At 61.3% G+C, this 57,671-nt stretch carries 51 protein-coding genes (2 of these 51 cut by a window edge); 27 read left to right on the top strand and 24 right to left on the bottom strand.

Going from position 1 to position 57,671, the window contains the following annotated elements; genetic code table 11:
• A protein-coding gene (locus tag GVL52_RS15675) for an ABC transporter ATP-binding protein (RefSeq protein ID WP_244619189.1) crosses the window boundary here: on the bottom strand, positions 1-267 show its start. 531 nt of this gene lie to the left of the window's left edge; the window shows 267 of its 798 coding nt (coding positions 1-267); the start codon lies at positions 265-267; its stop codon lies beyond the left edge, outside the window.
• Between the two features lie 124 nt (positions 268-391).
• Between GVL52_RS15675 and GVL52_RS15670 the strand changes: the two genes are divergently transcribed.
• The 11 genes from GVL52_RS15670 (at position 392) to GVL52_RS15620 (ending at position 11,972) form a co-directional block, all read left to right on the top strand.
• Positions 392-1,144 (top strand): GntR family transcriptional regulator, encoded by a 753-nt coding sequence (locus GVL52_RS15670; protein WP_160008941.1) that lies wholly within the window; start codon positions 392-394, stop codon positions 1,142-1,144.
• A complete protein-coding gene (locus tag GVL52_RS15665) occupies positions 1,137-1,487 on the top strand; it encodes a TIGR04076 family protein (protein ID WP_160008693.1) in 351 nt (116 codons plus the stop codon). Before GVL52_RS15670 ends, GVL52_RS15665 begins: the two co-directional genes overlap by 8 nt.
• Before the next feature lie 10 nt (positions 1,488-1,497).
• Positions 1,498-2,544: an aldo/keto reductase gene (locus tag GVL52_RS15660; RefSeq protein WP_160008691.1), complete on the top strand. Its 1,047-nt coding sequence runs from the start codon at positions 1,498-1,500 to the stop codon at positions 2,542-2,544.
• Positions 2,545-2,546: 2 nt separating this feature from the next.
• Positions 2,547-3,806 (top strand): ABC transporter substrate-binding protein, encoded by a 1,260-nt coding sequence (locus GVL52_RS15655; RefSeq protein WP_160008689.1) that lies wholly within the window; start codon positions 2,547-2,549, stop codon positions 3,804-3,806.
• A gap of 349 nt (positions 3,807-4,155) precedes the next feature.
• Entirely contained in the window at positions 4,156-5,289 is a 1,134-nt protein-coding gene (locus GVL52_RS15650) for a transporter substrate-binding protein (RefSeq protein WP_160008687.1), read from the top strand.
• Positions 5,286-5,867: an ANTAR domain-containing response regulator gene (locus tag GVL52_RS15645; RefSeq protein ID WP_160008685.1), complete on the top strand. Its 582-nt coding sequence runs from the start codon at positions 5,286-5,288 to the stop codon at positions 5,865-5,867. Before GVL52_RS15650 ends, GVL52_RS15645 begins: the two co-directional genes overlap by 4 nt.
• Positions 5,867-6,715, top strand: a complete 849-nt coding sequence (locus GVL52_RS15640; protein WP_160008683.1) for an ABC transporter permease — start codon at positions 5,867-5,869, stop codon at positions 6,713-6,715. Before GVL52_RS15645 ends, GVL52_RS15640 begins: the two co-directional genes overlap by 1 nt.
• Positions 6,712-7,632, top strand: coding sequence for an ABC transporter permease (locus tag GVL52_RS15635; protein ID WP_160008939.1), 921 nt, complete (start codon positions 6,712-6,714; stop codon positions 7,630-7,632). Before GVL52_RS15640 ends, GVL52_RS15635 begins: the two co-directional genes overlap by 4 nt.
• 26 nt (positions 7,633-7,658) lie before the next feature.
• Complete coding sequence (locus GVL52_RS15630) at positions 7,659-9,278, top strand: ABC transporter substrate-binding protein (protein WP_160008681.1); 1,620 nt, start codon at positions 7,659-7,661, stop codon at positions 9,276-9,278.
• Positions 9,279-9,342: 64 nt separating this feature from the next.
• Complete coding sequence (locus GVL52_RS15625) at positions 9,343-10,287, top strand: acetamidase/formamidase family protein (RefSeq protein ID WP_160008679.1); 945 nt, start codon at positions 9,343-9,345, stop codon at positions 10,285-10,287.
• Positions 10,284-11,972 carry an ABC transporter ATP-binding protein gene (locus GVL52_RS15620; RefSeq protein WP_160008677.1) on the top strand — a complete coding sequence of 563 codons (1,689 nt, stop codon included), beginning with the start codon at positions 10,284-10,286 and terminating at the stop codon, positions 11,970-11,972. Before GVL52_RS15625 ends, GVL52_RS15620 begins: the two co-directional genes overlap by 4 nt.
• Before the next feature lie 83 nt (positions 11,973-12,055).
• Here the strand turns inward: GVL52_RS15620 and GVL52_RS15615 are convergent, their stop codons facing one another.
• From GVL52_RS15615 to GVL52_RS15595, 5 genes are all read right to left on the bottom strand, one after another.
• Positions 12,056-12,814 (bottom strand): SDR family oxidoreductase, encoded by a 759-nt coding sequence (locus tag GVL52_RS15615; protein ID WP_160008675.1) that lies wholly within the window; start codon positions 12,812-12,814, stop codon positions 12,056-12,058.
• Positions 12,814-13,740: a dihydrodipicolinate synthase family protein gene (locus GVL52_RS15610; protein ID WP_160008673.1), complete on the bottom strand. Its 927-nt coding sequence runs from the start codon at positions 13,738-13,740 to the stop codon at positions 12,814-12,816. Before GVL52_RS15610 ends, GVL52_RS15615 begins: the two co-directional genes overlap by 1 nt.
• A 184-nt stretch (positions 13,741-13,924) precedes the next feature.
• Complete coding sequence (locus GVL52_RS15605) at positions 13,925-14,527, bottom strand: hypothetical protein (RefSeq protein WP_160008672.1); 603 nt, start codon at positions 14,525-14,527, stop codon at positions 13,925-13,927.
• Positions 14,521-15,195, bottom strand: coding sequence for an SDR family oxidoreductase (locus tag GVL52_RS15600; protein ID WP_160008670.1), 675 nt, complete (start codon positions 15,193-15,195; stop codon positions 14,521-14,523). Before GVL52_RS15600 ends, GVL52_RS15605 begins: the two co-directional genes overlap by 7 nt.
• Complete coding sequence (locus GVL52_RS15595) at positions 15,192-15,860, bottom strand: GntR family transcriptional regulator (RefSeq protein WP_160008668.1); 669 nt, start codon at positions 15,858-15,860, stop codon at positions 15,192-15,194. Before GVL52_RS15595 ends, GVL52_RS15600 begins: the two co-directional genes overlap by 4 nt.
• A gap of 191 nt (positions 15,861-16,051) precedes the next feature.
• On the opposite strand from GVL52_RS15595, the gene GVL52_RS15590 reads away from it, so the two are divergent.
• Complete coding sequence (locus GVL52_RS15590) at positions 16,052-17,122, top strand: nitrilase-related carbon-nitrogen hydrolase (protein ID WP_160008666.1); 1,071 nt, start codon at positions 16,052-16,054, stop codon at positions 17,120-17,122.
• Between the two features lie 102 nt (positions 17,123-17,224).
• On the opposite strand, the gene GVL52_RS15585 is transcribed toward GVL52_RS15590, so the two are convergent.
• The 6 genes from GVL52_RS15585 to GVL52_RS15560 form a co-directional block, all read right to left on the bottom strand.
• Entirely contained in the window at positions 17,225-19,048 is a 1,824-nt protein-coding gene (locus GVL52_RS15585) for an ABC transporter ATP-binding protein (protein ID WP_244619188.1), read from the bottom strand.
• A gap of 5 nt (positions 19,049-19,053) precedes the next feature.
• Positions 19,054-20,838 carry a gamma-glutamyltransferase family protein gene (locus GVL52_RS15580; RefSeq protein ID WP_160008664.1) on the bottom strand — a complete coding sequence of 595 codons (1,785 nt, stop codon included), beginning with the start codon at positions 20,836-20,838 and terminating at the stop codon, positions 19,054-19,056.
• 21 nt (positions 20,839-20,859) lie between these two features.
• Complete coding sequence (locus GVL52_RS15575; protein ID WP_160008662.1) at positions 20,860-21,735, bottom strand: ABC transporter permease; 876 nt, start codon at positions 21,733-21,735, stop codon at positions 20,860-20,862.
• Positions 21,732-22,679 carry an ABC transporter permease gene (locus GVL52_RS15570; protein WP_160008660.1) on the bottom strand — a complete coding sequence of 316 codons (948 nt, stop codon included), beginning with the start codon at positions 22,677-22,679 and terminating at the stop codon, positions 21,732-21,734. The genes GVL52_RS15575 and GVL52_RS15570 overlap by 4 nt, the downstream gene beginning before the upstream one ends.
• 86 nt (positions 22,680-22,765) lie before the next feature.
• Positions 22,766-24,277 carry an ABC transporter substrate-binding protein gene (locus GVL52_RS15565; RefSeq protein WP_160008658.1) on the bottom strand — a complete coding sequence of 504 codons (1,512 nt, stop codon included), beginning with the start codon at positions 24,275-24,277 and terminating at the stop codon, positions 22,766-22,768.
• A gap of 86 nt (positions 24,278-24,363) precedes the next feature.
• The gene (locus GVL52_RS15560; RefSeq protein WP_160008656.1) at positions 24,364-25,158 is read right to left on the bottom strand and encodes a FadR/GntR family transcriptional regulator; all 795 of its coding nucleotides are present in this window, start codon (positions 25,156-25,158) and stop codon (positions 24,364-24,366) included.
• Between the two features lie 274 nt (positions 25,159-25,432).
• Here GVL52_RS15560 and GVL52_RS15555 point away from each other — a divergent pair, with 274 nt between their 5' ends.
• The 10 genes from GVL52_RS15555 to GVL52_RS15510 all read left to right on the top strand — a co-directional run bounded on the left by GVL52_RS15555 (position 25,433) and on the right by GVL52_RS15510 (position 37,020).
• On the top strand, positions 25,433-26,008 hold the full coding sequence (locus GVL52_RS15555) for a winged helix DNA-binding protein (RefSeq protein ID WP_160008654.1): 576 nt from the start codon (positions 25,433-25,435) through the stop codon (positions 26,006-26,008).
• A 10-nt stretch (positions 26,009-26,018) separates the two neighbouring features.
• Positions 26,019-27,851, top strand: coding sequence for an ABC transporter ATP-binding protein (locus tag GVL52_RS15550; protein ID WP_160008652.1), 1,833 nt, complete (start codon positions 26,019-26,021; stop codon positions 27,849-27,851).
• Positions 27,852-27,895: 44 nt separating this feature from the next.
• On the top strand, positions 27,896-29,431 hold the full coding sequence (locus GVL52_RS15545; RefSeq protein ID WP_160008650.1) for an ABC transporter substrate-binding protein: 1,536 nt from the start codon (positions 27,896-27,898) through the stop codon (positions 29,429-29,431).
• A gap of 61 nt (positions 29,432-29,492) precedes the next feature.
• Positions 29,493-30,416 (top strand): ABC transporter permease, encoded by a 924-nt coding sequence (locus tag GVL52_RS15540; RefSeq protein ID WP_160008648.1) that lies wholly within the window; start codon positions 29,493-29,495, stop codon positions 30,414-30,416.
• 4 nt (positions 30,417-30,420) lie between these two features.
• Entirely contained in the window at positions 30,421-31,266 is an 846-nt protein-coding gene (locus tag GVL52_RS15535) for an ABC transporter permease (protein WP_160008646.1), read from the top strand.
• A complete protein-coding gene (locus GVL52_RS15530) occupies positions 31,263-33,002 on the top strand; it encodes a peptidase M14 (RefSeq protein WP_160008644.1) in 1,740 nt (579 codons plus the stop codon). The genes GVL52_RS15535 and GVL52_RS15530 overlap by 4 nt, the downstream gene beginning before the upstream one ends.
• Before the next feature lie 451 nt (positions 33,003-33,453).
• Positions 33,454-34,455, top strand: coding sequence for an ABC transporter substrate-binding protein (locus GVL52_RS15525; protein ID WP_160008642.1), 1,002 nt, complete (start codon positions 33,454-33,456; stop codon positions 34,453-34,455).
• A gap of 268 nt (positions 34,456-34,723) precedes the next feature.
• Positions 34,724-35,533, top strand: coding sequence for an ABC transporter ATP-binding protein (locus GVL52_RS15520; protein ID WP_200847832.1), 810 nt, complete (start codon positions 34,724-34,726; stop codon positions 35,531-35,533).
• Positions 35,534-35,536: 3 nt separating this feature from the next.
• Positions 35,537-36,361, top strand: a complete 825-nt coding sequence (locus GVL52_RS15515; protein WP_160008640.1) for an ABC transporter permease — start codon at positions 35,537-35,539, stop codon at positions 36,359-36,361.
• Between the two features lie 209 nt (positions 36,362-36,570).
• Positions 36,571-37,020, top strand: coding sequence for a RidA family protein (locus GVL52_RS15510; protein ID WP_244619187.1), 450 nt, complete (start codon positions 36,571-36,573; stop codon positions 37,018-37,020).
• Between the two features lie 39 nt (positions 37,021-37,059).
• Here GVL52_RS15510 and GVL52_RS15505 read toward each other — a convergent pair whose 3' ends face one another.
• Genes GVL52_RS15505 through GVL52_RS15495 form a run of 3 tightly spaced genes read right to left on the bottom strand, consistent with a single transcriptional unit; the run spans position 37,060 to position 40,524 of the window.
• A complete protein-coding gene (locus GVL52_RS15505; RefSeq protein WP_200847831.1) occupies positions 37,060-38,112 on the bottom strand; it encodes a PDR/VanB family oxidoreductase in 1,053 nt (350 codons plus the stop codon).
• Positions 38,109-39,440 (bottom strand): Rieske 2Fe-2S domain-containing protein, encoded by a 1,332-nt coding sequence (locus GVL52_RS15500; protein WP_160008636.1) that lies wholly within the window; start codon positions 39,438-39,440, stop codon positions 38,109-38,111. The genes GVL52_RS15505 and GVL52_RS15500 overlap by 4 nt, the downstream gene beginning before the upstream one ends.
• 10 nt (positions 39,441-39,450) lie before the next feature.
• Positions 39,451-40,524, bottom strand: coding sequence for a nitrilase-related carbon-nitrogen hydrolase (locus GVL52_RS15495; RefSeq protein WP_160008634.1), 1,074 nt, complete (start codon positions 40,522-40,524; stop codon positions 39,451-39,453).
• Positions 40,525-40,739: 215 nt separating this feature from the next.
• Between GVL52_RS15495 and GVL52_RS15490 the strand changes: the two genes are divergently transcribed.
• On the top strand, positions 40,740-41,435 hold the full coding sequence (locus tag GVL52_RS15490) for a GntR family transcriptional regulator (protein ID WP_244619186.1): 696 nt from the start codon (positions 40,740-40,742) through the stop codon (positions 41,433-41,435).
• Positions 41,436-41,441: 6 nt separating this feature from the next.
• Here GVL52_RS15490 and GVL52_RS15485 read toward each other — a convergent pair whose 3' ends face one another.
• A complete protein-coding gene (locus tag GVL52_RS15485; RefSeq protein ID WP_160008632.1) occupies positions 41,442-42,818 on the bottom strand; it encodes a dihydroorotase family protein in 1,377 nt (458 codons plus the stop codon).
• Between the two features lie 153 nt (positions 42,819-42,971).
• Between GVL52_RS15485 and GVL52_RS15480 the strand changes: the two genes are divergently transcribed.
• A complete protein-coding gene (locus GVL52_RS15480) occupies positions 42,972-43,586 on the top strand; it encodes an NIPSNAP family protein (RefSeq protein WP_160008630.1) in 615 nt (204 codons plus the stop codon).
• Positions 43,587-43,711: 125 nt separating this feature from the next.
• On the opposite strand, the gene GVL52_RS15475 is transcribed toward GVL52_RS15480, so the two are convergent.
• From GVL52_RS15475 to GVL52_RS15440, 8 genes are all read right to left on the bottom strand, one after another.
• Positions 43,712-43,882 carry a hypothetical protein gene (locus GVL52_RS15475; RefSeq protein WP_160008628.1) on the bottom strand — a complete coding sequence of 57 codons (171 nt, stop codon included), beginning with the start codon at positions 43,880-43,882 and terminating at the stop codon, positions 43,712-43,714.
• A gap of 415 nt (positions 43,883-44,297) precedes the next feature.
• Positions 44,298-46,010, bottom strand: a complete 1,713-nt coding sequence (locus GVL52_RS15470; RefSeq protein ID WP_160008626.1) for a glycerol-3-phosphate dehydrogenase/oxidase — start codon at positions 46,008-46,010, stop codon at positions 44,298-44,300.
• Between the two features lie 71 nt (positions 46,011-46,081).
• A complete protein-coding gene (locus GVL52_RS15465; RefSeq protein WP_160008624.1) occupies positions 46,082-47,599 on the bottom strand; it encodes an FGGY-family carbohydrate kinase in 1,518 nt (505 codons plus the stop codon).
• A 6-nt stretch (positions 47,600-47,605) separates the two neighbouring features.
• Entirely contained in the window at positions 47,606-48,433 is an 828-nt protein-coding gene (locus tag GVL52_RS15460; protein ID WP_200847841.1) for a DeoR/GlpR family DNA-binding transcription regulator, read from the bottom strand.
• A gap of 137 nt (positions 48,434-48,570) precedes the next feature.
• Positions 48,571-49,518 carry a D-ribose ABC transporter substrate-binding protein gene (locus GVL52_RS15455; RefSeq protein WP_160008620.1) on the bottom strand — a complete coding sequence of 316 codons (948 nt, stop codon included), beginning with the start codon at positions 49,516-49,518 and terminating at the stop codon, positions 48,571-48,573.
• A gap of 89 nt (positions 49,519-49,607) precedes the next feature.
• Positions 49,608-50,660: an ABC transporter permease gene (locus tag GVL52_RS15450; RefSeq protein ID WP_160008618.1), complete on the bottom strand. Its 1,053-nt coding sequence runs from the start codon at positions 50,658-50,660 to the stop codon at positions 49,608-49,610.
• A gap of 23 nt (positions 50,661-50,683) precedes the next feature.
• Entirely contained in the window at positions 50,684-52,234 is a 1,551-nt protein-coding gene (locus tag GVL52_RS15445) for a sugar ABC transporter ATP-binding protein (protein WP_160008616.1), read from the bottom strand.
• Positions 52,231-52,887: a DUF2291 domain-containing protein gene (locus GVL52_RS15440; RefSeq protein WP_160008614.1), complete on the bottom strand. Its 657-nt coding sequence runs from the start codon at positions 52,885-52,887 to the stop codon at positions 52,231-52,233. Before GVL52_RS15440 ends, GVL52_RS15445 begins: the two co-directional genes overlap by 4 nt.
• Positions 52,888-53,810: 923 nt before the next feature.
• On the opposite strand from GVL52_RS15440, the gene GVL52_RS15435 reads away from it, so the two are divergent.
• From GVL52_RS15435 to GVL52_RS15425, 3 genes are all read left to right on the top strand, one after another.
• On the top strand, positions 53,811-55,364 hold the full coding sequence (locus tag GVL52_RS15435; protein WP_160008612.1) for an FGGY-family carbohydrate kinase: 1,554 nt from the start codon (positions 53,811-53,813) through the stop codon (positions 55,362-55,364).
• Positions 55,365-55,449: 85 nt separating this feature from the next.
• Positions 55,450-56,964, top strand: coding sequence for a glycerol-3-phosphate dehydrogenase (locus tag GVL52_RS15430; protein ID WP_160008610.1), 1,515 nt, complete (start codon positions 55,450-55,452; stop codon positions 56,962-56,964).
• Between the two features lie 10 nt (positions 56,965-56,974).
• A protein-coding gene (locus GVL52_RS15425; RefSeq protein ID WP_160008608.1) for a sugar phosphate isomerase/epimerase crosses the window boundary here: on the top strand, positions 56,975-57,671 show its 5' portion. It continues 236 nt past the right edge of the window; the window shows 697 of its 933 coding nt (coding positions 1-697); the start codon lies at positions 56,975-56,977; its stop codon lies off the right edge, out of view.

Here is a 57,671-nt window from a genome sequence, read left to right as displayed (position 1 = left end):
GCCGATGCGCTGCTCCGGGCTTTCCTGCGAAACGTCGAGGCCGCCGATCCAGATCTCGCCCGATGTCGGCTTCAGGCTGCCGGCGATGAGGTTGAACAGCGTCGTCTTGCCGGCTCCGTTCGGCCCGATCAGCCCGACCATCTCGCCCTCTGCCAGCCGCAGCGACATGCCGGCAACGGCGGTATTGCCGTCGAACCGTTTCACCAGATCGCGCGCGTCGATCACCGCTCGGGCTGGTGGCGCGGCGCTCGATGTTGCGTCTGGCATGGGAGAAGGCATGGATGAAAGAAGGCTCTTGATTTGATTGGTGATGTTTGATCAAACTTCACTGCATGAGGAAATGCAACCGAAAAAAGCGGCGGTGGGCGGAGCAGGTGGGATGGCAGTCCAGATGAGGAAATCGTCAGAGACCGGCACCGGCGGCCATGATCGCGACGATGCCCTGTCGCCGGTCGGCCGCGAGACCCTGCAGGACCGGGTCTACGCCCAGCTGCGCAATTCGCTGATCAACGGCATGTTCGATGCCGGCGACGTGCTGCGCATCGTCGATCTTGCCGATCGGCTGCAGACCAGCACCATGCCGGTGCGTGAGGCGCTTGGCCGCCTTGTCTCGGAGCAGGCGCTTGAATCGCTGCCGAACCGGTCGGTGCGGGTGCCGCTGATCACCCGCGAACGTCTCGACGATCTGGCCCGCGCCCGCATCCTGATCGAGGGGCAGATGGTGGCTCTCGCTCTGCCAAATCTCACCTCCGACGACTTTGCGGCGCTGAGGCAGATCAATGTCGATTGCGACATGGCCTTCGAGCGACATGGCAAGGACATCGGTCATGTCACGTCCGCACTGAACCAGCGCTTTCACTTCCACATCTACCACGCGGCACGCTCGCAGGTGCTGATCCCGATCGTTGAAAGCCTGTGGCTGCAATCGGGTGCGATCATCCGCAAGGCGGCTCATATCCATGACGAGCAAGGGGGATTGGCCGCGACCAACCATCACTGGGCGCTGATAGATGCGCTGGAACGGCGCGATGCCGAGGGCGCCATGCTGTCGCTGTCCAACGATATCAGCCGCTCCTTCGATCTCATTCGCGGGCGGCTGGACGTTGAGCCGGACAGCAAAGCGGAGGGCGCGATGCATGACTGATGCCGCTGACGATGGCTTCGACCTCTTCGATCTCCGCGTCGATGTGATCATCCCGGATGGCGGTGCCGTCTATTGTGGCGCCAAACCCGGCGATCATTTCGAACTGCGCGGCGAGATGCTGCATCTGCCGCCAGGGCAGGGCATCTCGATATACTCGCTCTCCTCCGTCCTGCCGCTTCTGGCCGCCAAGCAGCGACCGACCGACCGCAACGACTGGATGACGACGGATGCGGATATCGCCTGCCCGGACCCGAATTGCTCCACACGGCTGAGGATCACCCGCACGGGTACCCGCCGTTTCAGCCATGCCGCGACCACTGCGGTTCCCTTGATTGACGAATAGGCCAGACACCATGCAACGCATCACCATCGCCCCTGACTACGAGATCTCCCGCGTCATCCGCGGCGGCTGGCAGCTCGCGGGCGGGCATGGCGCAATCGATGCCGACAGCGCCATCGAGGACATGATTGCCTTTGCCGATGCCGGGATCACCACATTCGACTGCGCGGACATCTATACCGGTGTCGAGGAACTGATCGGCCGCTTCCGGCTTGCCTACAAGAACCTTCGCGGTGCCGAGGCTCTATCGCGCATCCGCGTGCACACCAAGTTCGTGCCTGATCTGACGGTGCTGCCGATCATCAGCAAGGCCTATGTCGAGAGCGTCATCGACACCTCGCGCCAACGGCTCAATCTCGATTGCCTCGATCTCGTCCAGTTCCACTGGTGGGCCTACGATATTCCGGGCTGGCTGGAAACGGCGGGATGGCTGAAGGAACTGCATCAGGCAGGCAAGATCGGCAAGATCAGCGGTACCAATTTCGACACGGATCATATCGAGGCGATCATTGGTGCGGGCGTGCCCTTCACCTCGCTGCAGCTGCAATATTCGCTGCTCGACCGGCGCCCGGAAAAGCGCATGGCTGGGCTGGCGGCCGAGAAGAATTTCGCACTGTTCTGCTACGGCACGGTGGCCGGCGGCTTCCTCGGCGATCGCTGGCTCGGGCAACCCGAGCCCGAGCATCCGCTCGAGAACCGCTCGCTCACCAAGTACAAGCTGATCATCGACGATTTCGGCGGTTGGGACCTGTTCCAGGCACTGCTTTCGACGCTCCGGGGGATCGCCGACCGGCATCAGGTGGATATCGCCACCGTCGCAAGCGCTGCGATGCTGACCAAGCCTGGCGTTGCCGCGGTGATCGTCGGTGCCCGCAACCGCGACCATCTGCCGTCCAATCTGGCGATTGCGGATATCAGGCTCAGGGAAACCGATCAGGCGGAGATTGCGGCAATCCTGTCGCAGGCCCATCCGCTGGAAGGTGACGTCTATACGCTGGAGCGGGACCGGGAAGGCCGCCACGGCAGCATCATGAAATACAATCTCAACAAAGGGGAATAACAATGAGAACGACATTTCTGCTTTCCGCCATGGTTGCTGCCCTCGCAGCATCGACGGCACCAAGCTTTGCCGCCGATTGCGACATCACCGTCGGCCTCGTCATGGAGCTGACAGGCCCTGCCGGGGAATACGGCCAGGCCGGCGCCAAATCCGTCGAGATGGCGTTCCGCGATTTCAATGATGCCGGCGGCGTCGGTGGCTGCAAGATCGTTGCAGACACCCGCGACAGCCAGAGCCAGGGCAACATCGCCGTCGATCAGGCGACACAGCTCGTCAACATCAAGAAGGTGCCTGTCATCATCGGCGGCATCATCTCGTCGGTGTCGATCCCGATCCTGACCTCGGTCACGGCACCTGCCGGCGTCGTCCAGGTATCGCCAGCCTCATCCTCGCCGACGCTCACCGAGCTCGGCCGCGATGGCAAGACCAATGGCGTGTTCTTCCGCACCATCACCTCCGATGCTCTGCAGGGCACTGCTGCCGCCAAATATGCGATCGATCAGGGCCTGAAGAAGATCGCCATCATCAACGTCAACAGCGATTTCGGCGTCAACATGGTCCGCGAATTCGCCACCGCCTATCAGAAGCTCGGCGGCACCATCACCTCGACAACGCCTTACAACGAGAAGCAGTCGAGCTATTCGTCCGAGGCCAGCGCTGCCATGGCGGGCGAGCCCGATGCCCTCTACCTCGTCAGCACACCGGTGGATGGCGCTACCATTGCCCGCGCCTGGATCTCCGGCGGTGGCAAGCAGAATTTCCTGCTGAACGACGGCATGAACTCGAAGGACTTCATTGACAGCGTCGGCGCGCAGTATCTCGAGAATGCCTATGGCACGTCTTCCGGCACCAGCCCGACGGCATCGACCGAGTATTTCAACAGCACATACGAGGCCTTCTCGGGCGGCATTTCGCCGTCCGCGCCTGCCGCGGACCGTTCCTACGATGCCGGTGCGATCGTCGCACTCGCCATCGCCAAGGCCGGCAAGTCCGACGCTGCCGCCATCAAGGCCGCGATGCCGGAAGTGGTCGCCGAAGGCGGCACGCCTATTCATGCCGGCAAGGAAGAGTTCGCCAAGGCGTTGCAACTGATCAAGGACGGCAAGCCGGTGAAATACGAAGGCGTCATTGGCCCCGTTAGTTTCGACCAATACGGCGACATCACCGGCCCGTTCCGCCTGTGGAAGATCACCAATGGCGAAGTGACCACGGTCGGCGAAATGAGCGCAGACGAGGTCGGCAAGCTCAAGGCTGCGAAGTAATCAACGACGCGGGCATGGGGGCCTGTCTCCCATGCCCGTTGTCCTTTCGAGCGCTCGTTATCCCCCCCCAGCGAGGCGAAGCGTCGATTGCGCGATTCACACCGCTAAAGGCTGCCATGCACGCGTGTATCCGCGGCCGCATCTGGCCAGCAGCCGCTTGGCACATGGCCTATCGGCTGTTGAACACCCGCTTGACAAAATTCGTACGCCTGTATTTTATGCAAGCTTGAGGATTAGGCAATTCGTTGCCGCAAACACATGACTTCGATAGTCGCCGGGCAGTTTCGCCCCATGACGTCCCCATCAGCGATGGGACTGCGTCGTGGGGTTTTTCGTTTTTGGGGTTCGCATGACCGACGCACTGAAAATCGGCATCCTCTTCTCTACATCGGGGCCATACGCACCGATGGGCAGGGATGCGCGCGATGGTGCGGAATTTGCACTGGCGGAATTTTCCGCGGCGAGCGGGCAGGCGGTCGAGCCGGTGTTTTTCGATCCCCATGCCGATCTCTCCGCTTATCTCGATGGCGCACGCCAGCTTTTGCGCGCCGGCTGCCGCCACATCGTCGGCACGATCACGTCGGCGGCGCGCAAGGAAGTCATTCCGCTTGTCGAAAAGCACGACGGTTTGCTCTGGTACATGTGTCCCTATGAGGGCTTCGAGGCGAATGAGAACGTCATCTATGTCGGCGGCTGCCCGAACCAGCATCTGATCCCGCTGTTCGAGCACCTGATCCCCCGCTTCGGTGCGCGCCCCTATCTGGTCGGTGCCAATTATGTCTGGGGCTGGGAGATGAACCGGCTGGCGCGCGAGCTGATCCACAATGCCGGCGGCGAGGTGCTCGGCGAGCGCTACCTGCCACTTGAGGAAACCGCCGTCGATCGCATCGTTGCCGATATCGAGCAGCGCCGCCCGAGCTTCATCCTCAACAACTTGATCGGCCCTTCGAGCTATGCCTTTCTGGCGGCCATCCGGAAGCTTGGCGAGCGCGATCCGGCGTTCCGCGCCGAAAACTGCCCTGTCGTCAGCTGCGATCTGATGGAATGCGAGCTGGACGAAATTGCGCCAGGTGCGGCGCTCGGGCAGCTCTGCGCGGCGTCCTATTTCGACAATCTCGACACATCGGACAACCTGGCGTTCAAGGCCCGCGTGGCCGCGCATTTCGGCAGCCAGCGCCGGGTATCAAGCGTGTTCGCCGGCGCCTATACGGCCGCCAAACTGTGCGCCACCGCGATCGTCGCGGCGGGCAAAGACGAGCCGGTGGCGGTGCGCCAGACGCTCTATGCGTCTGCATGGCCAACCCTGTTCGGGCCGCTGTCGATCGATCGGGAAACCAACCATGCGGCACTGCCGTTTCATCTCGGGCGCATCAATTCGGACAATGGCTTCGATATCATCACCTCGCGGCCACCGCTTGCCGCCGATCCCTATCTGACGGGTCGTAGCCGGCCGGTCGCGCCGAAACTGCGGGTGGTATCATGAGAGAGACCCCGAATTTCACCGGCTGGGATGCGACCGTCATCCACCGCGAGGACAGCAATACCGAAAGGCTGATCCGCCAGCTTCGTCTGCTCGGCGTGCGCGTGACGCTGCAATGGGCACCGCTTGGCTCCGGCGCGCTGCCCGATCTCGTCATTGTCGATGCCGATCATGGCTGGGACGATCTTCTGCCGTGGCGCGACGCGCAGCCGGGCTGCCCTGTCGTGGCATTGCTCGGCTCGGAAGCGCCGGGACGGATCGCCTGGGCGCTGGAACAGGGGGCCGGCGCCATCATCGCCAAGCCGATTGCGGCGTCGGCCGTCTATCCGGCACTGGTGATGGCGGTCGCCATCCACCAGGAGCGGAAAACCGTTGCCGAGCGGGTGAAATTTCTTGAGGAACGCGTGCGCCTGCGTCCCCTCGTCCACGCCGCGGTCGAAAAGCTGATGCATGTCCATGGTGTCAGCGAGGAGCGCGCCTACACCATCCTGCGCGACTGCGCCATGCGCCGCCGGCTGCCGATGGAACAGCTCGCCGCCTTCATCATCGGTGGCGCCGAGCCCTTGCCGGAGGTGGGGTGATGCGGGTTCTGAAAGCCATGCTGCGTCAGCCGGCCGCCGTGTTCGGTCTTGCTGTTGTCGTCATCGTCATCGTGCTGGCGCTCGCAGCCCCGTGGATCGCCCCGTTCAATCCCGACGATCAGATGTTCGACGGTCTTTCGCTGGAAGGCGCGCCGCTTCCTCCGGGCGGGGAGTTCTTGCTCGGCACAGACACGCTCGGCCGCGATCTCTTCTCCCGCCTGCTTTATGGCGCGCGCACCTCGCTGGTCATCGGTCTAGTGGCAAACGGCATTGCCGTCACCATCGGCCTGCTGATCGGCATCGTCGCCGGCTACGTCAGGGGCATCGCCAGCAACGTGCTGATGCGCTTCACCGATCTGATGATGGCCTTTCCGGCGTTGCTGCTGGCGATCGTTCTGGCTGCCTTGTTGCGGCCAAGTCTCTGGATCGTCGCCATGGTCATCGCGTTGGTGAACTGGGTACAGGTGGCGCGCATCGTCTATACCGAGACGCGCGGCCTCTCCGAGCGCGATTTCATCATGGCCGAGCGTTCGCTCGGCGCCGGGCATCTCCGGGTGCTGTTCCTGCATATCCTGCCGCACCTGATGCCGACCGCGATCGTCTGGGGAACGCTCGGCATCGCCACGACGGTTCTGCTCGAGGCGACGCTGTCCTTCCTCGGTATCGGCGTCCAGCCGCCGCAGCCGTCCTGGGGCAATATCATCTTCGAGAGCCAGAGCTATTTCCAGGCGGCCCCGTGGCTGGTCTTCTTCCCCGGTGCGATCATTCTGCTGACCGCTCTGTCGTTCAATCTGGTCGGCGATGCGCTGCGCGATATCCTCGACCCGACGCAGCGGGGCAGGGGCTGATGTTTCTGGTTCTCCGTCGCCTGGTGCAGGCAGCCCTCATTCTGCTCGGCGTTGCCGCCATCACCTTCGTGTTGCTCTATGCGCTGCCGGCCGATCCGGCACGGATGATCGCCGGGCGCAGCGCCACCGCCCAGACGGTCGCCAATATCCGCCATGAACTCGGTCTCGACCAGCCGATGCTGGTGCAGTTCTGGACCTATCTGCACAATCTGCTGTCCGGCAATCTCGGCCGCTCCTATGCGCAGAAAACCGACGTCTGGACGCTGATCGTCGCGCGGCTTCCGGCAACGCTGACGCTAATGTTTGCCGGCATCGTCGTCGAGGTCGTGCTCGGGCTGATGCTCGGCACCCTTGCCGCCGTGCGTCGCGGTGGCTTTGTCGATCGCGCCGTGATGATGGCGTCTTTCGTCGGCGTCTCCGCGCCGCAGTTCGTCGTCGCCCTGCTGCTGCTTTACGTCTTCGCCGTCACCCTCGGCTGGTTTCCGATGAGCGGTTACGGCACGCTTGCCCATGTCGTGCTGCCAGCCACCACCCTCGGCGTTCTCGGCGCCGGCTGGTACGCACGCATGGTGCGATCGGCGATGATCGACGTGCTTAACCAGGATTATGTCAGAACCGCCCGCGCCAAGGGCCTGTCCTCGCGGCGCATCGTTTTCCGTCACGCGCTGCCCAACGCCATCCTGCCCATCATCGCCATGATCGGCATCGACATCGGCCAGTTCATGGGTGGCGTGGTCGTCGTCGAGGCCGTCTATGGCTGGCCGGGGATCGGCCAACTGGCGTGGCAGGCGATCCAGCAGGTCGATATCCCGATCATCATGGGCGTCACGCTGGTATCGGCGCTCGCCATCGTCATCGGCAACCTCGTCGCCGACCTCATCGCACCGCTTATCGATCCGCGCATTCGCACACATTGACAGCAACCACAAAAGGGGAACCAAGAATGTTCAAACGCTGGCTTCAACACACGACCATGGCAACGGTGGTGGCACTCGCGCCGCTCGCCGTCATGGCGCAGGAAACACCCAAGCAGGGCGGCGATATCGTCGTGACCTACAAGGACGATATCAGCACGCTCGATCCGGCGATCGGCTATGACTGGGTCAACTGGTCGATGATCAAGAGCCTCTATTCGCGGCTGATGGACTATGAGCCGGGTACGCCGAACCTGGTGCCGTCGCTGGCCGAGAAATTCGACGTTTCGGCTGATGGACTCGTCTACACATTCAAGTTGCGCAAGGGCGTCAAGTTCTCGAACGGTCGAGAAGTCGTCGCCTCCGACGTAAAATACTCGATCGAACGCGCCGTCGATCCGAAGACGCAAGGGCCTGGCGCCGGCTTCTTCGGTGCCATCAAGGGCTTCGAGGATGTGACCGGCGGCAAGACAACCACGCTTTCCGGCATCGAGACACCCGACGCATCGACCGTGGTCTTCAACCTGTCGCGCCCCGATGCGACCTTCCTGCACGTTCTCGCCATCAACTTCGCCTCCGTCGTGCCGAAGGAGGCCGTCGAGGCGGCGGGCGGCGATTTCGGCAAGAAGCCGGTCGGCTCAGGCACCTTCGTGCTGAAGGACTGGACGATCGGCCAGAAGCTGTCGTTCGAGCGCAACAAGGACTATTTCGTCAAGGACATGCCGCATATCGACAGCTTCAGCGTCGAGGTCGGCCAGGAGCCACTGGTGGCGCTGCTGCGTCTGCAGAAGGGTGAGGTCGATATTGCCGGCGACGGTATTCCGCCGGCAAAATTCCTCGAGATCAAGAACTCGGCCGACGGCGCGAAGATGATCGTCGACGGTGAGCAGTTGCACACCGGCTACATCACGCTGAACACGAAGGTGAAGCCGTTCGACAACGTCAAGGTTCGCCAGGCGATGAACATGGCGATCAACAAGGATCGCATCACCCGCATCCTCAACGGCCGCGCAACCCCGGCAAACCAGCCGCTGCCGCCACTGATGCCGGGCTACGACAAGTCCTTCACCGGCTACACCTACGACGTAGCCAAGGCCAAGGCGCTGCTGGCGGAAGCCGGTTTTGCCGATGGTTTCGAAACCGTGCTCTACTCCACCAACACCGATCCGCAGCCGCGCATCGCCCAGGCGATCCAGCAGGACCTCGCGGCCGTCGGCGTCAAGGCCGAAATCCGCGCGCTGGCGCAGGCAAACGTCATCGCTGCCGGTGGCACCGAAGGCGAAGCACCCATGATCTGGTCGGGCGGCATGGCCTGGATCGCCGACTTTCCGGACCCGTCCAACTTCTATGGTCCGATCCTCGGTTGCTCCGGCGCTGTTCAGGGCGGCTGGAACTGGTCGTGGTATTGCAACGCCGATCTCGACAAGCGGGCGATTGCGGCCGACTCGATGTCCGATCCGGCCAAAGCTGCCGAGCGTACCGCTGCCTGGGGCAAGGTGTTCACCGACATCATGGCCGATGCGCCTTGGGTGCCTGTGATCAACGAGCGCCGCGTCGTTGCCAAGTCGCTGCGCATGGGTGGCGCCGACAACGTCTACATCGATCCGACGCGCGTCATCAATTACGACGCGATCTACGTCAACCAGTAAGCCCTCAAGGGACAAAGCCCTCCCGGTCCCGCCGGGAGGGCGCCAAGAAACTAGGGAGCATCCTATGTGCGTTGCCTGCACTCATACCATTCACCGCGCCCAGCACAATTTCGGCTGGAACAAGGATTTCACCCCGGCTGTCGTCGCCAGGGCGGGTGAGACCATCCATTTCGAATGCCTGGATTCATCAGGCGGACAGCTTGGCCGCGATGCCACGCTCGAGACGCTGAACACGCTGGATTTCGGCAAGATCAATCCCGTGACCGGCCCTGTTTATGTCGAAGGTGCGGAGCCCGGCGATGCGCTGAAGGTCACTATCCGTCGCTTCGAACCGTCGGGCCATGGCTGGACCGCCAACATTCCGGGCTTCGGCCTGCTGGCGGACCAATTCAAGGAACCGGCATTGCATGTCTGGTCTTACGATGCCACCAGCATGGCGCCGGCGCTCTATGGACCCGGTGGCCGGGTGCCGTTGAAGCCGTTTGCCGGCACGATCGGCGTGGCGCCGGCCGAACCCGGCACGCATTCCGTCGTGCCGCCGCGCCGCGTCGGCGGCAACATGGACATTCGCGACCTGACCTCGGGCGTAACGCTCTATCTGCCCGTCGAGGTGAAGGGCGCGCTGTTTTCGGTCGGCGATACCCATGCAGCCCAGGGTGACGGCGAGGTCTGCGGAACGGCGATCGAAAGCCAGATGAACGTCGAGGCGACCATCGAACTCGTCAAGGACGCCCGGCTGCAGACGCCGCGTTTTACCACGACCGAACCGGTTACCCGCCATCTCGACGGTGCCGGCTACGAAGTGACCACAGGTATCGGCCCCGATCTGATGACCGGCGCGCGCGAAAGCCTGATGCGGATGATCGACCTGCTGGGTGCCGAACATGGCATGAGCGCGGTCGATGCCTATCTGCTCTGCTCGGTCTGCGGTGATCTCAGGATCAGCGAAATCGTCGATCAGCCGAACTGGGTGGTGTCCTTCTACTTCCCGAGGATCGTATTCGCGTGACAGTGTCTTCCGCCGCTTCGCCGGTTCTATCGATCCGCAATCTCAACGTCGATGCGCTGACGCCGGAAGGGCTGAAGCCGGTTCTGCGGGACGTGGGGTTCGAACTGGCCAGCGGCGAGACGCTGTGCATCGCCGGCGAATCCGGCTCGGGGAAATCGGTGACCTCGCTTGCCATCATGGGCCTGTTACCAAAGGCGTCGCTGCGGGTCACCTCGGGCAATATTCTGCTCGGTGAGCGCGATCTGGTGAAACTGTCCAACCGGGCGATGCGCAGCGTGCGTGGCGGCGATGTCGCGATGGTGTTTCAGGAGCCGATGACCTCGCTGAACCCCGTGATGTCGATCGGCGCGCAGCTGACCGAAGCGATCCGCGAGCACCAGGGCAGCGAGAATGCCGATGCGGTCGCGCTGCGCATGCTCGACACCGTCCAGATGACGGAGCCGGCCAAGCGTCTCAAGCAGTTTCCGCACGAACTCTCCGGCGGCATGCGCCAGCGGGTGATGATCGCCATGGCGCTCTCCTGCCGCCCCAAGGTGCTGATCGCCGACGAGCCGACGACGGCGCTCGACGTCACCGTGCAGGCGCAGATTCTAAAACTTATGCGGGAGCTGAAGACCGAGTTCGGCACGTCGATCATCCTCATCACCCATGACATGGGCGTGGTCGCCGAAATGGCCGATCGTGTGCTGATCATGCAGAGTGGCCGGATCATCGAAGGTGGTCCGTCGCTGGAGGTCTTCAATCGGCCGCGGGAAGACTACACCAAGCAGTTGCTGGCTGCCGTTCCAAGATTGGGCGCCCATGCCGGAACCGACGGCCCGCCGCGCGTGACGTCGGGAAGTCCCGAGCCGCTTCAGCCGGGTGCAGCACCGGTGATGAACGTTCGCGGTCTCAATGTCAGCTATGGCGCACCCGCCAGCCGCTTCTTCAAGGGCAAGCCGCCGGTTCAGGCGGTCAGCGGCGTGTCCTTCGATATCATGCCCGGCCAGACGCTGGGCCTTGTCGGCGAGAGCGGTTCGGGCAAATCGACCATAGGCAAGGCGGTGCTGGGTCTCATTCCCTTCACCGGAGGGGTGATGATCGACGGCCAGGATATTTCGCTCCTTGGCCACCGCGAGATGCGCCCGGTCCGGCGCTTCGCGCAGATGATCTTCCAGGACCCCTATGCGTCGCTCGACAGCCGCATGACCATCGGTGCTGCCATCGCCGAACCGATGGTCATCCACGGTATCGGCAACAGGAGCGAGCGACAGGACCGGACCGCCGAGCTGCTGCGCCGGGTCGGCCTCACGTCCGATGCTTCAAGCCGCTATCCGCACGAATTCTCCGGTGGTCAGCGCCAGCGTATCTGCATTGCACGCGCTCTGGCGCTCGAGCCGAAGCTGATCGTTGCCGATGAAAGCGTGGCCGCCCTCGATGTCTCGGTGCGCGCCCGGGTGCTCGATCTGATGCTGGAACTGCAGGAGACGATGGGGATTGCCTACCTCTTCATCAGCCACGACATGGCGGTGGTCGAGCGGATGTCGCACCATGTTGCGGTCATGCGCGGCGGCACGATCGTGGAAACCGGCACACGGCGCGAGATTTTCGAGAGCCCAACTGAGGACTACACCAGAGCCTTGATCGCCGCTGTCCCGATTCCTGATCCTGCAGCGTATCAGGGGCGGATTACGCGCTCTGCCTGAGCAAAGACATCTGAGCCTGAACGTCAGCGGTTTCGGCCTGTTCAAGGCAACCGCTGACGTTCAGCATTCCTGTCGCTATACGCTTACAGTCCCCTGATCATGCCGCCATCGACGCGGATGGACGATCCGGTGACATAGCTTGCCTGGGAACTTGCCAGGAAGACGGCAACGGCTGCAAATTCCTCTGGCCTGCCGTAGCGACCAACCGGGATCTCGTTGCGCGATGCTTCCTGAACGGCCTCGATGCTGGCGCCGGTCTTTTCCGCCTTGATGCCGTCGAGCTCGGCCACGCGGTCGGTGGCGATGCGGCCCGGCAGGATCATGTTGACGGTGATGCCGTGGCGGGCGACTTCGGAAGCGAGCGTCTTCGACCAGCCGGCGATGGCCGCGCGAACTCCATTGGAGAGCGCCAGATTGGCGATCGGCTGGACCACACCCGACGAGCCGATGGTGATGACGCGACCCCATTTGCGGGTGATCATGCCTTCGAGCATGGCATCGGTAATCGAGAAGATCGAGGTGGCCATCGACTGGAAGGCCGACAGCCAGCTCTCCGTCGGCTGGCCAAGCGCAGGCCCGGCCTTCGGTCCGCCGGAGTTGTTGATCACGATATCGACGCCGCCTTCAGCAAGCAGCATCGCGATCAATGCTGCAACGGAGGGCGCGTCGGACAGATCGACGGCAACAGGAACGATATTGTCTGTGGCCTTGATCTTGTCGGCGTTGCGGGCGGCGGCAAAGACCTTGACGCCTTCAGCAGCAAGGCCGGCCGCGATGGCAGCACCGAGACCACGGCTGGCGCCCAGAACCAGCGCCGTCTTCCCCGAAATGTGCAGATCCATTACTTCGAACCTCCCAATTTGCGGTCCTGGCGGGCAATCAGCCGCTCGACCTCCGCTATCGCCGCCGCGTTCAGCGAGGCACCTGGCCGACGCTGGGCGGCACTGGAAATCGCGCCGCGTTTGGCCAACACGTATTTGCGCACGGCAAGGCCAAGGCCCGGCTGCTGCTCGTAGCGCATCAGGGGCAGATAGGCGTCGAACAGGTCCTGCGCCTCGTCATGCCGACCTTCACCGCTGAGGCGGCAGACTTCGACCATCATCTCGGGATAGGCAAACCCGGTCATCGCGCCGTCGGCACCGCGCTGCATTTCTTCCGGCAGGAAGACGCCGCCATTGCCGCAGAGGATCGACACACGACGGCTGCCCTTGGCCTCGGCGTTGCGCAGGTCGGTGATCTTCTGCAGGCCCGGCCAGTCTTCATGCTTGAGCATGACGATGCTCGGGTGGGCCTCGAAGATGACGCCGAGTGTTTTCGCGCTGATCTGCACACCTGTCACCAGCGGGAAGTCCTGCAGCACGACGGGGACATCGGTGCCGATCGTCTCCACGACGTTGCGGTAGTAGGTGATGATCTGGTCGTCGGTGCGCAGGCTCGATGGCGGCGCCACCATGACACCGGCTGCACCAAGATCCATCACGGCCTTGGTAAGCTCGCCGATCGCCGCCAGCCCCGGGGCCGAGACGCCGACCACCACAGGCTTTGCGCCCGAGCGGGCCAGCGTCTGGCGAGTGATATCGATCGATTCCGCCTGGGTGAGCTTCGGTGCTTCGCCCATCATGCCAAGGATTGTCAGGCCATCGGCACCCTTTTCGTAGTAGAAGTCGATCATGCTGTCGATGCTGGCCGCATCGATCGCACCGTTCTCTTCAAAAGGGGTACAGGCGATCACGAAGACGCCGGATGTCTCAGCCGAAATATGGGCCATGTGTTTCTCCTAGGTGTTCTTTCATTGTCCAGGGCAGGTCGGCAGCGGCTGATGTGGCGCGCCTCTGAGCGCTTTTCGCAAGCTTCGGCATTCGAGACCAAGGTCGTTGTAAAGGCCTTGAGGCCAGCGGCATAGGGTGATTTTCCGCGATTGCATTGCTTGCAAGTCGCTGAAATGTCAGCTGTTACCACCCAAGCCGATTGCCGCCGGCATCCGTGAGTTCAACGGGGGTGTCTCCAAGCCCTATGTCGGCAATCGCTTGCGGCAACCGTTGTAGCTCTTCGTCGTCGAGCGGACTGCCAAGCGCGATCAACCCACATCGGACGCCGCCGTCTCGCCATTCGATCGAGAGACAGCGCCACAGCGCATGCGCTGCTGCGCGAAACGGCCTTTCAAGGAAGCGGCCGGGATCGTTCGGCTGTTCCATCCCGGCATTCTGTCTGGACAGGAGGATCAGCTTTCCATTGGCGACAGAAAGGCCTGGATAGAGCAGGGTGGCGAGGCGAAAGGGTGTGTAGACGAGCCGTTGAAGTGCTGCGGTCAGCTCTGTTCTTTCAGCCTTGGTCGCGTCGATGTCGTCGCCCACGTAGTCATCGGTGAAAATCAGCAGGCCGATCGGCATGCCGTTCAAAGGTGCTGCCAATGCGCTGGGATCTGCGCCGGGCTCCAGGGCCAGTTGCACCACGTCATGCCCGGCTTCTGCGTAGAGTGCCGCCAGGTGCCGGCCAAGCGGACCCTCCACTCCGGCGATGACAATCTTTCCGAGGGACTGCTGTTGCGTCACCATGCTACATCCTTGCCGTCATAGCCGATAACCCGCCCGCTGTCGGCGAGGCCGAGTGTCTCGATCACTGAAATCATACCCGCAACGCTGGTCTCGACATCCATGCCCTGATTGTTCGTCATGTCGGTCTTGACGAAGCCGGGGCGCAGGAGAACGCAGCTGATGCCGTCGGGCCGCCATTCCTGCGAGAGCGACCGCCACGTTGCGTTGAGCGCCGTCTTCGAGGCGCGGTAGCAATGCTGGGTGCCCCAGTCATTGCTCGAAATCGAACTCATCAGGCTGGACATGCCGAGCGCCAGACGCTTCTCTCCAGCCATCAGGTTCGCCTTCAGCGCCGCAATGAGCCGCAGCGGCCCAAAGGTGTTGGTGTTGAAGACGCGGAACATCTCGTCGTAGTCGATTGCCTCGATCGGCAGCGTGACATCGCCGCTGATGCCGGCATTGGCAAAGACGGCATCGAATGCCACGCCCTTGAGTTCCGCCGCCAGACTGGCGATGCTGTCGTCATCGGTGATGTCGAGGCGGTGCACCGCTTCACAGGTGCCCGAAAGCGCCTCAAGGCCTCGCGCATCGCGTGCCGTCGCGTGCACCGTCCAGTCGGACGTCGCGAGTTGGCGGACGAATTCCCGGCCAATGCCACGGTTTGCGCCCGCAATCAGAATGGTTTTCATCTGCCTCGTGCTCCCAATATGTAGTCTATGATCGCATCCTTCACGTTGTCGAGGTGCTGCGCCATCAGGCGGCGCGATAGCTCCGGGTCGTTGCCGGAGACGGCATCGAGGAGTTGCAGATGCTCCGATGCGCCCGGTAGAAGCCGATTTGGGATGCGAGCCGTATTGAAGATGTGCGTGCGGCGGCGCAGATCGCGGATCGTCGAACTGACCATCGGGTTGCCGGCTGCATCGGCAATGCTGCCATGAACCAGATCATCGACAGCCCAGTGGTGGGTTGGTGTGATGGTCTGCACTTGAAGCAGTTCGTCGATTGCTTTGACAATTGCAGCATTCTGTTCTGCGGTCATTCTACCGGTGGCACGGCCGGCGACCTCGATTTCGAGTATTCGCCGCAGGTCGAGAAGGTGAATGTAGGTATCGATCGCGGTGTTGCTGACATGGACGCGGCCGTGCTGCCGGGTGACCAGCGATTCCGTCTCCAGCCGCGTCAGGGCTTCGCGGATCGGCGTGCGGGACACGGAAAGCGTTTGCCCGAGTTGCCGCTCCTGCAGGACCTCGCCAGCGGGCAGGGCACCAGAGAGCATCATCTCGACGATACGCGCATAGGCGTACTCGCTGAGACTGATCTCCGCCGTGGCGTTGTGGTCTGCCGTCAGGTCCAAGCCAGCTTCTCTTTCTCATCACACAGGATGCAATTGATCATCAAAATCATCGGTACACCAACGACATACCAATGGTCAACCTGCGTAAAGCGGCTTCTCTTCGCCGCGATCTTGGCATGCTTGACCGAAAGAAATCCCGATGGTATTCCAACGGTGCACCTTTCGAATTGCCCTTGTCCCTGGAGATAGATATGGCCATCAAGCCTTGGCGCGCGACCTGCATTCAGATGTCCAGCACGGCGGCGAGCAACGCCACGAGCCGCGCGGAAGCCTGGAGCATCATCGACGGAAATATTGATCGCGCCATCGTTGCGATCGAGAACGCTTGCGCTGGGCCAAACCCACCGAAGATGGTTGTCCTGCCCGAATTCGCGTTTCAGGGTCCGCCACGCGCGACGCCTGCGTCGGTCTGGATCGAGCAGGCCTGCACCACGATACCGGGCCAGATCACCGATCGCTTCGCCATTCTCGCCAAGCGGCTCGGCATCTACATTGCCGGCAATCATTTCGAGGTTGATCCACGCTGGCCGAACCGCTTCTTCAATGCCTGTTTCCTGCTCGATCCCAAGGGTGAGATCATCCTGCGCTATCGCAGGATCAACACGGCGACCTGGACCTCCCCGCACGACATTCTCGACGACTACCGCGAGGCTTACGGCGAAGAGGGGATTTTCCCCGTTGTCGACACTGAGCTCGGCCAGCTGGCCATCATGCCTTGCGGCGAAATCACCGTGCCGGAACTGTCCCGCGTCTTCATGCTGCGCGGTGCCGAGGTGATCATCCATCCCTCCAACGAGCCGATCAGCCCGCGCTCGGAGGCAGCCAAGATCTGCCGTGCGGCCGAGAACATGGTCTATGTCATCAGCACCAATGTTGCCGGCTCGATTGGCTTCTCGGCCAACGGTGAAGAAATGGGCGGACAGTCGCAGATCGTCGATTTCACCGGCAATTTCCTGGCCTTCGAGAAGGAACCGACCGAGAGCATCGAGGCGACCGCAATGATCGACATCGAAGCGTTGCGCGCCGCGCGGCGTGACAAGGGCATGTCGAACGTCCTGCTTCGTTCGCGTTGGCAGATGTACAAGTCCTACTTCGAGGCCGCCGAATTCTATCCCGCCAATGGACTGGTCGATCGTCCGCTCGAAACCGGCGCCGAAGTTGCTCCGGTGCTGACGGAGGCAATGGCCAACCTGATGGTTTCAGGCGTGGTCGTGCCCGAAGAGGCAGAGGTCGGCGCCGAGCCGCAGAAAATCGCTGGCTGAGTAAAGCGGGCGAGACCGGTCCTGGCCTTGCAACTCTGCAACAATGAGTAACGCCCCGGCTGCCTTCAGCTCGGGGCGTTACTGCTTTCCAGAGCGCTCAGTTTACGTCGCCAGGACGAGATGCCCGGACGAAACCTCTGTGTAGGATCGAACCGGCGCGGTGTAGCCGACTGGTCGCACAGGGCTCTTCAGTTCGTCGATTGCAGCGTTGCGGCGAATACCGCGCCGGGCGGGATCGGGTACCGGAACCGCTGCGATCAGTTTTTTGGTATAGTCATGCTGCGGATTGGCAAAGATCGCTGCTCGCGGGCCGATCTCGACAATCTCGCCAAGATACATCACGGCAACACGGTGGCTGACGCGCTCAACCACCGCCATGTCGTGGGAGATGAACAGGAAGGCGATGCCGAACTGTTCCTGCAGGTCCATCAGCAGATTGCAGACCTGCGCCTTGATCGAGACATCGAGCGCCGAGACGCTTTCATCGGCAACGATGACCTTCGGGTTCAGCGCCAACGCCCGGGCAATCGCCACGCGCTGGCGCTGCCCGCCCGAGAATTCATGCGGATAACGATCTGCCATCGTGCCTGACAGACCGACGCGTTCGAGCAGGTCCGCAGCCTTTTCGCGCGCCTCCTTGCGGCTTGCCAGGCGATGCTTGACCAGCGGTTCGGCAACTGCCGCACCCACCGTCATGCGCGGGTTGAGGCTGGAGAATGGGTCCTGGAAGATCATCTGGACGCTCCGCCGCATCGCCCGAAACCCGACCTGATCGAGTTTCAGCACATCATAGCCATCGAGGACGACATCGCCGTTCAACGGCTCGACCAGTCGGGTGATCGAGCGGCCGGTGGTTGACTTTCCGCAGCCGGATTCGCCGACCAGCGATAGCGTCTCGCCCTGGAACAGGTCAAACGAGATGTTCTCGACCGCATGCACCGCACCCGTGGTGCGGCCAAGCAAGCCGGAGCGAATATTGAACCGGGTGACGAGGTTCTTGACCGATAGAACCGGCGTCATGCCGCCCTTCACGGTGCTGGCGATTTCGACCGGATCAGACACCACGCCGGTTGCCATGTCGACCCGCGGAAAGCGCAGCGGCCGGTCGTAGCCATCCATCGAGCCGAGTTTCGGCACAGCCGCCAGCAAGGCCCTGGTATACGGGTGCTTGCCACGGTGGAAAATGTCGGCAGTGTCGCCCATCTCCACCTGATCCCCGCGGAACATCACGATGGTCCGATCCGCGATTTCTGCGACGACGCCCATGTCGTGAGTGATGAAGAGAACGGCCATGCCCTCTTCTTCCTGCAATTGCTTGATCAGGTCGAGAATCTGGCCCTGGATGGTCACGTCGAGCGCGGTGGTCGGCTCGTCGGCGATCAGCAGTTTCGGCCTGGAGGCGAGCGCCATGGCAATCATCACGCGCTGGCGCATGCCGCCGGAGAACTGGTGCGGATATTCGTCGAACCGCGCCGCGGCATTTGGAATGCGCACCTTTTCCAGCAGGCGAACGGTCTCCGCCCGCGCCTCGGCCTTGTTCATCCCCGTGTGCCGCGTCAGCACCTCTGAGATTTGCCGGCCGATAGTGAAGACGGGGTTGAGCGAGGTCATCGGCTCTTGGAAGATCATCGCCGCGTCGTTGCCGCGGACGCCACGCATGTCTTTCTCGGGCAATGAGAGGACGCCCTTGCCGTTGAGCATGATGCTTCCCTCGATGCGGCTCATGTCCGGGTTGAGAAGCCGCATGATCGAAAGCGAGGTGACGCTTTTGCCGGAGCCGGATTCACCAACAATAGCGACCGTTTCGCCCGCCTTCACATCAAAGGAAAGGTCACGGACAACCGTCTTCCATTCTCCGTCCACCCGGAAGGAGGTGGTGAGATTGCGGACGGAAAGGACGGTTTCTGGTTCGATGGGCAAAGTCATTGCGATCACCTTCCGATGGCATAGGCCTGCATGAGACGTGGGGTGGCCGCGGCGCGCAGCAGGCCGTCTGCGTCGCGCCGTGCCGCTGTCAGGCGGCCGACGGTCCACGGATCTGCGGCGGAGATGTCGTGACCGCGGGCTTTCAATTCGTTCAGAGCCTCTTCGCCGATGCTGCTCTCGATCATCACGTTGCCGGGCTGGCGGGTGCGCGGATAAAACGAGCCCGGGAAGTGCGCGGTGTGGAACAGCGGCAGGTCGATTGCCTGCTGCAGGTTCATCCCGAAATGCGCATAACGCAGGAAGAAGGCCAGCTGCCACTGGTCCTGCTGGTCGCCGCCCGGCGTTCCGAATGCAAGCGTCGGCTTACCTTCGAAGAGCGCCAAGGAAGGGGTCAGCGTCGTGCGCGGGCGCTTGCCGGGCGCCAGCGAGGTCGGCAGGCCGGGCTTCAGCCAGAACATCTGCGCCCGCGAATTGAGGCAGAATCCGAGGCCGGGAACGATCGGCGAAGACTGCAGCCAGCCGCCAGACGGCGTGACCGAGACCATGTTGCCATCGCGGTCGATGACGTCGATGTGCACGGTATCGCCACGCTTTTCGGTCAGGTGCGACATGGTCGGCTCGTAGACGGCGCCGATGCCGCCCATGGAATCGAGCATCTGCATGGTCAGGTCATGCTGCGCTTCGAAACCCGGGATGCGGCCGGGGCGCAGATCCATCGATGCCTTGTCCGTGATCAGCGCCCGGCGCTCGTCGTTGTAACGGTCCGAAAGCAGCGTCTGGATCGGGATCTGGGCAAATTCCGGATCGCCGTAGTAGACCTCGCGGTCGGCATAGGCGAGCTTCATCGCCTCGACGACGGTATGCACGAACTCGACGCCCGACGGGTCCATCGATCCGATGTCGATCCCCTTCAGCAGCGCCAGCGATTGCAGCAGAACCGGTCCCTGTCCCCAGGCGCCGGTTTTTGCAATGGTCCAGCCGTGATAGTCGTATGTGGTCGGCTCCTCGATGGTTGCCGTCCAGTTGGCCATGTCGTCGGCGGTCAGCACGCCCTTGTGGCGGGTGCCGCTTGCATCCATCACCTCTGCCGTTTTCAGATAGTCCTCGATCGCCTCGGCGACGAAGCCGCGGTAGAAGGCGTCGCGGGCTGCGTCGATGCCTGCCTCGCGGCCGGGTTTCGCTTCTGCCTCTGCGATGATCCGCTTCCAGGTCTGAGCCAGAACCGGGTTCTTGAAACTCGACAGCGCTTCCGGCACTTCGCCACCGGGCAGCCATGTCTCGTAGGATGTCGGCCATTCCTTCTTGAAGAACTCACCAAGCCCCTTGATGGTCGCAGCCACGCGCGGCAGCATCGGATGACCATTTTCGAGATAGTGGATCGACGGTTCCAGCACCTCTCGAACGGTCATCGTGCCGTAGTCGCGCAGCATCAGCATCCAGCCGTCGAAGGCGCCGGGAATGACCGTTGCCAACAGCCCGTCGCCCGGAATGAGATCGAGGCCTTCGGCGGTATAATGCTCGATGGTCGCAGCAGCAGGCGCTGTCCCCTGAGCACAGATGACCTCGACCTTGTCGTTCTTCTTCGAGTAGATGATCGCCGGCATGTCGCCGCCGGGGCCATTCAAGTGTGGCTCCAGAACCTGCAGCACGAAGCCGGTCGCGACAGCTGCGTCGAATGCATTGCCGCCCTTTTCGAGAATGCTCATGCCCACTGCGGAAGCGATCCAGTGGGTGGAGGTCACGACACCGAAGGTGCCGAGAATTTCCGGGCGGGTGGTGAATGTGGTCATTACAGTATCCTTTGGAAATTCTTAGTTTTCGCGTGGGTCAAGCGCATCGCGCAGACCGTCGCCAAGCAGATTGAAGCCGATAACAACGAGGAAGATCGCAGCACCCGGCCACATGGCCATCCAGGGCGCCTGGGTCAGGAAATTCTTGGCGACGTTGAGCATGGAGCCCCAGCTTGGGGCAGGGGCCTGTTGACCGAGGCCGAGGAAGGAAAGGCTTGCCTCCGCAATGATCGCCGTCGCAACCGTCAGCGTCGCCTGAACGATGATGGGCGGTATGATGTTCGGCAGGATGTAGCGGAGCATGATATCGAGATGGCCGAGCCCGATGGAACGGGCGCCTTCGATATAATCCTCGGTTTTCACAGCCATTACCTGCGAGCGCGTCAGGCGCACGAAGATCGGCATCGCAGACAGGCCGATGGCGATCATTGCGTTGGTGAGGCTCGGCCCGAGAAAGGCTGCGAGCGCAATCGCCATGATCAGGAACGGCATGGCGAGGAACGCCTCGGTGATCCGCGAGATCACCTGATCGACCCAGCCGCCGAAATAGCCGGAGATCAGCCCGAAGGGAACGCCGAGCGCAACCGCGATGGCAACCGAGACGACGCCCGCCATCAGCGATGCCTGCGCCCCCCAGATCATCCGCGAGAGAATATCGCGGCCGATATCGTCGGTACCGAGCCAGTGTGCTGCCGAAGGCGCCTTGCGGATGGCCGACCAGCTTGTCGCGATCGGGTCGAGTATCGGAAGGACAGGGGCAAGCACGGCTATCAGGGCAAAGAACGTTATGACGATGAACCCCGCCAATGCACTTCGGTTGCGCTTCATCTTCTTCCAGGCGCGATTTTCGCGGATAGAAGCTTTCGGGGTCCCGGTCGCTTGTGCTGATGCACTCATAGGGCCGCCCTCATGCGTGGATTGAGAAGCACGGTCACGACGTCTGCCAGAAGGTTCATCAGGATGAAGCAGACGGCGGTGCACAGCACCACTCCCTGCACCACCGCATAATCGCGGTTGAAGACGGCATCGACGATCAGCTTGCCGAAGCCCGGAATGGTGAAGATCTGCTCTGTCAGGACGGCGCCGGCCAGCAACTCGCCAAACAGCAGCGCCGTCAGCGTGATGACCGGTAGGAGCGCGTTGCGGAAGGAGTGGCTGAGCACCACTTCGCGGGTGGAAAGTCCCTTGGCACGAGCAGTACGAATGTAGTCCTGCTTCATGACGGACAGCATCGAAGAGCGGGTGTGGCGCATGAGCGTTGCGGCAAGCCCGCTGCCGAGGACGAAAGAGGGCATGATCATCGTTTGCAACGATCGCACGGGATCGACGAAGATTGATTCGTAGCCCGAGGCGGGTAGCCAGCCCAACTGCACCGAGACCAGCAGGATCAGCATGATGCCGAGCCAGAAATTCGGTATCGACAGCCCGGTCAGCGCCACGATGTTGGCGAGATAGTCGATCCATGTGTTCTGCTTGACCGCAGCCAGTATGCCCATCGGCACGCCGATGACGAAGGCAAAGAACATCGACATGATCGCCAGCTGAATGGTCACCGGCAGTTTCTCGGCCACCAGTTCCAGCACCGGCTGGTTTGTCCGCAGCGAGATCCCGAAGTCACCCTGCAGCACGGAGCCGAGCCAGTAGAAGTACTGGTAAACCACCGGATCGTTCAGCCGGTATTTTGCGCGCAGCAATTCGATGACGGCCGGGTCGCGTTCTTCACCCGCCATGGCGAGAATGGGGTCGCCGGGCAGAAGCTTCTGCAGAGAGAACACAAAAATGGAGATGATCAACAGCGTCGGTATCGCTACCAGAAGCCGCTTGCCGATGTAGATATGCATGAAAGCATGTCCTTGTAAAAGCTATGCTTCGGACCAGATCATGCGGGATGCGCCAATGGCGCACCCCGCACGTTCGACAGGGAAGGTTAGTCGGCCTTCTTGACGCCTGCCAGGCGGATCATGCCGTCGCCCGAAGGCGTAAATCCGGTGACCTTCTTGGAAGAGGCGTAGAGATAGGCCTGATGGCCGAGATAGATCAGCGGCAGGTCCTCATCGAGGATCTTGGTCGCTGCATCGTATTTCGCCTTGCGAACGGCGTTGTCCGTCGAGGCGCGGGCATCGTTCAACAGCTTGTCGACTTCCGGGTTGCAATACTTGGTGTCGTTGATACCGCCCTTGCAGGTGACGAACTGGTGGATGTTGCCATCCGGATCGGAGCGGCCCGACCAGTCGGAGCGCGACAGCACGTAGTTGCCGGCCGTCTGTTCGGAAAGCAGCGTCGCGAACTCGGTTGCCTTCAGCTTGACGTCGAAACCAGCTTCTGCCGCCATCGACTGGATGACCTGCATCATCTGCGTCTGGGTGGTGTTGTTGGCATGCTGGAGTTCGATTTCGTACTTGTCGAAGCCGGCTTCCTTCATCAGGGCCTTGGCCTTCTCGACGTCACGGGCCGGAACCGGGACGTCCTTGTTGTACCACGGGCTTGTCGGGGGGAATGGCTGGTTGCCTGCCATTGCCGTTCCCTCGAACACGACCTGGTTGATCGCTTCGCGGTCGATGGAAAGCGAGAAGGCCTGGCGCAGGCGCTTGTCCTTGCTGAAGGCATTGTCGGCCTGTGCACCATTGCCGATGTTGACGTACAACGCCATGTAGCCCGGACCGACGATTTCGCCATAGTTCAGCTTCGGGTCTTCCTTGACGGAAGCAGCGTCGGAGGCGGAAATCCGTTCCGCGAGGTCGAGATCACCTGAGCGCAGGTTGGCAAGGCGAACCGTCGTGTCAGGGATCGGCAGGAAGGTGACCTTGTCGATGAAGATATTGTCCTTGTTCCAATAGTCGGCGAACTTCTCGAGAACGATGCGGTCCTGCTGGATGCGCTCGACAAACTTGAAGGCGCCGGAGCAAACCGGATTGGAGCCGAAATTGGCGCCCAGCGCCTTGCCGGCGGTCGGCGAGATCATCATGCCTGCGCGGTCGGAAAGTTGCGCCAAAAGGCTTGCATCCGGGCTCTTCAGTGTGAACTTGATCTGGTAGTCGCCGGTCGCTTCGATCTTGGCAACGGAAGCAAGCTCGCTCTTGCGACGCGATTCCGGCAGCGTCATGTAACGGTTGATGTTGTAGACCACGGCTTCGGCGTTGAAAGGCGTCTCGTCGTGGAACACCACGCCCTGGCGCAGGTCCATGGTCAGCGTGCTGCCATTGTCGCCCCATGCCCATTTGGTGGCAAGTTGCGGCACGATCGCAAGGCTGTTGTCGAGATCGACAAGCTTGTCGCAAAGGCTTGTGTAAACGATGCGGCCGACGAAGGTTCGCGACTGAGCGGGGTCGAGAACATCGGCGTCGTCCATAAGGCCGATACGCAGATCGGCCGAAAGTGCTGAAGTTGCCATAAGTGTGCCGGCAAGGATCAGGCCGGATATCTTGGAAAGTCGGGTCATCAATATTCTTCCTCTGGTCGGTTTTTTTGACGTCGCCGGTTTTCCGGTCTTGTTGTTGGTGGCCATGTGTCCGCGGCTGTGAAAGGTCAGTCGGTCTCCTCAACAGGCGTGGATACCAGGTGATCGGGGAGAACCATCGATGTCTGGCGGATCAGGCGCTCCTGAAGCGTCAGCAGGTGATCGCGCATGGCTTCACCAGCCCGCACGGGATCGCGTGCCGCGATCGCATCGATGATGTCGGTATGCTGCGACTGTGATTCATTCACCGTCTTGTTCTGCTTGCGCGCCCGTTCCCTGACGGCCTGCCAGACAGGGTCCTGTCGGACGCGATTGACCACGTCGAACAGCGACAGGAAAAGCTGGTTGCCGGCTGTCTGCGCGATCAGCCGGTGCAGTGAACCATCCCAGAGCTCCCGCCAGTCTGCATCGTCGCGTTCGTAGATCTTGTCGCGCAGTTCGCGCATGCGAACGACATCGGACGGCTTGGCGCGCATGGCAGCCAGCTGAGCCAGCTGCGGCTCGATGCGCAGGCGCACTTCCATGATTTCCATGAAATTGGTTCCGGCAACCAACGTCGCCGCGTGGTCGCTCCAGCTATCCGGCCTCTGGCCGAGAAAGGTGCCTGAACCCTGTTTGCGCCAGATCAGCCCTTCTGCTTCGAGAACCTCGAGCGCCCGGCGGATTTCCCGCCGCCCCACACTCCAGAGCTCGGACAGAGTCCGCTCCGTTGGCAGCTTTGCATCGGCAGAGAACGCTGTTACGCGTAAGAGCTCACGTAGCTTCTCAAGAGCGTAGTTTGAATTCTCGCCAGTTTTCTGTTCCGAAATCTGATCCAATGGTTCGCACCAATTATTGATTGGTTCAGTCAAGCCGTTTGTCATGTTTCCGTCAAGAGGGTTTTATTGCGCTGCAGTACAATCTCTGAAATGCGGCTCAGTCGCGCGATCTATGGAGTTTCCTGCGAGTGGCCGGGCCAAGCAATCAGCCGATGTTCCCGATAAATTGATGGGAAGGGCTGCCTGATCCGACCACTCAAATCCTTCCAGACCGTCGATCTGCTCCATCTGTCATCATGATGAAAAGATGGGCTGTGAGGTCGTTGACAAAATATCGATAAAATGATGACATTATATGGTCGAGATCGGGAGTGACGAAATGACGGTTGATGCGGACGATGCCGATGACGCGCAGAAGAAGCCTCTGCCCAAGCATTTGCGCCCGGTCACGTCGATCGGCCCGATCGTTTCATCCGCACATCTGGCCGAGGGCGGTTCGCCGGCCCTGTCCGAAGTCGAGTATGGTCTGATCCTCGCGTCGCATGCATTCGAGCGCTGGATGGTGCGCTGCATGTCGGCTGCCGGTCTGCCCGGCCTGTCGTCGATGGAGGTGCTGATCCTGCACTCGATCCGGCACCGCGACCGGGAAAAGAAGCTCGCCGATATCTGCCTCATCCTCGACATCGAAGACACCCACGTCGCGACCTACGCGCTGCGCAAGCTCGAGGCAGCCGGTCTGCTGACCACGGGACGGGCAGCCAAGGAAAAGACGGTGAAGATCACCGAAAAGGGTGCCGAAGCCTGCAATCGCTATGCGCAGATCCGCGAGCACCTTCTGGTCGATTCAACTGCCAATTCCAGGCCGGCGGAAGAGACCTTGTCCGAGATCGCCGCGGTTTTGCGTTTCATGTCGGGCGCGTTCAACCAGGCGGCGCGTGCGGCAACAACATTGTGAGACAAGTGGCGTGATTATCAACTCTTCCTCGCCGCTGCTGACCGTTGACGATCTGACCGTGGAATTCGGCAGCTCGCGTGTGGTCGAAAATCTTAATTTCTCCATTGCACCCGGCCAGATGCTCGCCATCGTCGGCGAGTCCGGATCCGGCAAGTCGATCACGTCCCTATCGATCATGCGGCTGGCCGACATGCTCGGCGCACGTTTCCCGACCGGTCGTATCCTGTTCGACAAGGCGGGCGTGCAGACCGATCTTCTCGGTCTGACGCAAAAGAAGATGCGCAGCATTCGCGGCAAGGAAATCTCGATGATTTTCCAGGAGCCGATGACCTCTCTCAATCCGGTCTTCACCATCGGCGATCAGGTTGCCGAAATCCTGAAGCTGCATGAGGGCAAGTCGAATGCCGCAGCGCTCGCCGAAGCCAGGCGGCTCCTCGATATGGTGCGCCTGCCGGATGCTGCAGAACTTCTTACCCGTTATCCGCATCAGCTTTCCGGCGGCATGCGCCAGCGGGTGATGATCGCCATGGCGCTCGCCTGCCGACCGCGGCTGCTGATCGCCGATGAGCCGACGACCGCGCTCGACGTTACGATCCAGGCGCAGATCCTCACCATTCTGCGCGACCTGCAGAAGGAACTCGGCACCGCCGTCATCTTCATCACCCATGACATGGGCGTCGTGGCCGAAATGGCTGACGACGTCGTTGTGATGTGGAAAGGCAAGGCTGTCGAGAACGGCCCGGTTCTCGATATTTTCGAGAAGCCCACCAACGCCTATACCCGCACGCTGCTGTCTGCCGTGCCGAAGCTCGGGAGCATGGCCGGGGAGGACTTTCCGAAGCGGCTGCCTTTGACTGTGCTGGAAAATGGCGAACCGAAGCTGTCCGGCTTCGAGCGCATCCAGGATACCGCGAGATACGATGCCGCGCCGCTCCTGTCGGTCAGGGATCTCTCGGTGCAGTTCGATATCAGGAAGGGATTGCTTGGGCGCGTTACCCATCGCGTGCACGCCGTCGAGAAGGTCAGTTTCGACATTCATCCCGGCGAAACGCTGGCGCTTGTCGGCGAATCCGGCTCGGGAAAATCCACCATCGGCCGGACGATCCAGCAATTGCAGAAGGCGACCGCAGGCAACATCGCTTTCGGCGGCAAGTCGCTGTCTGCGATGAGCATGGCCGAGCGACAGAAGCTGCGCCAGGATGTGCAGTATATCTTCCAGGACCCCTTCGCCTCGCTCGATCCGCGCAAGACCATCGGCTTTTCGATCGCCGAGCCGATCCGCACCCATGGGCTGATGGACAGCCGCCAGGAGATCGACAGTGCGGTCGATGAACTTCTGGAGCGCGTCGGCCTGACGTCGGCACATGCGCAGCGTTATCCGCACGAGTTCTCCGGTGGCCAGCGCCAGCGCGTTTGCATTGCGCGCGCCCTTGCCTCGAAGCCCAAGCTGATCATTGCCGACGAGGCGCTGTCGGCGCTCGATGTTTCCATTCAGGCGCAGGTGATCAACCTGTTCATGGATCTGCAGGAAGAGCGCGGTCTCGCTTACCTCTTCATCAGCCATGACATGGCGGTGGTGGAGAAGATGAGCCATCGCGTCGCGGTGCTTTATCTCGGCCAGATCATGGAGTTCGGCAATCGCCGACAGATTTTCGAGACGCCATCGCATGCCTATACGCAGCGTCTTCTGTCTGCCGTTCCGGTCGCCGACCCCCGGCGCAAACGGCAGAACCTGATGCTTGAGGGAGAGATTCCGAGCCCGGTTCGGGCCGTCGGAAACGAGCCGGCGCACTTTTCGACGGACGAAATAGCGCCGGGCCATTATGTGACGCGCAGTGCTTAAAACACGGTCTGAAAACCGGTATTTTAAACAAAGGGAACATTGACATGAGACTATTGAAGCAGGGACTTCAAACGGCCGTCGTCGCAATCGCCTTGGCCGGTACGACATTCCTGACGGCGCCGGCATTTGCTGCCGGAAAGCTCGTCGTTTCGTCGCCGCAGGACCCGGGCAGCTGGGACCCGATCGATACCTTCCTGGTCAACTGGGCATCTGTTGCCACCAACATCTTTGATGGTCTGACCTATCGTGGTCCCGATTTGAAGCTTGTTCCGGGCCTGGCCACCTCGTGGGAAATGCTCGACAACGGAATGAGCATTCGGTTCAAGCTACGTGACGGCGTCAAGTTTCACGATGGCGAGCCCTTCAACGCGGCGGCCGTGAAATTCACCTTCGACCGTCTGCTCGGGCCGGAAGGCGCCAAGGGGCCGCAGCAGTCCAACTACAATTCCATCGCCAGCGTCGAGGTGATCGACGACAGCACCGTCGATTTCAAGATGAAAGTCGCCGATCCCGTTATCCTGACGAAGCTTGCCGCCTACGGCGCGATGATCGTGCCGCCGAAGTACATCAACGAAAAGGGCGAGGATTATTTCAACGCTCATCCGGTCGGAACCGGCGCATTCAAGTTTGTTTCCTATGAGCCGAAGGTCAATATCCAGCTGTCCGCCAATGCCGACTACTGGGGTGGTGCGCCGAAGATCTCCGATCTCGAATATCGTTTCATATCAGAGCCTTCGACAGCGATCGCCGAGTTGCAGGCCGGTCGCGTCGATATCGTGATCCCGCCGACCATTCCGATCGGCATGATCCCCACCGTTCAGGGTGATTCCAAGCTTGAGATCGTCACGTCCCCAGGCCCGACAGTCTATGCGCTGCGCTTCAACACGCGCGACGGCATCACCAAGGACCCGAAGGTGCGCAAGGCGCTGATCCTAGGCGTTGACCGCGATGCGATCATCTCGTCGGTTCTCGGCGGTCAGGCGCAGCCGATCGCCAGCTTCCAGGGGCCGCTTTCCTTCGGCTTCGATCCGGCAATGAAGCCGCTGCCCTATGATCCTGAACAGGCCAAGGCGCTACTGAAGGAAGCAGGCGTCGCGCCTGGCGCATCCGTGCAGATCGATCTTCGCGGCAACGAGACGACTTTCATAGAGGTGGCCCAGGCAATCAGCGCTTATCTGCAGATGATCGGCATCACTGCGACGATCAAGCCTTACGAAACCAACGTTCTGCTGAATGACATTATTCCAGGTGGCAAGACCGGCGGGATGTTCCAGCAGTCCTGGGGTGGCTGGACGCTCGATTACGACAACACCGCCGTTGCCATGTATCACACTGGCGAAAAGTGGAACCCCTACGACAGCGATCCGAAAATGGACGAGATGCTGGCAAAGCAGCGCACGCTGACCGACAAGGCCGAACGCGAAAAGCTGCTGCAGGAGATCGCCCACTACGCTGCCGACCGCGTGCTGGAAATGCCTCTCTACAATCTGAATGCGATCTTCGGCATCAACAAGCGGGTGAAGAACTTCACGCCGGTTCCAGATAGCCGTCTGAAGTTCACCGACGTCACCGTCGAGTAGCAAGCAACAACCACCGTCTTGCTCGAGCAAGACGGTGGTTCATTTGCGGGGATCGCAGGATTTGGTCGTATTTCTCATCAAGCGCGTGCTGCAGGCGCTTTTCGTGGTGTTCGTTGTCACGCTTACGGTCGCCTTTGCGATCCGGCTGACGGGCGATCCGGCGCTGATGCTGACGCAGGGTGCCGGCAGCGTCACCGAGGCGGATCTGGTTCGTATCCGCGAAGGGCTCGGCCTCAACCAGCCGTTTATAGTCCAGTATCTGAATTTCCTGAAGGGCATCGTCACCCTCGATTTCGGTCGCAGCTTCCTGGGTGGAACGCCGGTCTCGCAGCTCCTCGCCAAGGCGCTGCCGGCCACGCTGGCGCTGGCCTTCTCCTCGCTGATCGTCTCAATCTTCATCTCGATACCGCTCGGCATCAAAGCAGCCACCTCGCGCGGCAAATGGCCGGATCAGGCGATCCGCATCCTCTCGCTCATCGGTCTCTCGTTCCCGAATTTCTGGCTTGCAACGATGCTGGTGCTGCTCTTTGCCGTTACCGTGCACTGGCTACCACCATCCGGCATGGACGGTTTCGCGAGCTTCGTCATGCCGGCCGTCACAATGGGCATCATCCTGACGGCAACCAATATTCGCCTGGTGCGCACCGCCATGCTGGAGACGCTGCAGTCGCAGTACATCATGGTGGCCCGGGCCAAGGGGCTCAGCGAAAGCGCGGTACTCTACAAGCATGCCCTGCGCAACTGCGCGATCCCGCTGATCACCTATTTCGGCCTGCAATTCGGCGGTCTGCTCGGCGGCATTGTCGTTGTCGAGCGGGTGTTCAACTGGCCGGGACTGGGGACACTGGCCTTCGATGCGGTCGGTGGGCGCGATTATCCGGTGCTGCAAGCGGTGATCACAGTGCTCTCGCTGTTGATCGTCGGCATCAATCTTCTGGTCGATATTGCCTATGGCCTTGTCGATCCCCGCATCCGGACGGAGTAGAACCATGGCTGCGCGCGGAGCGTCCTCGAATTTTTTGAAACTTGAATTCATCCTCGGAGCGCTGCTGATCGGCTGCATTGCCACAGCCGTGCTGCTGTCCGGTTTCATCTTCCCCGGTGGCGCCGAGAAGATCGACCTGATGTCGCGACTGGTGGCGCCCTTCACCAAGCCGGCCCACATCCTCGGCACCGATCCGCTTGGCCGCGATGTGCTGGCACGCGTCATTGCCGGGGGCAAGATCTCGCTGCTGGTCGGTTTCGTGTCGGTTGCCGGCGGGGTGCTTATCGGCGTCGTCATGGGACTGGTCGCTGGTTATTACCGCGGCTTTTGGGACATGGTGGTCATGCGGTTTGCCGATGTGCAATTGGCCATGCCGTTCATCCTTCTGGCGATCACCTTCATCGCCATCGTCGGCGGTGGATTGGCGAATACCATCATCCTGTTGATCGTCTCCCAGTGGGTGCAGTATGCGCGTCTGGTGCGTGGTTCCGTGCTGACGTTGAGGGAGCGGGAGTTCATCCAGTCGGCACGCGCCATCGGTGTCAAGGACTGGCGCATCATCGTCCAGCACCTGTTGCCCAATCTCGCCGGTCCAGTCATCGTGCTGATGACACTGAACGTTGCGACCAACATCCTGCTCGAAAGCAGCCTGACATTCCTCGGCCTCGGCATCGACCCGACCATCCCGAGCTGGGGCGGCATGCTCGCCGATGGCCGGACCTATCTGCAGACGACGTGGTGGGTGAGTGTCTTCCCCGGCCTTGCCATCCTCCTCACCGTGCTCGGTCTCAATCTCCTGGGTGATTGGCTGCGCGACAGCCTCGATCCCACCGGCAGGACATCCCTATGACGCTGATCCATGAGAACAGGTTTGAGCGGACGCTCGATACGCTCGTTTCCCGCTTCTCCGATGCCTCCGGCCAGTCGGTCGAAGCCTGGACCTTCGATGACGAAAACAGTCGCCGAAGCGCCGAGGAGATACTTCGGTCGCGAGGGGCCGCGGCGCGCTTTCGCAGCGCCTACAAGCCGCTGCTGCACTTCTTCCTGGAGGAGGTGGATATCGCCTCGCTGTCAGCGGCTCACGTCGTCTATCCCTGGCATGGGGCCTGCCCTGACAACCGGTTTTTGCTTGAAGCCTATCCGCTCGCCGGCCTCCTGGGCGACATTACGCCGACGTTTGAAGTCGCGGCCGGTGGCGCGCTTTTCTACCAGGTGACGCTGACCCGGAAAGACGGGCAGAGCAAGACAGACAGGGTCTTTGCACCAAACCGCGTTCACACCGATTTCATTGGCGAGACATTGCTGTCGCCGACCGGCTGGGTTGCTATCAACGGTGAAGCCGGACAGCGGCTGGAAACGGACTACGAGGCGTTGTTCTCGTCTGCGATGACGGCGATTGTCGAGCATCCATGGGGAGCAAGCGAGCCCTATTTCGACGAGCTGAATATCTCTGTCACACTGCCGATCGCAGATCGTGCGCTCGATTTCGGCGAAGAGGTCGTCAGTCTTCGCGAAGCACTGCATGAGGATTTCTACTTCTCGCTGCTCGAGGTCTTCCAGAAGAAGTCGGGCAGGCCGATCGGTGATCGCGGATTGCAGCCGGGGCAGGTCATTCCGGAAATCCGGGTTGGCGAGGCAGCCACCGTGCGTGTCGAAACCCGCCCGCTTTCCAACGCCGAGGCGACCGGCGAGCCACAGGTGCTTGCGTCAGCCACAGCGCCGATTTTCGCGGCCCAGGTCCGCAACGAACTGGCCGAAATCGAGGGCGAAGCGTTCGAAGCGCGGTCGCGGATCGGCCGCGTCATCGAGGCTAGGTATCACAAGGGCACCGATCGCCCCGTCATGATCAGTGGTGGCCAGCATCCGAACGAGACGACAGGCATCATCGGCGCACTGCGGGCTGCCCAGACACTCGCCAAAAGGCCGGGCGCGCATTTCACCGTGTCCCCGCTGGAGAACCCTGATGGATACGAGGTGCACAAGCGGCTTTGTATCGACAATCCTCTGCACATGCATCACGCCGCCCGCTATACCGCGCTCGGCGACGATCTTGAATATCGTTCCGGCGACAGGTTGCTGGAAAAGGCGATCCGCGTCGAAGCCGAGCGACTGAGCGGCGCCAGGCTGCATGTCAATCTGCATGGCTATCCCTCGCATGAGTGGACACGGCCCTTGTCCGGCTATGTGCCACGTAATTTTGCCATGTGGACGCTGCCGAAAGGCTTCTTCCTGATCATGCGCCACCATGCCGGCTGGGCCAAGCAGGGTGAGCGATTGGTCGATGAGGTCAGCCGGCGGCTCGCCGCCATCCCCGGCCTGATCGAATACAACGATGCCCAGATCCGGCTGTTCGAAACGCATGCCGGCGCTACTGGCTTCGGCGTGGTCAACGGCTTTCCCGTCCTGATCTCAACCGACGACCGGCATACCGTACCGCTGACGCTGATCACCGAATATCCCGATGAGACAATCTACGGGAAGTCTTTCATTGATGGCCATACGGCGCAGATGGAAACGGTGCTGGCAGCCTACGATGCGCTCCAGACGATCGACGTACCCCGTCAGGAGGGCGAGCCGGTCAGTTAGGCTGATGTCGTTTCCTCGACACCCCAATTCTTCTATGTGGAGTTAAGCGGGCGTCGCAGCGCTTGCCGATCTCCCGTTTGTCCTCAGTGTTCTGCCGCGGGTTGCACAACCGACTTGCGGTTGGTGGCGATCTGCGCTCGAAAAGCCGCCTTCGGACATTGCCTGCGCTTCGAAGCGGTGGCGCGGGCGCGTTCGGTGCGTTTACGTGCCTATTGCTGTTTCCGGCCTGGGATTTCTCTCGGAAATCAAAATCGTATCGCAGCGTGGGTTTGCAGCCGTGATTTGGCGGCCGCATTTACTGCGAATGCGTGGCTATATTTTGGCGGCTATGCATGAAAAATAGGCGACTATTACCATTGCGCAATAATTCGACAAAGCGCGTTGACAGAGATATTCCCGTGGCATACCGTTTGAATGCCAGACGGAACTGGCCAATGAGTGGGGAACTGAGATGACGCAGATTTTCAAGAAATTTGTCACGCCCGCGATCGGGCTCGTGGCACTCTGTACGCTGATGAGCGCGCCCGGTTCGGCGGCGGACCTGGAGAAGGTGACCTTGCGCCTGGCCTACATTGCCGGCGGCATCGATGCGCCGATCTTCGTGGCAGCCGGCAAGGGCTATTTTGCCGATGAGGGCCTCGACGTTGATATCGTTGATGGAAACGGGAGCACCGGAACCATCCAGGCCATCGGCAACGGAAGTTTCAATATCGGTATTGCAGGCCTCGGCGCTCTCGCGCAGGCCTCGGCGACATCGGGCCTCGACACGATCACGGCTGTTGCTGGTCTCGTCCAGAAGGATCCCTCATCGATCATTTCGCTAAAAGGTTCGGGCATCAACAAGCCGCAGGATATCGCCGGCAAACGCTTTGCCACGGATGCGGGCAATCTCGCAGATGGCATGATCAAGGCTTTTGCCGAAGCCAACGGCGTCGATATGGACTCCATCAAGTTGACCATCACCAATGCCGACCAGACGGCGCTGCTGAAGGGCGATGCCGATTTCGTCAACGAATGGGCCAATCCCGATGGCGATCACATCAAGCGCTTTGCCGAAATCGAGCCGCCAATGCTGTTTGCCGACTATGGCGTGAACATCCTCGGCAGCAGCGTCATCGTTCGCAAGGACTACCTTGCTGCGCATGAGAAGGAAATTCGCGGTTTTCTGAAGGCGATCGTCAAGGCGCACGACGATGTCGTTGCCAAGCCTGCCGATGCTCTGGCTTTGTTCATGAAATACCGACCGGATGCAGATCCGAAGTCGATCGCCGAAGAGATTGAGGTGATGGAAAAGTATCGCCATACCGCAAGGACCGAAGGCAAGCCGCTCGGCGCAGTCGATGCCGATGATTTGAAGCAGACCATCAGCCTTCTCGAGAAGTACAGCGGCATGCCTGTTGGTGTCGTCAAGCCTGAGGCGGTTTACACCGACGCCTACCTGCCAGCCAAGTGAGCCTTTTCCGCCAGGCAACGCATCATGGTTCCTGGCGCAATGAGAGAAAGTCGGGCTGGCGCTGACCTGCCCGTTGAGTATGGCGTGCATTTTGCATTTGAGAGGCGGGCGGATTGTGTCCCGCCTCTAGCACTGACTGTGGAAAGCATACGGATCGCGGGCCGGTCGTCGATGCTCCCCTCCTTTAAGCCTGCAACGATCAACATCGGGCCCCGCCCATCAGCAGTTTGAGAAAATCGGCTTTCGGCCGAAGATGAGGATGAATGCGATGGACATGATCCGTCCGGTCGAAACACCCGTAAACCCCCACGTCACCATATCAGGCGTCTCCAAGACCTTCCGCACCAGGAAGGGCGAGGTTCATGCGCTGAGCGACATCGACCTTACAATCCGCCGCGGCGAGTTCATTTCGATCCTGGGGCCAAGCGGCTGCGGCAAGAGCACGTTGCTGATGCTGCTTTCGGGATTGGTGCCGTCATCACGCGGCATGATCAAGGTCGACGAGAAGAGCATAGCCGGCCCGAACTCGGATATCGGCATTGTCTTCCAGCAGGACGTTCTTCTGGAATGGCGCAGCGCGCTTGAGAATATCCTGATCCAGGCCGAGATCCGCAAGGCTGATATGGGTGCTGCGCGCGAGCGTGCCAAGCAACTGCTGAAGATGGTTTCCCTGCAGGATTTCGAGAACGCCTATCCCAACGAGCTTTCCGGCGGCATGCGCCAGCGCGTTTCGATCTGTCGCGCCTTGCTGCACAAGCCGCCGCTGCTCCTGATGGACGAGCCGTTCGGCGCGCTCGACGCCATGACCCGCGACCAGTTGCAGCTCGATCTTCTCAGGCTTTGCCGAGACAATGACATGACGGTTTTCTTCATCACCCACTCGATCCAGGAAGCCATCTTCCTCAGTGATCGCGTTGTGGTGATGTCGCCACGTCCGGGCCGGGTTGAGCGGATTGTCGATATCGATCTTCCGCGCCCACGTCGCCTGGCGATGCGCGAGGAGGCCAAGTTCAATCACTATACCCACGAGATCACCGATATCTTCAAAGGGCTCGGCGTATTTCGCGAGGAGGTCTAGGTCATGGCATCAATTACAGACACTGAAACCGCCGCCCCGCGCACCATCTGGTCGCCGACGCGCATCTTATCGCTGGTCTCGCCGGCGGTGTGGACGCTGCTGGTGATCGTGATCTTCTGGGAGATCGCCGTCCGTGTGATGAACGTGCCGGTCTACATTCTCCCGAGCCCGACGCGCATCGCGCAGGTATTCGCTTCCTATTGGCCGCGCCTGTTGATCAACTCCGGATACACCATGATCGAGGTCCTCAGTGGCTTCCTCCTCTCCATTGTCATCGGTGTCCCGCTTGCCGTGCTGGTGACCTATTCGCGCTTCGCGGAACGGGCAGTCTATCCGCTCATCGTCGCCACGCAGTCGATCCCCAAGGTCGCTGTCGCGCCGCTTCTGCTGGCCTGGTTCGGCTATGGCATGACGCCCAAGGTTGTCATCGTCATGCTGCTTTCCTTCTTCCCGATCGTCATCAATTCAGTCGTCGGCATGAAATCGGCATCGGCGGAAATGATCTATCTGGCCCAATCCATGGGCGCTTCGCCCTGGCAGGCTTTCTGGAAGTTTCGGCTGCCGCAGGCGTTGCCGAACATCTTTGCCGGATTGAAGCTGGCAACCGTGCTCTCGGTCATTGGTGCCATGGTCGGCGAATTCATCGGTGCCGACAGGGGGCTGGGCTACATCATCCTGGTGGCCGGCTCGAGCTTCGATATCGCCCGTCAGTTCGCGGCGATCATCATGATCTCGGCGATCGGCATGATCTTCTTTGCGGTGATCGAACGTATCGAGCGTGTCGCACTTCCCTGGCGGGCGCCACGCAATCTTCCCGGCGAAGCATAGGGCCCTTTGCTCTTCCATCTAGAGAGAAGGCGGGCGATCGTCCGCCTTCTGCAGTGCACGCAACGACAGATTTCCTAGGCCTTGGCGAACAGAGTAAACTCCTCGGCTGAACATCCACCCAAGCGTTCAAACGCAAGCCGCTACAGCCCACCCTGACCGAACGGATGTCTGGGCATATTGCGGCAACAACAACAACAGGTGAATCTCCAGTGATCACTCTCCCTTCCGGATTGGTGCTGCCCAATCCGCCACGTGCGGCTGGCGCCTATCGTCCCGCCGTCATTGCGAACGGCTTCATCTTTCTGTCCGGGTTCGGCCCGCGAAATGCTGAGGGTGGCCCGATCTCAGGCGTCGTCGGGGTCGATCTGACGGTGGAGGCAGCGCGGGACATGGCCCGCAATGTCGGCCTGTCGATTTTATCGGTGCTGCACGACATGCTGCATGACCTTGCCCGTGTCCAGCAGGTGGTGAAACTGACCGGCATGGTCAATGCGGTGCCGGAGTTCACCCAGCACCCGCGCGTCATCGATGGTTGTTCAGAAGTTCTGGTCGAGGCACTGGACAGCCGCGGGGAGCATGCGCGTGCGGCCTATGGCGCCGGTTCGCTGCCGTTCGGCGCGCCGGTTTCGATCGAATGTATCTGCCAGATCTTGCAATGAGGCAGGAGCTGTGTCGGCGCCAGTGAGGCGCCACAGCTCCTAGATATCCAGCACCAGCCGGTCCGTCTTCGCGCCGGAGCAGCAGGTCATGATCAGCGTGTTGGACTCCCGCTCGCGCGGTGACAGCACATTGTCCTTATGATCCGGCACGCCTTCGAGCACGCGTGTCTCGCAGGTGCCGCAGACGCCCTCGCGGCAGGAATGGGCGACCGCAATGCCGTTGTCCATCAGCACCTGCATGATGCTCTCGCCAGCGGGAACGTGGAATTCCTTGCCCTGACGTTTCAAGACGACGGTAAAGGCGGTGGTGGGGCGAGCATTGGTGCCGGCGAAGTGCTCGACATGCACGTTGTCTTGCGGTCGCCAGCCGGCGGAAGCTTTGAAAATTTCGATCATCTTGCCCGGTCCGCAGCAATAGACGTGCGCTGCCTTCGGTATGCCCGCAGCGAGCTTCAGCAGCGGCATCACCTTGCCGGCTTCATCGTCGAAATGGAAATGAACACGGCCGGGTATCTGTACCTCAAGCGCTTCGAGCTCGGCGACGAAGGCGGCACTGGCGCGATTGCGCGCCGCATAGAACAGTTTCCACGGCTGGCCCAGACGCTCCAGATGGCGGATCATTGCCAGAACAGGCGTGATGCCGATGCCACCGGCAAAGAAGGCGCTGAGCTCTGCCCCTGCGACCATCGGAAACGTATTGTGTGGCGGATCGACAGTCAGCACATCGCCCGGCTTCAGCTTCTCGGCGATATAGGCCGAGCCGCCGCGGCTGGCGACGTCACGGTTGACCGCGATCGTATAGCGGTCCGTCGTTTCAGGGCCGTTGGTCAAGGAATAGGAGCGGCTGAGGCCACCGGGCAGCTTGAGATTGATATGCGCGCCTGCGGTAAAGCCAGGCAATGGCGCTCCGTCCCGCGAGACCAGCTCGATCGCGCGAATGGTCTCAGCCACCATGGTAATGGCCGAGACCCGCAATGACAACGACTGTCCATCCGCCGGCAGCGCATGAGACGCGGCGGCAGGCGCCGCCGTATCCCACGTCTCCGGATCCGGCGCGGCTGCGTCGAACCCCATATTGAAGCCCTCGCTCATTCGGCCGCGCTGAGCTTGGGCTTGTGGCCCTTGATTTCAGCCATCCGCTCCTCGTAACCTTCGAGCCAGTCGGTGCCGTATGGCACGACGAGGTCGCCGCCGCGGGCATCCTTGGCCAGTTCTGGCTGGTCCACGACATCGGGCAGCTTGCCGGTGGCGGCAAACTCCTTGGCCGCATCGAGCATGATCCGACGTGTCAGGATCACCATGCGGTCTGAAGCGGCAAGGTGCTCCATCTCGCGATCGACGATATAGCCCATCGATTCCTGGATCATCTGGTCCTGCAATGGCACGCCGACGACACCCGTGTAGCTGTCACCATTGCGCTGCCATTCGCGGTCGATGCCGTAGTCGTTGGTGCGATCCTTGACCGGGCGCCAGCGACCTTTCCAGTCGGTGGTGGTCGGCAGGTATTCGAGCGGGCGGGCAAGGCCGCCGACAGGCGTTCCGTCCTTGTATTTCAAGCCCTTCTTGCCGCCACCGCTGGCGCGGCGCAGGTCGATGTTGAAGATCATCGTCGAGTGGTCGTCGATCGGCACCCAGGCGTTGGCCGTGACATTGCCTTCCAGCTCGCCGCTCGGATAGGTGACCCAGAACGGAAAGACATAGCTGGCGTAGCGGTGATGCTCCGTGCCCTCATAGGCATTGCGCTGGGCCGAGTACATCGTGCCGAACGGCATGACGGAAACGTTGATCTTCGGTGCCTTTTCAGTGACGGTGAAGACTTCAGGATCGCTGAGGTCCAGCTTCTCGCCATCGATGCCGCCGACATGCAGGAAGCCGAGGTGCGAGGTGTCGATGTCGCCTTCAAGCGCCTGCATGTAGTTGCAGTCGCGATGGGTGAGCGCAATGTTGCGATCGTCGCCTTCGGCGAGGATCGCTTCCAGATGTGGCAGTTCGGGTGGGTTTTCCTGGCGCTCGCCCATATAGGCAAAGACCATGCCGCCAGATTCCTTAACGCGGTAGGCGATGGCCGGGGTCCCGGCCGGATACTTCGACTTGTCTTCGAGGTTCGGCTGGTCGAGGCACTTGCCGGTGACGTCGAACTTCCAGCCATGATAGGCGCAGCGGATGCCGCCGAGCTCGTTACGGCCGAAGAACAGCGAGGCACAGCGATGCGGACAGCGATGATCGAACACGCCGACGCGGCCTTCGGTGTCGCGGAAGGCGACGAGCTTTTCGCCGAGAATCATCAGGCGAACAGGATCGCCATCCGCCTTGAGTTCGGACGACAGGCAGACAGGCAGCCAGAACTGCCGGAAGAAGTTGCCCATCAGTGTGCCTTTGCCAACGCGGCTGAGTTCCTGGTTTTCTTCTGCGGTGATCATCTTTGGTCTCCTAATGGGCTGAAGCGGCCACGGGCTCAGCGGCGCCGGGCGGAAGTGGTTCGAGAATGCCGGCCTGTTCCATGTTGGTCCGTGCAATGGCGATCGCCGTTTTCGTCTCGGCGGTATCGGTCATCGGGGCGCTGAGGAAATGGTCTGGCGGATAGAAGCGGGCGGTGCTGTAATAGGGCAGGTACATCTCGTAGCGCGCCCGCAGCAGCGGATTGCTGAGGCCGGTGTCGGTGCGCCGGTCGCGCCTGAGCGTTTCGACGTCGATCATGGCAGAGACGGCAGTGCTCTCGGCAGGATCATCTTGATAGGCAAGCGTGTTGCCGTGGTGGTCGATGATCTGCGAGCGGCCGCCGAGGATCGAGTTATCGGGTGAAAAGCCGATCGGGCCGGCGACATTGGCGCTGACGAGATAGACCATGTTTTCGGCAACGCGGGTGAGCTTGGCGGCTTCCTGAGCATCGGTGCGCTTGGAGTTCGTGGGGTGCAGGATCACCTCGGCGCCCTGCATCATCATCACGCGCGCCACCTCGGGCACGTTGATCTCACCGCATGGGATCAGCGCCAGCCGCCCCAGCTCCGTGTCGACCACCGGGAACACTTGATCGGGCGGTGTCACCTCAAGATAGTCGCTCATGAAGTCGTGCACAGAGGGGAAGGCTGCCGTATTTACCCGCCGGTAGTTCAAAATGATCTCGCCCTTCCTGTCGATCAGGAAGGAGCTGTTGAAATAACGCCCCGGCCATTCCGGCGGCGCCTCGAACAGGTTGCCGGCGATGAAGATGCCAAGCTCCGCCGCGAGTTTCTGCAGAGGCTCGGTCAGCGGGCCGGGAATGCTGGAACAGGCACGCTTGATCCAATCGGGCACCGCCATGCCAAGCGGAGGTCCCTGCATGGCAAATTCGGGAAAGACCACGAGGTCGGGCTTTTCGGGGCTGTTACAGGCCGCGCGAATATGTGCGAGCAGCCGTTGCACGTTGCGGTCGAGAACCGCTCTTGCCTCGGTCTCGTCAACTGCCTGCGTCGCTCGCTCGCTCAGCATCTGTATACAGGTCGCACGCCAAGGGGCGATTGCCATTGCTTACTCCATCATCCGTAATTGCACGCCAGTGGTATACCATTGAGTTTGTCTAGTCTTGCGACCAAAAGCAAGAGGCTTCGATGCGATTTCTCGACAAAAGCGTGTAGCTGGCTGTTGAAAGACGGAACCCCGCAAAGCCCAACGCAAAACAGGTCTTCCAAGTGTATGCCGCCGCGTATAAGGAAGAGATTGACGAATTCGGGGGACATACTTTGGTTGAAATTTCTGGCGCCATGCCACGCGATGGCGCGGTCGAACGCGACGCGCAGGACAAGCCGAACCTGACAAGCCAGGTCTACGAGCAACTGATCGACCTTCTGATCCGCGGCGAGCTTCGCCCCGGCGACGTGATTACCGAGCGCCGGATGGCCGAACGGTTGAACGCCTCTCGCACACCGGTTCGCGAGGCGCTTGCCCGGCTGGAATCCGAAGGCCTCATCTACAAGCAACCGAACCGCGGCGTGACCGTTAGTCCGTTCTCGACGGAGGCATTCGTCGAGGTGCTGAATGTCCGCATTCTGCTGGAAGCGGATGCTGCCCGGCTTGCCGCAGGCCGATTGCCGCCGGAAAAGGTCGAGCGCATCCGCCAGGCGCTGAACGGACTTGCGGCAAAGCCGTCGCCAACGCTGAGCGAGATCTGGGACGTCGATGACTTCCTGCATGGGGAGATCGCCGACGCCGCCGGAAACACGCTGATGGCGTCGCTCATTCGCGATCTCAGGCGCCGAACGCATGTCTACAACAGCTATCGGCAGAACATCACGCCGAGCTTCGGGGTTCAGGAAAACACTCTGCTTCTCGATGCCATCGCCAGCGGTGACCAGGAGCGGGCTCGCGAGGCGATGGTGCATCATATCGAGACCGTGAAGACGGCGATCATCGAGCGCCTGTCCGGCGCCATTCGCTGAAGGCAGCTAGGCCGTCTTCGTCCCGGCCTGTCGCGTAGCCCTTGCCACGAAACGGCCGTGGCCCTCAGGTGCCGTGATCTCCTTGCCATCCCACGCCAACTGGCCGCGCACGTAGGTGGCAACCGGGCGTGCCGCGAATGTCTCGCCATCGTAGGCGCTCCAGCCGGGGCCATCGGCAACGTCGGCAGACTGATACTGCACGGGTCCCGGCGCAAGAACGGCGATATCGGCGTCCATGCCCGGCGCCAATGCACCCTTCTGGCTGAGACCGAAGAACCGGGCAACCCTGGCGCTCATGAGATCGGCAGCCATCGATGCCGCATGGTCGGCGCCATAGCGGGCTGCGGCGTCCGTGAAGAACACGGGGAGCAGCGTGTCGAGGCCAGGCATGCCGGCTGCATCGTCGTAGATCGTCGGCCCGACCTTTCGCTCGATCGGCCATGCGCTATGGTCTGAGGAAATGAAGGCGCATTGATCGTCTTCAATGACTTTCCAGAGCGCCTCGCGCCGGCCTTCGCGAATGGGCGGATTGACCTTCAGTTTTCCGCCCAGACGCGGCATGTCTGTTGCGGCATCGAAATGTAGATAGTGCACGCACATCTCGCCGGTCGCGGCGACACCGCGCTGTCGATAGTCTTCGACCAGCCGAAAGCCTGATGGCGTCGAGATGTGGACGATATGCACATGCGTGCCTGTTGCGGCGCCAAGTTCGAGGAAGTTGGCAGTCGCGGTCAACTCCGCGACCTCCGGCCGGCTCGGGCTGTGAAATTCGGCGGAAAGCTTGCCCTCGGCGCGCAATCTGGCTGTGGTGTTTCGAACGATCTCCTGGTCTTCGTTATGCAGGCCGAGCGGCAGATCCGAACTCGACAGGATCTCGAGCAGGGCCAGCGTCGCATCATTGGAAATCCGGGGAAAGCGCAAGGGGTGGGCTTCGAAGGATGAGATCTTGAAGGCGCAGACGCCGCCGGCGATCAAGCCGCTGACGTCCTTCTGGTCAGGGGAAACAGGCACGGTTCCATAGAGTGCTACGTCACAGACGGCATATCGGTGGATTGCTGCGATCTTTTCGATCAGCAGATTGGCGGTGGTGATCGGCAGCGGTTCGTCATAAGGCATATCGACGATCGTCGTTACGCCGCCCATCACGGCCATGCGCGTTGTCGGTCTCAGGCCGGGAAAGCCGATCTGGCTTCCGGCATGTGTCTGTCCGTCGATGATACCCGGCAGCACATAGGCGTCACCATAGTCGGCGACGACGTCTGCCTGCGGGCGTTCGCCGCTGCCGATCGCGGCAATCGTTTCGTTGGTGATGGCAATCCAGCCGTTTTCCACGATGCCGTTAGGCGTGACCAACCGGCCGCAAATCACACTGTCGTAGGTCATCTTAAAGCTCCGCCTGCTCGCACACCGGTCGTTTTACCGGTAGATTCTATCGCCGCGACACATTCCGAATTTTTCTGATGTACGTGGCATGCATTTGGTGTACCAAGTGTACGCGGATTTGCAAAGCTTGAAAACGATAGATCAGGATGAAAGATGCTGTACGACCTCACGATCCTTTCGCTGCTCCCCAACACCCTCGGCGCGGTGATCCCGCTACTGCCGAAAACCTATGAGAATTTCTCGAAGACGGGCACGCCACTCGGCTGTTTTTCCTGCGAGTTCGGCGTTCTCAACAGGTTCGCTTTTCTGACGCAGTACGACGATGCCGGCAAGCTTGCCGAAGAGCGTGCAAGATTGATGCAGACCGAGAACCCCTATGGTATCGGCGCCTATCTCGGCGGTGTGACCAGCACGGCATTCAAGCCGCTGTCCTTCGCGCAGCCTATCGTTCCCGGCGAATACGGGCCGTTCTACGAGATCAGGACCTACACGATTGCGCCCGGTGGCCTGCCGGAAACCGAAGAGGCATGGAGCAAAGTCATTCCGCGGCGCAACGAGATGTCTATGCTGTTGACGATCATGGGATCTGTCGAAGGTGGTCCGCAAAAAATGGTCCACATCTGGCCCTACAAGACGATCGAGGATCGCGTGAAGGCGAGGGGACAGGCAAGCAAGGAAGGCATCTGGCCACCACCCGGTGGTTCGGCAAAGCTGACATCGCTGCAGTCAGAGCTGTTTGTCGCAACAGCTTTCTCCGGCTTGAAATAGCGCCTGCGGACGCCCACCATATGCGCCGCCGGAAATCTGCGAGCCTGCCGCCTTGACCGGCAGGTTTTCCGCTTCTCCGACCAGTCGGTGAATCAGGCGGTTCGCTGAGTTTGGACAGGAGCGCGTCAGTAGTCAGGACGCAGGGGCAGTTCGCTCGCTCTTTCGTCAAGCTCCGCCTGGGCGGCATGGATGGTCTCCTGTTCCGTCAGGAACGGGCTGCTGTCGATGGATGGAAGTTCACCGTTCATGTCGGAAACGCAATAGAACCAGCGTTCGTCGGCGCGTTTGACTGTCAATCTGAAACGGCCATGATTGGCGTAAGCTTGCCCCGTGTGGTCACGCTGCCAAGCGGGATGGCGTTGATTTGTTCTCGTTTTGAAGAGCCGCATTTTCGTTTCGTTGCACCGGACACTTGATCGGGCAAAAATACCATCACCGGTTTCTCACTCAAAGGCTTTGTGCTCTCTATGATTTCATAATTGTTACGAAAGCGTCGGAGCGCGACTGGAGACGAGAATTGTCACAACCTGAAGACACTCTCCCACCTCTGATGCCTTCACCTTTGCTGCCCGGCACCACGATGCATTCGGCCGGTTGAAAAAGGGCATTCCCGATACGTCGGCAGCAATGGCATCCTGTGCCGAAACGGGGCACGGACATATCCTTCGGCGTGTGCTTTGCGCATGTCGATTTCACCAGCACCTGCCGCCGCTATGACAGCGTTTGACCGTGGAAGCTGGAAAGGGTCGTGACGACATCACCGATTTCGGTCTCGGTGCGCGCCTTGTCCCATCCAAGTGCCTGCGCGGCAGTTGCGGCCATTTCTCGCAGACCTTGCATCGTCAATGCGGCTTCGATCGCGATCGTCGTGCGACGGAGAACGACGTCGGACAGATGTACGACGAATTCCTGTCGCGCGATCCAGTCGATCTCAAGCAGGCTGTAGTGCGCTGCACCTGTAAGGCGCTCACTGTCTTGATGTGCGGAGGCAGCCGCATAGTCGAGAATGGCCGATGCCGTGGTGCCGTATCGCGACAGAAGGGCTTCGACGCGTAGCGCATCGACGCCGCTCTTCTGCGCCACAGTGTCCACCCAGGTGCGGCGCTGCGCCGGATCTGACGGAAAATTCCGGCCTCCGCCGATGCCGAGTTGCTGCGTTGACTGGAGACGCTGGCGGCCGACGCGTTTGAGCACGATGTCCGCCACCTCCTCCGAGAAGCCGCGGAACGTTGTCCACTTGCCGCCGACCAGAGAGACAACCGGGAACGGCCGATCGGCGGTGGCTTCGTTAACCGGCGCGGAGTGATCGCGGCTGATCAGGCCCGGTGATGATGCGTCGGATGCGGGCAGCGGGCGGATGCCGCTATAGGTGTAGACCACCTGATCGCGAGAGAAGTTCAGCGACGGCAGAAGCGCGCGCACGCTCTCGAGGAAATATTCGATCTCCGGTTCTTCGCAGCGCACGCTGTCCGGGTCGCTGGCCGGGATATCGGTGGAGCCGACCATGGCGAGGCCGAGATAATCGTAGACAAGGCAGATCCGGCCATCATCGGCTTCGAAATAGATCATGTGGCCGTTGAGGCTCTTCACCAGTTCGGGATGGTCGAGCAGAACGTGTGAACCCTTGGTCCCGCCGATCAGCTTCGACGATGTGCCAAGCGATGCGTTCGCGGTATCGATCCAGGGGCCGGCTGCATTGATGACCAGCTTTGGGCGGACGGAAAACGTTGTGCCATCGGCGCGCTGGAAGGTGAGGATGCCGTTGGTGGATGAGAGAAGAGCAGTAAAATTCGTGGCCAGAGCGTTCCTGTTCGCTTCCAGCCCATCGGTCACAAGTTCGTAGACGAGACGCTCCGGCCGGCTGATCTTGGCGTCGTAGTAGATGCCGCCGGCGACGATATCGGGCGTGACGTGCGGCATTTCCTTCAGCGCGCGCTTTCGGAGCAGGAAGCGGTGGTCCGGCATGACGCGGTTGCGGGCACCGAAGAAATCATAGATCCGCAGCCCGATCTTCACCAGCACCGCTCCGCGGCTGCGCGGCGCGGTGGTCGAGCCGGTCAGTGTTCGCAGTGCCGCCCAGATGCCGCGTGTCCAGGAGAATACGGGGATGAAGGTCGGCAGCGGCTCGACGCAATGCGGCGCGTTGCGCAGCAGAAGGTTGCGCTCCAGGGTCGATTGCGCCACCAGGCCGAACTCGCCGGTCTCCAGATATTTCAGCCCGCCGTGGATCAGCCGCGATGGCGCCGCGCTGGTGCCCGAGCCGAAATCCGCCTTGTCGATGATCAGGCAATCCACACCCTGCAAGCAGAGATCGCGAAACACGCCAGCGCCGTTGACGCCCGCGCCGAGGATGACGACGTCGATCTCCTTGCTATCGCCAAGGCCCTGGAAGCGGCGTTCGTTGTCGGCGGAAATATCGGTCATCTGAAATGGTCCTGCTGAATGTCATTTTCGACACGCGACAAATGTCCGCGGGTCATGCTTCAATCGACTGTCTAGGCAGCGGTCAGCTTGCCGATCTTCGGCCAGATCGGAGCCATGGCATCGGCGATCTCACGGAAGAGGTCATAGCGCTTTTGGTACGCAGCGCTTCGCGCGGGATCGGGATAGCATCGATACGCAATCGCTGATGTGTCGCGCGGATCATGGCGCGGGCTTGCATAGAGACCGACCCCTGCGCCCGCGCAGAGTGCCGCTCCCCACGCAGCAGCCTCATCCGTCTCGGTCACCGTCGCCGGCATCCCGAGTACGTCGGCGAACATCTGCACCACGCGCTTGTTGCGCGAGATGCCGCCGGCCAGCCGTGCCTCTGTGAACGTGAAACCGTCGCGCAATGCATCGACGTGAATGCGGTGGTTGAAGGCGATGCCTTCGAGCACGGCACGCAGCATGTCGCCGCGGTTGTGCCAGCCGCCGAGGCCGAAAAAGCCGGCGCTGGCCGCCGCCCCATAGGGCGAACCGAACAGATAGGGATGGAACAGCGCCGTCAGTGGTCGCTCGAATGCGGCCTCGATTTCGGGCGCCAGCAGGGCGTGAACGGAGCCGCCTGATGCTTCGACGCCTTGGCGCTCGCTGGCGCAGAACGTGTCGAGGAACCAGTCGTAATTGGCTGTCGATGCCGGTGAGATCGACATGTTGTTCCATTGGCCGGGCTCGATGGCATTGCGGCAGAACCAGCGATTGTCCATGCGCGGATGCGGCGACAGCGTTTCGTTGATCGAATAGGTGCCAGCGATGACCGCCACGACGTTGTCGGCATAGCCGCCGGAGCCTAACGCCGATGCCGTGACATCGTGCAGGCCGGCGACGACAGGCGTCCCTTCGGCAAGGCCAGTGCGTTGCGCCGTTTCGGCGGTGATATGGCCGATCACCTCGTCGGACCGCGAGATAGGTGGCAGGGCGGTCGCCATCTCCTCCAGTCCGAACAAGGTCAGAGCCTTGGGATCGTAGTCCTGCGTTGTGACATTTGTGAAGGAAGTGCTGGCTTCGGTGCGGTCCGTGCCGATCACGCCGCTCAGGCAGAAGCGCAGCCAGTCCTTGCAGGAGAGGATGTGGCCGATCTCGGCATAGCGTTGAGGCTCGTGCCGCTTGATCCAGGCAAGTAGAGCCGAGGGAGCGGAGACATGCGGCACCTGGCCGGTCAGGGCTAGGGCAGCGTCAGCCAGCGGGCTGGTAAGCCATTGCTCGACGATATCGACGGAGCGGCTGTCGAGCGACAGCAGCGCGCGGCCGAGCGGCGCGTTGGCCTTGTCGGTCAGATAGATGCCGTCGCCATGGGCAGTGGCGGCGATTGCCGCTATATCGCTCGCCGGTCGCCCACTGAGCTCGATCGCTTCGCGTATGGCATCGGCGGTGGCGCTCCACAACTCGTTCATGTCGCGCTCGACATGGCGCGCATGCGGCATGAACTGGGTGACGCGGCGACGAGCGACGGCGATCGGGGTACCATCGACATCGAAGATCACGGCCTTGGTGACGGTGAGGCCGCTGTCTATTCCAAGCAGGCTTGGCATTCAGGCTTACTCCGACTGATGGGCTCGCTGACGCGCCCTGTCTTCCCGCGCGATGATCACGTTGATGTCTCTGGATCGCATGCGGTCGATATGGATGGCTGGCGTCTTGTCATCGACGATGATGACGTCGAACTCGCTGAGGGCTGCAAAGCGGTGCAAGGCGCGCCGCTCGAATTTGGTGTGGTCGGCCAGGAGGATGCGCTTGGCGGCGCAATCGAACATGGCGCGTTTGGTGTCGACCATTTCCGGCGACTGATGAAAGACCATGTCGTCGGTGATGGCGGACATCGAGATGAAGGCGACATCGGCGCGCAGCCGGTGGATTTCGTTGACCGTGGTTCGGCCGACAAAGGCGTTGCACCAGTTGTAATACTGGCCGCCCAGCGCCAGCAGCGTCAGGTCGTGCATCCCCTTGAGCGCATTGATCAGCGTCAGCGAATTGGTGATGGCAGTGATCGGCACTTTGGCCGGCAGATGCTCGGCCATTGGCAGCACGGTGGTGGAATCGTCGAAGAAGATCGCTTGGCCAGGCTCGACGAACTGCATTGCAGCGGCTGCAATCATGTTCTTTTCCACCGACTGGCGACCGGAGCGATAGACGTCGCTGGATTCGATCAGGCTGGAGGCGGCGGCGGTGACGATGCCGCGGGTTTTGCGGAACAAGCCGCGGCTGACGAGATCATCGACATCGCGGTGCGCGGTCATCAGGCTGATGCCGAAGCGATCGGTCAGATCCTCGATCCGCATCGACCCTTCCGCCATCACGGCCTCGGCGATCATCTGCCGGCGCACCAGCTGGCGGGTCTGCCGGCTATCGCTTGGAAGCTCGTCCATGGGGAGCACGCCTGCGCCTGTCTTCTGTGTCACGATGGCCTCTGCGCTCGAACGAATGGTGTGAGCGTTGTATCGCGAAGATCCGCAACTGTGGAGAAAAAAGGGGGCGCCGCACCGGGCGTCCCCTTCCGATTTGCTTACTGCTCGAGAACGAACGGAGCCGTGTACTTGTCGACGTTGTCCTTGGTGATCAGCAGGCAATCGAAGAGCTGCTTTTCGCTCTTGGCGCCGGTGCTGCCATTCTTGATGACATTGTCAGCCTGCTTGACGGCTTCTTCCGAGAACACGGCAACCGGCTGCAGAACGGTGTACTGAAGTTCACCGGCCTTGATGGCGGCAACTGCGTCAGGCGAACCGTCGAAACCGCCGACCTTGATGCTGGCGAGCTTGCCGGCTTCCTTCAGCGCAGCGATCGCGCCAAGCGCCATTTCGTCGTTGCCGGAGATCACGCCGATGATGTCAGGGTTTGCCTGAAGCATCGACTGCATCTTGTTGTGGCCCTGGGTACGGTCCCAGTTGGCAACTTCCTTGGCAGCCTTCACCAGATCCGGATACTGGGTCAGAACCGACTCGTAACCGTTGGAGCGGGTTGCGGCGTTGTTGTCCGAAGGCGAACCGAACAGTTCAGCGTACTTGCCCTTGTCGCCGACGGCTTCGACCCACTGCTGTGCACCGATGGCGGCGCCCTGCGCATTGTTGGAAACGAGCTGCGCCTTGGCGAGACCTTCCTGGTTGATTTCAGCGTTGACGAGAATGACCGGGATGCCCGCGGCAACGGCCTTCTTGACGGCGCCGACCGAACCATCGGCGTTTGCCGGGTCGAGAATGATGGCGACGGACTTGTTGGTGATCGCGGTATCGATCAGGTTGCTTTCGGTGTTGGTGTCACCCTTGTGCGCGCCGACGGTTGCGGTGTAGCCGAGCTTTTCAGCGGTCGCCTTGGCGACATTGCCTTCGGTGAGCCAGTATGGGTTGGACGGATCGTTGACGATGACCGTCATCAAGCCGGCTGCCCAGGCGGAGCTCACGAAGATCGGTGCTACGGCAACAGCTGCCAGCAGAACGCGCATGCCTTTTTTAAACATAGTCTCTCTCCCATTGATAAGTTTGTGTGGTGCCGGCGGACCGGCGGTGCTTTCCGCAGTGTTGCTGCGGAGAAGTTCGGTAGCCTGCGTCAGGAGGATTTGACCCGACGCCCGTATTGGATGCTGTTCATGAGAACGGCGAGAACGATGACGGCGCCGGTGAAGACCGTCTGCCAGTAGGCGGAGACCCCGATGATCACCAGACCATCCGACAGGAAGCCGATGACGAAGGCGCCAAGCATGGTGCCGCGTACGGTCCCCCGTCCGCCGGTGAGCGCTGCACCGCCGATGACCACGGCCGCAATGGCCGTCAGTTCATAGGTGGTGCCGGCAGTCGGACCGGCGGACGTCAGCTGGGAGGAAAGGACCAGACCGGCAATTGCCGCGCAAACACCAGAGAATACGTAGACCAGGATTTTCACCTGCTTGACCGGCACGCCCGACAGCTCGGCTGCGCGCTCGTTGCCGCCGGATGCGTAGAGCCAGCGACCGAATGCGGTCTTGCTGAGCACGATCCCGCAGATGATGGCGAGCGCTGCCAACACCAGAACGCCGATCGGCACGCCGCCGAGGCGGTTGAAGCCGAGCCAGTCGAAGCCGGTATTGCCGAGCTCGGGACGACCGCCGAGATTGTTGTAGGTCAGGCCGTTGGTCATCAGCAGGGCAATGCCGCGGGCGACATAGAGCACGCCAAGCGAAGCGACGAAGGCCGGAACCTTCAAATACGCGACCAGCACGCCGTTGACGGCGCCAACCAGAGCGCCGAGTGCGCAGGTCATGATGACGACGGCCCAGACCGGCGGATAGAGGATGACGCCGAAATGCAACAGCTGCACGCCCTGCATCAGGAAGCCGGCGATGCAGCCGGACAGGCCGAGCGTCGAGCCGACCGACAGATCGATGCCGCCGTTGAGGATGACCAGCAGCATGCCGATGGCCAGAATCCCGAAGATCGCCACGTGCGAGGCCATAATCAGGAAGTTGTTGAGGCTGAAATAGTAGGGCGACAGGAAGGAGAAGACGGCGATGATGACGATCAGCGCGAAGAATGCGCGACCTTCCAGCAGCAGGCGAATGATATTGAAATCCCGCTGTGGCCCGTTCGAAACTGTCTTCTTATCGGTTGCTTCAGTGACTGACATAATCAGTGCTCCATAATTCCGGGCTAGTGCGAGACCACTGCTTCGCCAGAGGCGGCCATGATCTTCTCTTTGGTGACGTCAGAGCTGAACTCGGCAGAAATCTTGCCGCGATGCATGACGATGATGCGATGGGCGATGCTCAGGCATTCGGCGACTTCGGAGGTCGAATAGATCACCGCCAGCCCCTGCTTGGCGCGCTCGGCCAAAAGCTTGAACACTTCGGCCTTGGCGCCGATGTCGATGCCGCGGCTCGGCTCGTCGAGCAGGATGACTTTCGGCTGGGTGGCGAGCATCTTGCCGATGACGACCTTCTGCTGGTTGCCGCCGGAGAGCGAGCCGATCGGTGCGGCGCCGCCATCGGTCTTGATGTGAACCTTGCGGATCGAGTCCTGCACCAGTTCCCGCTCGCGTCCGCCCGAGGTGAATAGACCCTTGGTGAAGGCGCCGATGCTGGCAAGCGAGAGGTTGGAACCCACAGTCATCGTCTGCACGAGGCCGTCGCGCTGGCGATCTTCAGGCACCAGCCCGAGGCCGCTATTGATGCGGTTGGCGATGCTGAGGCCGGCGACGTCCTGGCCTTCGAGCAGGATCTGCCCGCCGCTGGCATGCAATCGTCCGGCCACGCATTCCAGAAGCTCGGTGCGACCGGCGCCCATCAGGCCGTAGATGCAGACGATCTCGCCGGCGCGGACGTCAAGCGACAGGCGCTCGACCGCATTGTAGGCAGCGCCCGACGGGCCGGGGATGGTGAGATCCTTGATCGACAAGGCAACCTTGCCCATCTCGTAGCCGGTTGGCGGGCTACCCAGATCGAAATTCTCGCCGACCATGTTCCGGACGATCCATTCCAGATCGATATCCTTGCGTTCGGCATAGGCGGTCATGGCGCCGTCGCGCAGAACGACCGCGTGATGCGTGATCTGCAGCGCCTCTTCGAGGTGATGCGAGATATAGACGATCGACACGCCGCGACCGGTGAGGTCGCGGATGACCTTGAACAGCACTTCCACTTCCGTGGCGCTGAGCGCGGAGGTCGGCTCGTCCATGATCAGGATACGCGAATTGACAGACAGCGCGCGAGCGATCTCGACAATCTGCTGCTGGCCGAGGCGAAGATCCTCGACCGCTGTCAGCGGATCGATATCCTCTTCTAGTTCTTCCAGCAGTGCGCGGGTCTGGCGCTCTTCCTCGGCAAAATCGACGACGCCACCCTTGATGATCTCGCGGCCCATGAAGATGTTGTCGCGGACGCTGAGATTGGGCGCGAGGCTCAATTCCTGGTGAATGATCGAGATGCCGCATTCGCGGGCATGGGTCGAGGAGACGAAGTTGACGGTCTGGCCGTCGAGAACGATCTCGCCCGATGTCGGGCGCACGACGCCCGAGAGGATCTTCATCAGGGTCGACTTGCCCGCACCATTCTCGCCGAACAGCGTGGTCACCTGGCCGCGATGAATGTCGAAGTTCACACCCTTCAGGGCCTGGACGTTGCCATAGGTCTTGGCGACGTTGCGGGCGCTGAGGACGACTTCTCCTGTTTCGCCCTTGATCTGTCTTTGGCTTGCCTGGCTCATTTGACGTCAACCTTGACGGGGGTGACGAGCCAGTTCTTCGGATTGATGAGCTTGAAGACGCCGGTAACGGTGACCGTCTTGCCGGTCAGCTGGTCTGGGTCGATGCTGGTCAGCACCGCCTTTTTCATCTCATTGTTGATCGCCGATCCGGCGTCCTGATATTCGATCTGGTTGGTAAACTGGCCGAACTCGATTGCGCCGGTAGCGTCGCGAAGATCGGTCCCATTGATGGCCGGGCCGGTCTGTATGCGGATGACGATTTCGGGCGGCAGGCCATCGACCTTGATCTGGTTCATATTGCCCTTGCGTTCGCCGACGATGCCGGTGAACGACACCGGCAGGACCGGGCCGGTGGTGGTGGCAATGCCGTATTTCTCGCCTGCCGCCTTCTTGTCGGCGATGACGGCGGGGGCCAGCTCGGTTGCGGCGACGGCACGCTTCTCGACATCGGCAGCAATCTTCGGGAACTGCTCGGCACCGTAGGTTTCCGAGGAGAAGGCCTGTTGGCGGACATCCTTGTCGGAGCCGATGTGGACGACCGTGGTATCGATTGCGATGGCGCCGACGACCACGACCACAGCGGCGATGCCGATCGCGATTTTCAGTTTGCCGCTCTTCGGCCGTGCAGCCGCGTAGTCTGTTTGCATGCTCATTTTCTGACAACCTTCGGCAAGTGGCGCCGATTTCCTGTTGGGGGAAAGAAGACGGAGGGAGGGTGGCGCTGACTAGCGACGTCGCGACCGGTCGGCCCGGCGACAAGGCGGGGAGCCACACACCGACTGTGTGTTGCGGCCACTATGCTGGCGATACGCCAAGCCATATCCTGAACAAGAAGTTTTCACCTGAGCCTCCTCAAACACCTGGCGTTTGTTCTCCTCCAACCGCCAGGCACCATCACGTTGCTGCCATGTACGGCCTGAGCCGCGGTAGCCTCGTGTTATCAATGGCAATAAACATGTTATAAAAATCGAGGCCTGTCAATCGAGATCGCGTGGTGATTTTCGTGCCCCCGTGATGACTCCACAGACAAGATCGGAAGTCAGAGAGTTTTGCGTTGGGTTGCCTGCGTGCAAGTTCTGGAAATGCCAGCGGCAGTAGAGCGTACGTCTGCTTTTGCTGGAAAGTCCGTCACAAACATTTGATATCAAATGATTTTAATGAAGAAAAAGCATCGTTTCAGGCGGTCAATACAAGCGGCTTCGCCTAATTTTTCTGACTGGATGCTGCTCGGGCGGGTTTGGTGGGTCGCCATGCCTTGCTCCACAGCGGTGCTGTTCTGTGGAATTGACAGGGCGCATTTAATCTGAAAAAAATTGCGACAATGGAAAAAAATTACATTTGCTGTGATAGCTTTGTGGTATATTCACATGGACGTGGAAATTGGCGCTGCCTGTTTCCACTTGCTGTGCACGGCGAGATGTCCATTTTGGCCGACGCACGGGTGAGGACATGATGCATTCGCCTACGGTGTCTCGCGTGGCGTGATCCGAAGGCGGTGGTCTGGGAGGAGTGACCATGAGTGGGAAGAGGATGCCGTGCTTAACGGCATGGGTCGTCGTGGCAGGAGAGGCCTGCGATGGCTGAGAATGGAAAAATCATCATCGGCATCGATGCCGGCACCTCGGTGATCAAGGCTGTGGCCTTTGAGATGTCCGGCCACCAGATCGCGTCGGCTTCGGCGCGCAATCAATATGCGACGGGTGACGACGGCTCGGCGACGCAATCGCTGTCGCAGACGTGGGCCGATTGCCTGACCGCACTGCGTGGGCTAGGCGAAAAAGTACCGGATCTTGCAAAGCGCACGGCAGCCATATCGGTCACGGGGCAGGGTGACGGCACATGGCTCGTCGGCGCCGGAAACCGCCCTGTCGGCGATGCCTGGCTGTGGCTCGATGCGCGCGCTGCATCGACGGTCACCCGGCTGAGTGGCGGTGCCGACAATCGGGCCCGCTTCGAGGCCACGGGCACCGGCCTCAATACCTGCCAGCAAGGCGCACAGATCGCTCATATGAACCGCATTCAGCCGGACCTGCTGGACAAGGCAGAGGCCGCGCTTCACTGCAAGGATTGGCTCTATCTCAATCTCACCGGTATCCGTGCGACCGATCCATCCGAGGCAAGCTTTACCTTCGGCAATTTCCGCACCCGTCAGTATGACGACGTCGTTATCGATGCCCTGGGTCTGTCAGGACGTCGCAACCTGTTGCCGGAGATCATCGACGGCACCGAGGTCACGCATCCGTTGTCGGCCGATGCGGCACGCGCCAGCGGCCTTCTCGCCGGTACACCGGTCAGTCTCGGCTATGTCGATATGGTGATGACCGCTCTTGGTGCCGGGGTACGCACCGGCGGACAGAATGCTGCCTGCTCGACTGTCGGCTCGACGGGCGTTCATATGCGCGCCAAGGCGGTGGCAGAGGTGCAGCTCAATGCCGAGGGCACCGGTTATGTGATCGCGCTGCCGATGCCTGGCATCGTCACCCAGGTGCAAACCAATATGAGCGCCACGATCAACATCGACTGGCTACTGCAAATGGCGGGCTCGCTGATGGCGGAAGGTGGCAAGACCGTGTCGCATGTCGAACTGATCGCCCGCATCGATGGCTGGTTTGCCGAAAGCCGGCCGGGTTCCGTTCTCTATCATCCCTATATTTCCGAAGCGGGCGAACGCGGTCCCTTCGTCAACGCTTCGGCCCGCGCCGGTTTCACCGGCCTGTCGATGCGCCACGGTTTTGCCGATCTGCTGCGGGCGGTGGTCGAAGGGCTCGGCATGGCGACCCGCGATTGCTACGCGGCGATGGGCGATATGCCGGCCGAGTTGCGGATGACCGGCGGTGCGGCCCGGTCTCGCGCGCTTCGCGGCTCCCTTTCCGCGGCCATCAACGCGCCGGTCAGGGTTTCCAGACGCGAGGAAGCGGGTGCGGCGGGCGTGGCGATGATGGCGGCTGTTGCCATCGGCGCCTATCGCAACATGGATGATTGCATCGCCGAATGGGTAACGCCGCTTCTCGGTGAGGCCGAGGCGCCTGACGCCGCGCAGGCGGAGCGGTTCGAGCGGCTGTTCAAGGCCTATGTGATGGTGCGCCAGGCGGTGGCGCCGGCGTGGGATCAACTGCTCGCCACGCAGTAGGTTGATATGCCGGGGGCAGGCTGCGGCGGGCGTCCGCCGCGCTGGATGGATTTGTTGATGCAGGAAGCATCCGAAGGAGCATGAAATGACTGAGACCGGAATGTTGGATCTGTTCGTGATCGGCGGCGGGATCAATGGCGCGGGCATCGCGCGCGATGCCGCTGGCCGTGGCCTGAAGGTGGTTCTCTGCGAGAAGGACGATCTGGCTGAGGGTACCTCGTCGCGTTCGGGCAAGCTGGTGCATGGTGGTCTGCGCTATCTCGAATATTACGAATTCCGCCTTGTTCGCGAGGCGCTGATCGAGCGCGAGGTGCTGCTGAACGCTGCCCCGCATATCATCTGGCCGATGCGTTTCGTGCTGCCGCACTCTCCGCAGGATCGCCCGGCCTGGCTCGTCCGCCTCGGCCTCTTTCTTTATGACCACCTCGGCGGCCGCAAGAAGTTGCCCGGCACCCGCACGCTCGACCTCCGTCGTGATCCGGAAGGCGCGCCGATCCTTGATGAATATACCAGAGGCTTCGAATATTCCGATTGTTGGGTCGATGACGCGCGCCTCGTGGTGCTGAACGCCGTCGATGCCGCCGAGCGTGGCGCCGAAGTGCTGACCCGCACCGCAGCCACCTCTGCCCGACGCGAAAACGGCGGCTGGACGATTGCCACCAAGAACAGCGTGACCGGCGAAACCCGCAGCTTCCGCGCCCGCTGTATCGCCAACGCGGCCGGTCCGTGGGTATCCGATGTCATCGGGCGCGTGGCCGGCGCCAACAGCAGCCGCAATGTCCGGCTGGTCAAGGGCAGCCACATCATCGTGCCGAAATTCTGGGCCGGTGCGAATGCCTATCTGGTGCAAAACCACGACAAGCGGGTGATCTTCATCAACCCATACGAGGGTGACAAGGCCCTGATCGGCACCACCGATATTTCCTATGAAGGCCGTGCCGAGGATGTCTCCGCCGATGAGAAGGAAATCGATTATCTGCTGGCCGCGGTGAACCGCTACTTCAAGGAAAAGCTGCGCCGTCAGGATGTGCTGCACAGCTTCTCGGGCGTGCGCCCGCTGTTCGACGACGGCAAGGGCAATCCCTCGGCTGTCACGCGCGACTATGTCTTCGATCTCGAGGAAACCGGCAACGCGCCGCTGCTCAACGTCTTCGGCGGCAAGATCACCACCTTCCGCGAGCTCGCCGAGCGCGGCCTGCAGCGGCTGAAGCACATCTTTCCGCAGATGGGCCCCGACTGGACGGAGCACGCAGCGCTGCCGGGCGGCGAGATGCCCAACGCCGATTATGAAAGCTTTTTCAATAGCCTGAAGGAAACCTATCCCTGGATGTCGCGCACGCTTGCCGGTCACTATGGCCGCCTCTACGGCACGCGCACCCGCCAGATCGTCGGCAATGTCACCAGCGCCGAGGGGCTCGGCCGTCATTTCGGCGGCAATCTCTACGAGGCCGAGGTTCGCTATCTCGTGGCATCCGAATGGGCGCAGACCCCTGAAGATGTACTCAAGCGCCGCACCAAGCACTACCTGCACCTGACCGAGGCCGAACAGGCCGCGTTCGCCGACTGGTTCGCGGGCGCGAACCTTATTGCCGCAGCCTGAGGAACCGATCATGGCATTGACGCTTTCGCTGAACACCAACCCGCTGGTCAACCGCTTCGCCGAGCCCGATGATCTGATCGAAACGGTGGCGCGGGACCTGAAGATCCGCGATCTGCAACTGACGCATGAGTTCATCAATCCGAGCTGGCAGGCATCCGTCATCCGTCGGCTGACGCGCACCATGTCGGCCGCCCTGCAGCGCACCGGCGTCCGCGTGACCTCAGGCATGACCGGCCCTTATGGCCGCCTCAACCACTTCGGTCACCCGGATGCCGATGTCCGGCGCTATTATATCGACTGGTTCAAGACATTCGCCGACATCACGGCCGATCTCGGCGGCACTTCCGTCGGCACGCAGTTTGCGATCTTTACCTACAAGGATTTCGACGATCCGGCGCGGCGCGAGGAACTGATCAAGATCGCCATCGATTGCTGGGCTGAGGTGGCGGAGCACGCCAAGTCGGCCGGTCTCTCCTATGTGTTCTGGGAGCCGATGAGCATCGGTCGCGAATTCGGCGAGACCATTGCCGAGTGTGTGAAACTGCAGGACCGGTTGACCGCCGCCGACATGGCCATCCCGATGTGGATGATGGCCGATATCGACCACGGCGATGTCACGTCGAGCAATCCTGACGATTTCGAGCCTTATGCCTGGGCGCGCGCCGTGCCGAAGGTGTCGCCGATCATTCACATCAAGCAGAGCTTGA

It is taken from the genome of Rhizobium sp. 18055, assembly GCF_902706285.1.
GTDB lineage: Bacteria > Pseudomonadota > Alphaproteobacteria > Rhizobiales > Rhizobiaceae > Rhizobium.
Note: the sequence above shows the minus strand (reverse complement) of the source record. Positions and strands in the feature narration are given on the sequence as shown.

Bases quoted from the DNA above. Each gene is read 5' to 3' on its own strand.
- GVL52_RS15505 (WP_200847831.1), bottom strand. From the start codon at position 38,112: ATGAGCGAGGGCTTCAATATGGGGTTCGACGCAGCCGCGCCGGATCCG.
- GVL52_RS15610 (WP_160008673.1), bottom strand. From the start codon at position 13,740: ATGGCCCATATTTCGGCTGAGACATCCGGCGTCTTCGTGATCGCCTGT.
- GVL52_RS15665 (WP_160008693.1), top strand. From the start codon at position 1,137: ATGACTGATGCCGCTGACGATGGCTTCGACCTCTTCGATCTCCGCGTC.
- GVL52_RS15625 (WP_160008679.1), top strand. From the start codon at position 9,343: ATGTGCGTTGCCTGCACTCATACCATTCACCGCGCCCAGCACAATTTC.
- GVL52_RS15555 (WP_160008654.1), top strand. From the start codon at position 25,433: ATGACGGTTGATGCGGACGATGCCGATGACGCGCAGAAGAAGCCTCTG.
- GVL52_RS15580 (WP_160008664.1), bottom strand. From the start codon at position 20,838: ATGACCACATTCACCACCCGCCCGGAAATTCTCGGCACCTTCGGTGTC.
- GVL52_RS15585 (WP_244619188.1), bottom strand. From the start codon at position 19,048: ATGACTTTGCCCATCGAACCAGAAACCGTCCTTTCCGTCCGCAATCTC.
- GVL52_RS15455 (WP_160008620.1), bottom strand. From the start codon at position 49,518: ATGTTTAAAAAAGGCATGCGCGTTCTGCTGGCAGCTGTTGCCGTAGCA.
- GVL52_RS15575 (WP_160008662.1), bottom strand. From the start codon at position 21,735: ATGAGTGCATCAGCACAAGCGACCGGGACCCCGAAAGCTTCTATCCGC.
- GVL52_RS15470 (WP_160008626.1), bottom strand. From the start codon at position 46,010: ATGACCGATATTTCCGCCGACAACGAACGCCGCTTCCAGGGCCTTGGC.
- GVL52_RS15430 (WP_160008610.1), top strand. From the start codon at position 55,450: ATGACTGAGACCGGAATGTTGGATCTGTTCGTGATCGGCGGCGGGATC.
- GVL52_RS15650 (WP_160008687.1), top strand. From the start codon at position 4,156: ATGACCGACGCACTGAAAATCGGCATCCTCTTCTCTACATCGGGGCCA.
- GVL52_RS15445 (WP_160008616.1), bottom strand. From the start codon at position 52,234: ATGAGCCAGGCAAGCCAAAGACAGATCAAGGGCGAAACAGGAGAAGTC.
- GVL52_RS15660 (WP_160008691.1), top strand. From the start codon at position 1,498: ATGCAACGCATCACCATCGCCCCTGACTACGAGATCTCCCGCGTCATC.
- GVL52_RS15545 (WP_160008650.1), top strand. From the start codon at position 27,896: ATGAGACTATTGAAGCAGGGACTTCAAACGGCCGTCGTCGCAATCGCC.
- GVL52_RS15460 (WP_200847841.1), bottom strand. From the start codon at position 48,433: ATGGACGAGCTTCCAAGCGATAGCCGGCAGACCCGCCAGCTGGTGCGC.
- GVL52_RS15485 (WP_160008632.1), bottom strand. From the start codon at position 42,818: ATGACCTACGACAGTGTGATTTGCGGCCGGTTGGTCACGCCTAACGGC.
- GVL52_RS15605 (WP_160008672.1), bottom strand. From the start codon at position 14,527: ATGGTGACGCAACAGCAGTCCCTCGGAAAGATTGTCATCGCCGGAGTG.
- GVL52_RS15520 (WP_200847832.1), top strand. From the start codon at position 34,724: ATGGACATGATCCGTCCGGTCGAAACACCCGTAAACCCCCACGTCACC.
- GVL52_RS15570 (WP_160008660.1), bottom strand. From the start codon at position 22,679: ATGCATATCTACATCGGCAAGCGGCTTCTGGTAGCGATACCGACGCTG.
- GVL52_RS15525 (WP_160008642.1), top strand. From the start codon at position 33,454: ATGACGCAGATTTTCAAGAAATTTGTCACGCCCGCGATCGGGCTCGTG.
- GVL52_RS15495 (WP_160008634.1), bottom strand. From the start codon at position 40,524: ATGGCAATCGCCCCTTGGCGTGCGACCTGTATACAGATGCTGAGCGAG.
- GVL52_RS15530 (WP_160008644.1), top strand. From the start codon at position 31,263: ATGACGCTGATCCATGAGAACAGGTTTGAGCGGACGCTCGATACGCTC.
- GVL52_RS15440 (WP_160008614.1), bottom strand. From the start codon at position 52,887: ATGAGCATGCAAACAGACTACGCGGCTGCACGGCCGAAGAGCGGCAAA.
- GVL52_RS15640 (WP_160008683.1), top strand. From the start codon at position 5,867: ATGCGGGTTCTGAAAGCCATGCTGCGTCAGCCGGCCGCCGTGTTCGGT.
- GVL52_RS15565 (WP_160008658.1), bottom strand. From the start codon at position 24,277: ATGACCCGACTTTCCAAGATATCCGGCCTGATCCTTGCCGGCACACTT.
- GVL52_RS15590 (WP_160008666.1), top strand. From the start codon at position 16,052: ATGGCCATCAAGCCTTGGCGCGCGACCTGCATTCAGATGTCCAGCACG.
- GVL52_RS15615 (WP_160008675.1), bottom strand. From the start codon at position 12,814: ATGGATCTGCACATTTCGGGGAAGACGGCGCTGGTTCTGGGCGCCAGC.
- GVL52_RS15500 (WP_160008636.1), bottom strand. From the start codon at position 39,440: ATGATCACCGCAGAAGAAAACCAGGAACTCAGCCGCGTTGGCAAAGGC.
- GVL52_RS15630 (WP_160008681.1), top strand. From the start codon at position 7,659: ATGTTCAAACGCTGGCTTCAACACACGACCATGGCAACGGTGGTGGCA.
- GVL52_RS15450 (WP_160008618.1), bottom strand. From the start codon at position 50,660: ATGTCAGTCACTGAAGCAACCGATAAGAAGACAGTTTCGAACGGGCCA.
- GVL52_RS15515 (WP_160008640.1), top strand. From the start codon at position 35,537: ATGGCATCAATTACAGACACTGAAACCGCCGCCCCGCGCACCATCTGG.
- GVL52_RS15645 (WP_160008685.1), top strand. From the start codon at position 5,286: ATGAGAGAGACCCCGAATTTCACCGGCTGGGATGCGACCGTCATCCAC.
- GVL52_RS15655 (WP_160008689.1), top strand. From the start codon at position 2,547: ATGAGAACGACATTTCTGCTTTCCGCCATGGTTGCTGCCCTCGCAGCA.
- GVL52_RS15670 (WP_160008941.1), top strand. From the start codon at position 392: ATGAGGAAATCGTCAGAGACCGGCACCGGCGGCCATGATCGCGACGAT.
- GVL52_RS15480 (WP_160008630.1), top strand. From the start codon at position 42,972: ATGCTGTACGACCTCACGATCCTTTCGCTGCTCCCCAACACCCTCGGC.
- GVL52_RS15535 (WP_160008646.1), top strand. From the start codon at position 30,421: ATGGCTGCGCGCGGAGCGTCCTCGAATTTTTTGAAACTTGAATTCATC.
- GVL52_RS15560 (WP_160008656.1), bottom strand. From the start codon at position 25,158: ATGACAAACGGCTTGACTGAACCAATCAATAATTGGTGCGAACCATTG.
- GVL52_RS15600 (WP_160008670.1), bottom strand. From the start codon at position 15,195: ATGAAAACCATTCTGATTGCGGGCGCAAACCGTGGCATTGGCCGGGAA.
- GVL52_RS15465 (WP_160008624.1), bottom strand. From the start codon at position 47,599: ATGCCAAGCCTGCTTGGAATAGACAGCGGCCTCACCGTCACCAAGGCC.
- GVL52_RS15435 (WP_160008612.1), top strand. From the start codon at position 53,811: ATGGCTGAGAATGGAAAAATCATCATCGGCATCGATGCCGGCACCTCG.